46 protein-coding genes and 6 tRNA genes (1 of these 52 running past the window's edge) are annotated in these 57671 nt (G+C 29.6%); 25 read left to right on the forward strand and 27 right to left on the reverse strand.

Annotated features, from left to right (window positions below; translation table 11 throughout):
- Positions 1-269 precede the first annotated feature (269 nt).
- The 5 genes from BUA86_RS14790 to BUA86_RS14810 all read left to right on the forward strand — a co-directional run bounded on the left by BUA86_RS14790 (position 270) and on the right by BUA86_RS14810 (position 8174).
- The gene (locus tag BUA86_RS14790; protein WP_072933932.1) at positions 270-3854 is read left to right on the forward strand and encodes a glycosyltransferase family 117 protein; all 3585 of its coding nucleotides are present in this window, start codon (positions 270-272) and stop codon (positions 3852-3854) included.
- A gap of 193 nt (positions 3855-4047) precedes the next feature.
- On the forward strand, positions 4048-4569 hold the full coding sequence (locus tag BUA86_RS14795; protein WP_072933933.1) for a hypothetical protein: 522 nt from the start codon (positions 4048-4050) through the stop codon (positions 4567-4569).
- Positions 4570-4861: 292 nt separating this feature from the next.
- Positions 4862-5518 carry a porin family protein gene (locus BUA86_RS14800; RefSeq protein ID WP_072933934.1) on the forward strand — a complete coding sequence of 219 codons (657 nt, stop codon included), beginning with the start codon at positions 4862-4864 and terminating at the stop codon, positions 5516-5518.
- 278 nt (positions 5519-5796) lie between these two features.
- Complete coding sequence (locus tag BUA86_RS14805) at positions 5797-6516, forward strand: porin family protein (protein ID WP_072933935.1); 720 nt, start codon at positions 5797-5799, stop codon at positions 6514-6516.
- A 122-nt stretch (positions 6517-6638) separates the two neighbouring features.
- On the forward strand, positions 6639-8174 hold the full coding sequence (locus BUA86_RS14810; protein WP_072933936.1) for a hypothetical protein: 1536 nt from the start codon (positions 6639-6641) through the stop codon (positions 8172-8174).
- A 72-nt stretch (positions 8175-8246) separates the two neighbouring features.
- On the opposite strand, the gene BUA86_RS14815 is transcribed toward BUA86_RS14810, so the two are convergent.
- The 3 genes from BUA86_RS14815 to BUA86_RS14825 are packed head-to-tail and all read right to left on the reverse strand — an operon-like array spanning position 8247 to position 11692.
- Positions 8247-9458 carry an FtsX-like permease family protein gene (locus BUA86_RS14815; RefSeq protein WP_072933937.1) on the reverse strand — a complete coding sequence of 404 codons (1212 nt, stop codon included), beginning with the start codon at positions 9456-9458 and terminating at the stop codon, positions 8247-8249.
- The gene (locus tag BUA86_RS14820; RefSeq protein WP_072933938.1) at positions 9442-10083 is read right to left on the reverse strand and encodes an ATP-binding cassette domain-containing protein; all 642 of its coding nucleotides are present in this window, start codon (positions 10081-10083) and stop codon (positions 9442-9444) included. Before BUA86_RS14820 ends, BUA86_RS14815 begins: the two co-directional genes overlap by 17 nt.
- Complete coding sequence (locus BUA86_RS14825) at positions 10073-11692, reverse strand: DUF4836 family protein (RefSeq protein ID WP_072933939.1); 1620 nt, start codon at positions 11690-11692, stop codon at positions 10073-10075. Before BUA86_RS14825 ends, BUA86_RS14820 begins: the two co-directional genes overlap by 11 nt.
- Before the next feature lie 180 nt (positions 11693-11872).
- Between BUA86_RS14825 and ileS the strand changes: the two genes are divergently transcribed.
- The 3 genes from ileS to BUA86_RS14840 are packed head-to-tail and all read left to right on the forward strand — an operon-like array spanning position 11873 to position 16326.
- The gene (gene ileS, locus BUA86_RS14830) at positions 11873-15280 is read left to right on the forward strand and encodes an isoleucine--tRNA ligase (protein ID WP_072933940.1); all 3408 of its coding nucleotides are present in this window, start codon (positions 11873-11875) and stop codon (positions 15278-15280) included.
- Positions 15281-15284: 4 nt separating this feature from the next.
- Positions 15285-15671: a TraR/DksA family transcriptional regulator gene (locus BUA86_RS14835; RefSeq protein WP_072933941.1), complete on the forward strand. Its 387-nt coding sequence runs from the start codon at positions 15285-15287 to the stop codon at positions 15669-15671.
- Positions 15672-15681: 10 nt separating this feature from the next.
- On the forward strand, positions 15682-16326 hold the full coding sequence (locus BUA86_RS14840; protein WP_072933990.1) for a lipoprotein signal peptidase: 645 nt from the start codon (positions 15682-15684) through the stop codon (positions 16324-16326).
- A gap of 47 nt (positions 16327-16373) precedes the next feature.
- Here the strand turns inward: BUA86_RS14840 and BUA86_RS14845 are convergent, their stop codons facing one another.
- The 5 genes from BUA86_RS14845 to BUA86_RS14865 are packed head-to-tail and all read right to left on the reverse strand — an operon-like array spanning position 16374 to position 20742.
- On the reverse strand, positions 16374-17318 hold the full coding sequence (locus BUA86_RS14845; RefSeq protein ID WP_072933942.1) for an aldo/keto reductase: 945 nt from the start codon (positions 17316-17318) through the stop codon (positions 16374-16376).
- A 10-nt stretch (positions 17319-17328) separates the two neighbouring features.
- Entirely contained in the window at positions 17329-18333 is a 1005-nt protein-coding gene (locus BUA86_RS14850; protein ID WP_072933943.1) for an alpha/beta fold hydrolase, read from the reverse strand.
- 10 nt (positions 18334-18343) lie between these two features.
- Positions 18344-19444 carry an L-dopachrome tautomerase-related protein gene (locus tag BUA86_RS14855; protein WP_083580395.1) on the reverse strand — a complete coding sequence of 367 codons (1101 nt, stop codon included), beginning with the start codon at positions 19442-19444 and terminating at the stop codon, positions 18344-18346.
- A 6-nt stretch (positions 19445-19450) separates the two neighbouring features.
- Positions 19451-20353 carry an MBL fold metallo-hydrolase gene (locus BUA86_RS14860; protein WP_072933944.1) on the reverse strand — a complete coding sequence of 301 codons (903 nt, stop codon included), beginning with the start codon at positions 20351-20353 and terminating at the stop codon, positions 19451-19453.
- Positions 20350-20742 (reverse strand): MauE/DoxX family redox-associated membrane protein, encoded by a 393-nt coding sequence (locus tag BUA86_RS14865; protein WP_072933945.1) that lies wholly within the window; start codon positions 20740-20742, stop codon positions 20350-20352. The genes BUA86_RS14860 and BUA86_RS14865 overlap by 4 nt, the downstream gene beginning before the upstream one ends.
- A gap of 120 nt (positions 20743-20862) precedes the next feature.
- Here BUA86_RS14865 and BUA86_RS14870 point away from each other — a divergent pair, with 120 nt between their 5' ends.
- Positions 20863-21705, forward strand: a complete 843-nt coding sequence (locus tag BUA86_RS14870; RefSeq protein ID WP_072933946.1) for an AraC family transcriptional regulator — start codon at positions 20863-20865, stop codon at positions 21703-21705.
- A 62-nt stretch (positions 21706-21767) separates the two neighbouring features.
- On the opposite strand, the gene BUA86_RS14875 is transcribed toward BUA86_RS14870, so the two are convergent.
- The 7 genes from BUA86_RS14875 to BUA86_RS14905 all read right to left on the reverse strand — a co-directional run bounded on the left by BUA86_RS14875 (position 21768) and on the right by BUA86_RS14905 (position 23476).
- A tRNA-Val gene (locus tag BUA86_RS14875) sits at positions 21768-21842 on the reverse strand.
- A 49-nt stretch (positions 21843-21891) separates the two neighbouring features.
- Positions 21892-21966 (reverse strand) — tRNA-Val (locus tag BUA86_RS14880).
- Positions 21967-22015: 49 nt separating this feature from the next.
- Positions 22016-22090 (reverse strand) — tRNA-Val (locus BUA86_RS14885).
- Positions 22091-22138: 48 nt separating this feature from the next.
- A tRNA-Val gene (locus BUA86_RS14890) sits at positions 22139-22213 on the reverse strand.
- 47 nt (positions 22214-22260) lie between these two features.
- Positions 22261-22335 (reverse strand) — tRNA-Val (locus BUA86_RS14895).
- 47 nt (positions 22336-22382) lie between these two features.
- Positions 22383-22457 (reverse strand) — tRNA-Val (locus tag BUA86_RS14900).
- A gap of 125 nt (positions 22458-22582) precedes the next feature.
- Positions 22583-23476 carry a lysylphosphatidylglycerol synthase transmembrane domain-containing protein gene (locus tag BUA86_RS14905; protein ID WP_178300431.1) on the reverse strand — a complete coding sequence of 298 codons (894 nt, stop codon included), beginning with the start codon at positions 23474-23476 and terminating at the stop codon, positions 22583-22585.
- Positions 23477-23600: 124 nt separating this feature from the next.
- Between BUA86_RS14905 and BUA86_RS14910 the strand changes: the two genes are divergently transcribed.
- The 3 genes from BUA86_RS14910 to BUA86_RS14920 all read left to right on the forward strand — a co-directional run bounded on the left by BUA86_RS14910 (position 23601) and on the right by BUA86_RS14920 (position 25796).
- Positions 23601-24401 (forward strand): SDR family NAD(P)-dependent oxidoreductase, encoded by an 801-nt coding sequence (locus tag BUA86_RS14910; protein WP_083580397.1) that lies wholly within the window; start codon positions 23601-23603, stop codon positions 24399-24401.
- Between the two features lies 1 nt (position 24402).
- A complete protein-coding gene (locus BUA86_RS14915) occupies positions 24403-24858 on the forward strand; it encodes a GNAT family N-acetyltransferase (protein ID WP_072933949.1) in 456 nt (151 codons plus the stop codon).
- A gap of 89 nt (positions 24859-24947) precedes the next feature.
- Complete coding sequence (locus BUA86_RS14920; RefSeq protein ID WP_072933950.1) at positions 24948-25796, forward strand: hypothetical protein; 849 nt, start codon at positions 24948-24950, stop codon at positions 25794-25796.
- Positions 25797-26458: 662 nt separating this feature from the next.
- On the opposite strand, the gene BUA86_RS14925 is transcribed toward BUA86_RS14920, so the two are convergent.
- From BUA86_RS14925 to BUA86_RS14935, 3 genes are read right to left on the reverse strand one after another with little or no spacing between them, the layout of a single operon-like run.
- Entirely contained in the window at positions 26459-27355 is an 897-nt protein-coding gene (locus BUA86_RS14925; RefSeq protein ID WP_072933951.1) for a DMT family transporter, read from the reverse strand.
- A gap of 53 nt (positions 27356-27408) precedes the next feature.
- Positions 27409-27963 carry a DNA-3-methyladenine glycosylase I gene (locus tag BUA86_RS14930; RefSeq protein WP_072933952.1) on the reverse strand — a complete coding sequence of 185 codons (555 nt, stop codon included), beginning with the start codon at positions 27961-27963 and terminating at the stop codon, positions 27409-27411.
- A 2-nt stretch (positions 27964-27965) separates the two neighbouring features.
- Positions 27966-29969 (reverse strand): thioredoxin domain-containing protein, encoded by a 2004-nt coding sequence (locus BUA86_RS14935; RefSeq protein WP_072933953.1) that lies wholly within the window; start codon positions 29967-29969, stop codon positions 27966-27968.
- A gap of 80 nt (positions 29970-30049) precedes the next feature.
- Here BUA86_RS14935 and putP point away from each other — a divergent pair, with 80 nt between their 5' ends.
- The 7 genes from putP to BUA86_RS14970 all read left to right on the forward strand — a co-directional run bounded on the left by putP (position 30050) and on the right by BUA86_RS14970 (position 39114).
- Entirely contained in the window at positions 30050-31549 is a 1500-nt protein-coding gene (gene putP, locus BUA86_RS14940; RefSeq protein WP_072933954.1) for a sodium/proline symporter PutP, read from the forward strand.
- A 136-nt stretch (positions 31550-31685) separates the two neighbouring features.
- Complete coding sequence (mutL, locus tag BUA86_RS14945) at positions 31686-33470, forward strand: DNA mismatch repair endonuclease MutL (protein ID WP_072933955.1); 1785 nt, start codon at positions 31686-31688, stop codon at positions 33468-33470.
- Between the two features lies 1 nt (position 33471).
- The gene (locus BUA86_RS14950) at positions 33472-34224 is read left to right on the forward strand and encodes a rhomboid family intramembrane serine protease (RefSeq protein ID WP_072933956.1); all 753 of its coding nucleotides are present in this window, start codon (positions 33472-33474) and stop codon (positions 34222-34224) included.
- Positions 34225-35112 carry a rhomboid family intramembrane serine protease gene (locus BUA86_RS14955; RefSeq protein ID WP_072933957.1) on the forward strand — a complete coding sequence of 296 codons (888 nt, stop codon included), beginning with the start codon at positions 34225-34227 and terminating at the stop codon, positions 35110-35112.
- A gap of 77 nt (positions 35113-35189) precedes the next feature.
- On the forward strand, positions 35190-36158 hold the full coding sequence (locus tag BUA86_RS14960; RefSeq protein WP_229731940.1) for an endonuclease/exonuclease/phosphatase family protein: 969 nt from the start codon (positions 35190-35192) through the stop codon (positions 36156-36158).
- A 37-nt stretch (positions 36159-36195) separates the two neighbouring features.
- Complete coding sequence (locus tag BUA86_RS14965; RefSeq protein WP_072933959.1) at positions 36196-37743, forward strand: helicase HerA-like domain-containing protein; 1548 nt, start codon at positions 36196-36198, stop codon at positions 37741-37743.
- Positions 37744-39114, forward strand: a complete 1371-nt coding sequence (locus tag BUA86_RS14970; RefSeq protein WP_072933960.1) for an exonuclease domain-containing protein — start codon at positions 37744-37746, stop codon at positions 39112-39114. It begins immediately after the preceding gene.
- Positions 39115-39308: 194 nt separating this feature from the next.
- On the opposite strand, the gene BUA86_RS14975 is transcribed toward BUA86_RS14970, so the two are convergent.
- On the reverse strand, positions 39309-40727 hold the full coding sequence (locus tag BUA86_RS14975; protein WP_072933961.1) for an OmpA family protein: 1419 nt from the start codon (positions 40725-40727) through the stop codon (positions 39309-39311).
- A gap of 58 nt (positions 40728-40785) precedes the next feature.
- Positions 40786-41196: a 2-amino-4-hydroxy-6-hydroxymethyldihydropteridine diphosphokinase gene (gene folK, locus BUA86_RS14980; RefSeq protein WP_072933962.1), complete on the reverse strand. Its 411-nt coding sequence runs from the start codon at positions 41194-41196 to the stop codon at positions 40786-40788.
- Positions 41197-41223: 27 nt separating this feature from the next.
- Here folK and sppA point away from each other — a divergent pair, with 27 nt between their 5' ends.
- The 6 genes from sppA to rodA all read left to right on the forward strand — a co-directional run bounded on the left by sppA (position 41224) and on the right by rodA (position 49012).
- Positions 41224-42993, forward strand: coding sequence for a signal peptide peptidase SppA (sppA, locus tag BUA86_RS14985; RefSeq protein WP_072933963.1), 1770 nt, complete (start codon positions 41224-41226; stop codon positions 42991-42993).
- A 170-nt stretch (positions 42994-43163) separates the two neighbouring features.
- Positions 43164-44189, forward strand: a complete 1026-nt coding sequence (locus BUA86_RS14990) for a rod shape-determining protein (protein WP_072933964.1) — start codon at positions 43164-43166, stop codon at positions 44187-44189.
- A gap of 13 nt (positions 44190-44202) precedes the next feature.
- On the forward strand, positions 44203-45054 hold the full coding sequence (gene mreC / locus BUA86_RS14995) for a rod shape-determining protein MreC (RefSeq protein WP_072933965.1): 852 nt from the start codon (positions 44203-44205) through the stop codon (positions 45052-45054).
- Positions 45044-45559 (forward strand): rod shape-determining protein MreD, encoded by a 516-nt coding sequence (gene mreD / locus BUA86_RS15000; protein ID WP_072933966.1) that lies wholly within the window; start codon positions 45044-45046, stop codon positions 45557-45559. Before mreC ends, mreD begins: the two co-directional genes overlap by 11 nt.
- Positions 45556-47499, forward strand: a complete 1944-nt coding sequence (mrdA, locus tag BUA86_RS15005) for a penicillin-binding protein 2 (protein WP_072933967.1) — start codon at positions 45556-45558, stop codon at positions 47497-47499. Before mreD ends, mrdA begins: the two co-directional genes overlap by 4 nt.
- Positions 47468-49012, forward strand: coding sequence for a rod shape-determining protein RodA (gene rodA / locus BUA86_RS15010; protein WP_072933968.1), 1545 nt, complete (start codon positions 47468-47470; stop codon positions 49010-49012). The genes mrdA and rodA overlap by 32 nt, the downstream gene beginning before the upstream one ends.
- 395 nt (positions 49013-49407) lie before the next feature.
- Here the strand turns inward: rodA and BUA86_RS15015 are convergent, their stop codons facing one another.
- The 7 genes from BUA86_RS15015 to accC form a co-directional block, all read right to left on the reverse strand.
- Positions 49408-50700: a TlpA family protein disulfide reductase gene (locus BUA86_RS15015; protein WP_072933969.1), complete on the reverse strand. Its 1293-nt coding sequence runs from the start codon at positions 50698-50700 to the stop codon at positions 49408-49410.
- Positions 50701-50763: 63 nt separating this feature from the next.
- The gene (locus tag BUA86_RS15020; RefSeq protein WP_143147342.1) at positions 50764-51000 is read right to left on the reverse strand and encodes a hypothetical protein; all 237 of its coding nucleotides are present in this window, start codon (positions 50998-51000) and stop codon (positions 50764-50766) included.
- 13 nt (positions 51001-51013) lie between these two features.
- On the reverse strand, positions 51014-53116 hold the full coding sequence (locus tag BUA86_RS15025; RefSeq protein ID WP_072933971.1) for a T9SS type A sorting domain-containing protein: 2103 nt from the start codon (positions 53114-53116) through the stop codon (positions 51014-51016).
- Positions 53117-53229: 113 nt separating this feature from the next.
- Entirely contained in the window at positions 53230-54378 is a 1149-nt protein-coding gene (clpX, locus tag BUA86_RS15030; protein ID WP_072933972.1) for an ATP-dependent Clp protease ATP-binding subunit ClpX, read from the reverse strand.
- Between the two features lie 228 nt (positions 54379-54606).
- The gene (gene clpP, locus BUA86_RS15035) at positions 54607-55272 is read right to left on the reverse strand and encodes an ATP-dependent Clp endopeptidase proteolytic subunit ClpP (protein ID WP_072933973.1); all 666 of its coding nucleotides are present in this window, start codon (positions 55270-55272) and stop codon (positions 54607-54609) included.
- Positions 55273-55323: 51 nt separating this feature from the next.
- Complete coding sequence (gene tig / locus BUA86_RS15040) at positions 55324-56646, reverse strand: trigger factor (protein ID WP_072933974.1); 1323 nt, start codon at positions 56644-56646, stop codon at positions 55324-55326.
- 330 nt (positions 56647-56976) lie between these two features.
- Positions 56977-57671, reverse strand: partial view of an acetyl-CoA carboxylase biotin carboxylase subunit gene (accC, locus tag BUA86_RS15045; RefSeq protein WP_072933975.1) — the 3' portion only. It continues 670 nt past the right edge of the window; only the last 695 of its 1365 coding nucleotides appear in the window; its start codon lies off the right edge, out of view; it ends in the stop codon at positions 56977-56979.

The following is a 57671-nucleotide window of genomic DNA, read 5'->3' on the forward strand; positions in this document are numbered from 1 at the left end:
TACCACATTACCACATTACCACATTACCACATTACCACATTACCACATTACCACATTACCACATTACCACATTACCACATTACCACATTACCACATATTTCTAATGAGAATTTAATCTATTATAGATTAAGTTATATTAATTTTTTATCTTATTTTCGCATGATAAGTGCTTGAAAGAATTTAATCTTATATTTTTAAATGTAAGAGAGATAAAAATCAAACAAATACTAAAATAATAAATAGGCATTAGGCCTTAGTTTATAAACAAGATGGAAATAAATTTCAAAAAATGGAATAACATCTTAGGTTTAACAATGTTCATAATTTCAACAATTATTTATTTGTTGTCGATGGAACGTTACCTAAGTTTATGGGATTGTGGTGAATATATTGTATCATCAGCAAAATTAGGAATTACTCATGCGCCTGGAGCTGCATTGTTTCAGATAGTTGGAGCAGTTTGGTCAGGTTTAGCTTTTGGTGACGGAAGTAAATATGCTATTTTAATTAATAGTACTTCTGCATTGTATAGCGCAGCAACAGTTATGTTTTTGTTTTGGACAATTACATATTTTGCTCGAAAAATGTTTGTAAATACACAAAATCCAATTAGTGTTGATGCAATTGAGTTAAATGCATCTCAGAAAATTATTACATTAGGAAGTGGACTAATTGGAGCCGCTGCTTTTATGTTTAGTGATACATTTTGGTTTTCTGCAGTAGAAGGAGAAGTTTATGCTATGGCTTCGCTTTTCACAGCTTTATTATTTTGGTTGATAACAAGATGGGACCAAGTTGCTGATACTCCTAGAGGGAATAAATGGCTAGTTATAATTTCATTGGTAATAGGTTTATCTATTGGAGTGCATTTAATGGCTATGTTAGCAATACCAGCGGTTTGTTTTGTTTATTATGCGCGTAAATACAGATTTACTATAAAAAGCTTTATTATAGCTAATGTGATTACATTAGTTATTTTAGCGTTTGTATTTAAAATAATATTCCCTGTAGTAATGACATTCTTTGGTAGAACAGAGATTTATGTTGTTAATAATTTGGGAATGCCTTTTAATTCGGGAACAATTATAGCAGCAATAATTTTAATAGCAGTTTTCTATCTTGCTATAAAATTAACTCAGAAATACGGTTCAGCTTTATTTAATACAATTTCATGGTGTGTGATTTTTATGTTGATAGGATTCTCTTGTTGGTTGCTTATTCCAATTAGAGCGAATGCTAATCCTCATATGAATTTAAATGATCCAGATACAGCTTTAGGGGTTTTAGATTATTTTAACCGTGAGCAATATGGAACTTGGCCAGTTATGCGAGGTCCAGTTTTTACAGCTTATATAGCGAATGATGGATTAAAAAGAGACGCAAACGGAGCACCAGAAAGTACTGTAAGAAGTTCAGAATATATAAAAGATAAACGCATAGGGAAATATGTAAAAGTATCTGATCGTTTAGAATATAAATATGATGATAAGTATGTAAAGTTCTTTCCAAAAATGTTTAGTAACGATCCTAGCGTAATGGAAAATTATGCAGGAGTTTATGCTTTTCCAAAATTTTCTTTGAATGCAAAATATGCAGGAGATAAAGAAGCACAACAAATGTATGCTCAGTTAGTTGAGAAACGTCAGAATAGACAATTAAAAGTTGCTGAACTTAAGAAATATAACGAGATTTTAGATATTGAAGCTCCAACATTTGGAGAACAATTTAATTATTTTATCGATTATCAGATAAACTACATGTTTATCCGTTATTTTATGTGGAATTTCTCTGGTCGTCAAAATGACTTAGAAGGTAATTTCGAAATAACAAAAGGTAATTGGATTTCTGGAATTCCATTTATTGATAATCCTAGATTGGGAGATCAATCAAAATTACCAGAAGAATATGTAAACGATGGTACTAATGTTTATTATATGTTACCATTAATTCTAGGATTAATAGGATTATTTACTCAATTAAATAGAAACTTTGTTAACTGGTGGTCTTTATTATCACTTTTCATTTTAACAAGTGTTGGTATTATCTTCTATACTTCTGTAAAACCTTTCGAACCTCGTGAACGTGATTATGCTTTAGTAAGTGCATTTTATGCATTTTCTATTTGGATAGGTCTTGGTGTACAAGGAGTCTATTTATTAATACAGAAATTAATGAAGAAGGAGTTGAAACCTTCTTTAGCAATTGGAACAACAGTTATTTTAGCAGGTATTCCAATTTTAATGGGAGCACAAAACTGGGATGATCACGATCGTTCTGAGCGTTCTGTAGCTTATTCTTTAGCTTATAATTACTTAAATCCATTAGATAAAAATGCAATACTTTTTGTTTATGGAGATAATGATACATACCCATTATGGGGATTACAGGAAACTGAAAACTTCCGAGATGATGTAAAAATTGCGAATTTAACATTGGCAGCTTCTCCTTGGAATTTAGAGCAATTATTACGTAAAACGTATAATGCAGCAGCTTTACCAAGTGATTTAAAACCGAAAGATTACCAATCAGGAGCAAATGATCAAATATTTGTTGTGGGTGGATCTATCAAAAATATTTTTGATCAGTTGAATGGTTTTATCAAACCAGAATCTAATCAAACATTAGAAACATTAAGTAAATTACCAATAGAACAAGTTGGACAATACTTTACAGATCCAGAAATAGATCCAAACCAAGTAATGACTGTTTATCAAAACTTAAAACCATTACAAAAGTATTTAACAACAGATAGTATGACAGCTAAAGAAGCAATGGACTTTATTTTAAATAATAAATCGCCAGAAAAACAAGCTTTAGCAGATTATTTTGGTTATGCAATTGGACAAGCAAACTTTTTACCTGTTTCTAAAATTACAGTTCCAGTAAACAAGGCAAATGCTATAAAATATGGAATTGTAAATCCTAAGGATGCTTCTAAAATGGTAGATGAACTTACGATTAACATTAAATCATCTAGCTTATTTAAAAATAATTTATTGATGTTATCAATGATGGCTAAATATAATTGGGATAGACCAATTTACTTTAGTGGAGGTGGAATTTCTGATCCAGAAAATACATTCTTCTTAAACGATTATTTATTAAATGCTGGATTAAGCTATAAGTTAGTTCCAATTTATACAGCATTTGGAAAAGGAGGTACAATTGGTGCTTCTGATAACGATATGTTATTAAGAACATTTAATTCGTACAAATGGTCAGGTTATAATAATCCAGATGCATCTTTTAGTTTAACAGAAAGAAATTATGCATCTTCATATAGAAATGCGGCAGTTCGTTTAGCAGATGATTTATTAAATGCAGGACGTAAAAAAGAAGCTGTTCAAGTATTAGATAAAGTAATGTTAGAAATACCTGCTTTAGCAAAATATGATATTGGATATGGAGTGAGTAGAATTGCCGGAATTTACTTAAAAGCTGGTGAGGATAAAAAAGCACAAGACTTATTTGCTCATGTTCGTAAACAAGCGAATGCTAAGATTTCATTTTTCGAATCTTTACCTTCTGGAAAAGGTTATTCTGTAGGAGGAGATTTAGCTTCTGCTAAGAATGATTTAATGATGGCTTTATACAATGAAGCTTCTGCTTTAGGAGAAAGAGGTGATAAAGAAAAAGCAATCAAAATATTTGAGTCTGGTTATACACCAATGCTAAAGAAATTTGAAGCGCTATATAAAGATGTTATTGCTGATGGTAAAGTTGATGCAGCTGATCAAGCTAAAATAATGAACCAGTTTAATTATTTAGATGAAATGATTGGTGTTGCCGCAGAGATTGATACAAATTATGCAAAAAAACAACAGAATATTTTATATAAAATGGTAGGACAGTAAGTTCTAAACATATAATTTTTTAAAAAAGCTCCAAATTTTTTTGGAGCTTTTTTTATTTATAAAAATATTGTTTATCAATTAATTAAAAACGAATATAATATTGATGTTTAGTATTTTAAATTATTTGGCATATATCTTGGAAATGTAAATTCAGTATTAAGAAAATTATAAAATATTTTAAAAACATTATAAGATGAAAAAAGTATTATTTACAGCTGCTTTTGCAGTTGCAGGTTTGGTTAGTGTATCAGCTCAAACAACAGGGATTGAGGGTGCTGTACACGTTGGTATTCCAGTAGGAGAGACGGCAGATGTTTACTCATTTAATATTGGGGCAGATTTAGCTTATTTACATCCTGTTTCTAATAACTTTAAGTTAGGTGCAAAAGTAGGTTATGACCATTTTATAGGTAAAGAATTTAAGGTTAATAATGTAGTAGTAGCAGAAAGTGAGGATGTAGGTTTTATTCCATTAGCAGCAACAGCTAAATTTGAGTTTAATAATAACTTATTTATAGGTGCTGACTTAGGTTACGCTTTCGCAACAACTGACGGAATTGATGGTGGATTGTTCTGGCAACCAAAAGTTGGTTATTCAGCATCAACTTGGGATTTGTATGCAGGTTATAAAGGAATTAATGCAGGTCCAGAAAATAATAACACTGTAGATTGGAAATATAACGCAGTATCTGTAGGATTTAATTATAAATTCTAAGTTTAGAAATTATATAAATAATAAAAAAGAGAGAGTATTCGCTAAGTTGAATACTCTCTTTTTTTATGAAGAAAACTACTAAAAAAAGCTATTTTAAAATAAGTTATAAATGATAACTAAATATTTAATTGAGTTAAATTATTCGATAATTTCTAATTTGTTGTCTAACTTTTTTAGTTAAAAAATAGCCTTTTTTCTGTTCTATAAGTCACTTTTCTATTTATTAACATTGTTTGGTACAAGAGTTGTTTAAAGCGATAGGAGAGAAATTATAACAATTAAATTATATAAAATGAAAAAATTATTTTTTGCAGCAGCAATGTTAGGAGTTGTTAGTTTGAGCGCGCAAGAGAAAACTACTACACCTCAAGTCGGAATTAAGTCTAGTATTAATATGGCTTCTTTCAATGGGAAAGATGTTAGTAATAACGATTATAAAGTTGGTTTTAGTGCAGGTGTTTATGGACACTTTCCAATAACAGAACAATTTGCGGTACAACCAGAGGTTAACTTTACTCGAATTGGAGGGAAGTTAAAAGATGAAGCTACAACAGTAGGAAACACGACTATAAAAACTAAAAACAAAACAACTTTAGATTATATTCAAGTTCCAGTTATGTTTAAATATTATCCTGCAGGATCTCGTTTCAATATCGAGGCTGGTCCACAAATAGGATATAATATTTATGCGAGTAATACAGCTAGTGAAAGTGTTATTAATAATACAGTTGTTACTTCAGAGAGAAAAACGGATATAAAAGATAACGTAAAAGATTTCGATTTCGGAGCAAACTTTGGTATTGGTTACAATGTTACAGATAATATTAATGTTGGAGCAAGATATTACATGGGATTAACTAAGATTTCAGAAAATGGAAGTGAATCTAATGATACAAAACCAGATGTTAAAAACCATTCATTTTCTATTGGAGTAGGATACTCATTTTAATAGAAAATACAACGTATAATTTTTTAGGCTTCTGAGATTTAATTTCAGAAGCTTTTTTTGTGTACGATACAGAAGAAGCTATGTTTTATAAATTAATAAAAATGCTTGTCGAATAAGTTGTTGTTAATTAATGTTGTATATAACTAAATGTATTTCTATTTATTTGTAAATCAGTTTTATATATAAAATAATTCTCTTTTTTTTTGATTACTAATGGTTGTTTGGTATAAGAGTTGTTAAAGGGCATGAAATCATAATTGGAATTATAAAATTGTAGAATGAATAAAATATTTTTTGCATTAGTAATGTTAGGAGTTGTTAGTTTGAGTGCGCAAGAAAAAACAACTTTACCACAAATAGGAGTAAAGACAGGAGCTAATATGGCATCTTTTAATGGTAAAAATGTTAAGAATAATGACTATATAGTAGGCTTGAGTGCTGGTGTTTATTGGCATATTCCTGTAACAAGTCAGTTTGCTGTACAACCAGAAATTAATTTTACTAGAATAGGTGGAAGGTTAGAGGATAAAGTAGTTGAGAAGACAAAAACTACTGTAAAGAATAAAAATAAAATAACGCTAGATTATATTGAAGTTCCTATTATGTTTAAATATTATCCTGCAGGATCTCGTTTTAACATAGAAGTTGGTCCACAAGTAGGATTTAACATATATGCTCATAATAATGCTACTACAACTACTATTAATCATATTACCCACCATAATCCTTATAGTAATTCTCTTCCTACTTTTTCAAATTCAGCTTATAATGATAATGTTGTTACAACCCGAGCAAAACGTGATGTACAAGATTTATTTAAAACATTTGATTATGGATTAAATTTCGGTTTAGGCTATAACCTCACAGATCATGTTAATGTTGGAGCAAGATGTTATATGGGATTAAAAAAGATTGCTGAAAATGTAAACGAAACAAGAGAAACGAAAGCAAGTATTAAAAACCATTCATTTTCTATAGGTGTTGGTTATTCTTTTTAGAAAGAAAAAAATAATATATTAAGTTAACTATTTATACATTTTCCTAAAAAAAAACTTAATAACTATATAGATTGATTGTACATAAATACTATATATTTATGTACAATCAAAATATAAATTATATGAAAAAAAAATTAATTTTATTACTTACCACCTTATCATTTTTATACTCTTGTAAAAATGATGATGAATTCAACAAAGAAAATTCTGATGTTAAAAACTATGGCAAAAACTTAAGTCAGAAAGATGAATTAAAACAAGAGTTTTCAAAAGCCTTAGCTAAAGCCCTAGCTAATAATGTTGAGTTAAGAAAATTCATTAAAGAGGAAGCCCTAAAAATGTTTGACAATGATTATGATATTCTTTATCAAATTGTTAAAGATGAAAAAATTGGAGATAGCAGTTTTAGAGACATTGTTTTAGAATATTACGATAAGAAAGAGAATCTAAATATTTTGGAACAATACTATCCAACTTTAACTATTTTTGTACCTGAACTTCCATTGAATACATTTTCTGCAAAAAAATGGAATGCTGAAAATGAAATACCTTTAGTTGCATATACTTTAATTGGAGTTTATGATATTCCTATTGTAGATAGTACTGGTGAAATTACTTTTTTAAAAGGTGAGTATATACCCTCATTTCCTGTTGTAGTTGTTAAAGAAAATGAACGAGTAAGGGTTGATAACACACATTCATTGAAGTCTATCAATAGTTTGAATACTGATTCATACAATTTTGAATTTTTAGATGAAAGTTTTAATGGTGCACTTTCATCTAAAAAAAATACATCTTCCAGATCAGCTAGAATCATTGATGATAAATTAATCAGTGCATATCAAATTTATCAAAACAATGATGGATGGCAAAGAGATTACATTTATTATGATATAACACCTTCACAAAATAGAGGTCAGTTTAAATATAATTATATGGAACACTTAACATCATTTCGCCTAAATAATGCAGAAGTTCTTAATAAAATATCTGATCAAACAGGTGATCCTGTACTTAACAGATTGCTTGATCCTGGAGGAAAAGGTGTAGGTTCATTACCAAGAGCTCCATGGACAGGAGGTAATTTTGAATTTAAAATAGATATATTATTAAATGCAAAAAATGGTATCGGAACAAGTATTACAAAATATTTATCTGTTAGACCTGAAGAATTATATTCTACTAATTATGCTTTACATTATACTTATGTTGGAAGGATAAGAATACCTGTTATTCAGGTTTTGACATCTCTAACTCCAAAAGTAGTTCCTTTAGATATTCAGTTATTTAACTGGGATTTAAATGAATATGCATCTAGTATAAAAATACAGATAGAAGAAGTCGATTTAACTGAAGAAGAATCAAGAAGTGATACTCGTACAGTTGAATTTGCGACTAATTTTGGAATAGATCCTAGTGTAGGATTTCTAAAAAAAATAGGATTAAAATTTGGTGCAAGTTTAAAAACTGTCAATACAAGAGTTGTCAATTATAAAGTAACAAAACAAAGTGACCCCTTAGGAGATGTTATTATAAACTTTGCTGATAATTTTTTAACAAATATTCCTGGAACGAGGGAAAGATATGGTATGTATAATCCTCGAGAATATGATTCAGGAGATTATACAATAACAGTGCAACCTAAGAGAGTGCAATAAAATTTATTAGAAAAATATAAAGTATAGTTTTTAAAAAGGCTTTTGAGAATATTCTCAAAAGCCTTTTTAATTTTAATCTTTTAAAGCAATCTTTTTAATGGATTGATTCAGAATTATTTTATTAATAAAAAATAAAATGAAGACCACAATAAATCCACAACCAATAACTTGCCAAATATGAGAATTTCCAATTGCCATAAATTTTCCTATTTTTTCTTCAATCATTTTTAAAATATAATAAACAATAGGAATTGCAATAAGATAACTAATGAGCATAAAAATTAGTGCAAATTTTAAATAAGGTCTAGATAATTGATGAATATTATAACCAATTAAAAACAAATCTTTTGTTTTGTTTTTATTCTTTTCAATCATCAACTGAAAATTAATAATCATTAACCAAATAGCAGCAAAAACAATAATTAATCCGATGAATAAAACTAACGAAAAGGCTAACTTTAAATAATACGTTAATTCATTATTTTTAAGTTCATCTTTATTAATGTCAAAGTTTTGTTGCTCGAAATAAGTAACAGCATTTTCATCACTTTGCGATTTTGTTTCAACAACAATACGAGAAGGTTCTGTATTTTCTTTATGTGCATATGTTTTGTTTGCCCATTGCAAGAAATTTTCTGGAACTAAAATCGTATTAATTTTTGTTGTGAAATCTACAATTCTAGCTTGATAAACTTTTTGATTTTCGCCTCTTCCTATGACTAACTGAAATGGAATTTTTGTAAATAAAGTTTCAGAAACTTGTGGTAAACCTTGACTTGTAGCAAAACCAAAGTTGTATAAATTAAGATAACTTTTTGGAATAATAATCGGAATAAAATCTTGTCCTTCTTGCCATTTCCAATCAGCTTCATTTACTTCGATAAAATCTTCTGGTACAGATTCAAAAAATAAATCTGTAGAAAAACCACGAATTCCAGCAATACCACCTACTTGTAATTTTACAGGAAATTGACTGCTTTTAAATGTTCCTACTTTGTCTACAAAAGGTTGAGATTTTAATTCCTCTATTTCATCTACACTAAATGTTGGTTTTTGTCCTGTTAAGGTTTGTAAAGAAGATATTTTCTTGTTCAAAACAACATAATTGGCTTTCCAAACAGAACTATCTTCACCAAAATTCTTCGCATAATCCAAATAAATTATACTAGATAACAGCAAAATAAAAAATCCTATAATAGAGAAAAAACAGAATGTGATAATTCGTAAAGTGCTCAAGTTTTTACGAACTAATTTTTCGATGAGCTTATTAGAGTTTAATGACATTTTCTAATCGTTTATCGTGAATTTCGTGTAAACTAGTAAATAATATACCAGCATTTTTTTTGTAGGCTTCTTCAGTAATCAAATCTAATAACAGCGTCTGATTTTCTTTGTCTAAATGACTAAAAGGTTCATCTAAAAGTAAAAAATCAAAAGGTTGACATAACGCTCTAATTACAGCAATTCGTTGCCTTTGACCATAAGAAAGATGAACTGCTTTTTGATGCAGATGATTTTTTAATCCAACCTTATCTATCCAATCAATAATCTGATTTTCTGACTGATGTTGAGTTAAACTATTTTTTAACTGAATGTTTTCCATTAATGTTAACTCCTCAAATAAATGCAAACCTTGAAAAACATAGGCCAATTTACTTCGTCTAACTTTAGTCCAATCGGATAAATTAAATTGATTGATATTTTGATTGTCAAAAAAAACATTTCCATCATAATCCTTTCTATCACCATATAAAATGTTAATCAAAGTAGATTTTCCTACACCAGAGTGTGCAATGATTTGGTAAATTTTTCCACTAGAAAAAGTGTAATTATTTTTCCAAATTTCCGATTCTTCAAATCCAAATTCTTTAAGTGGATGAGGAATAAGTTGATCAATTCTAATTTCCATTTTGTTGTTGAGATTGAGAGAAAACTAATGAATAAGCTTCATCTAAAAGTAGCAATAAAACTTCTAAACTATTTTTATCAGATTTTTTCATGTGTATTTTTCCTGTTTTTGTGTATTCGTTTGTAACACGATAATCAATATAATCAAAATTTGATAAAATTGTTTGAACCTCTTTTGTATTCCCAAATGGAATACGTTGATAAATGTATTCTTGTACTTGTTCTGGATATTGCTCAAAATTTAAATTAACATATCCAAACATAGGATTTCTTGCATTATTTGAGAATCTTGATGTAACAAAATTCTTTTCTTTTACATGATTGTTTAAATATTGATTCATCGAGATAAGATTGTTGGTTACAAACATTAAATTGTTTTTATAAGCTAAATATAAATTCATGTTTGTAGAAATTGGTAATAGGTAATAACTCCCAACTTCTTTTATATTTTCTTGATGCGTTTTTATAAACTCATCGAAAAAAGTACGATTTTTCATCTTTCCTGCTAATATAAATTGAGGATAGACAGCTTGCTTAATAAAATCATCTTTCTTACCAAAGAAATCATTCGGATTAAATTTTCGACCAATTTCAAAATCATAAATACTCAATAAAGCTTCACCTTCAAAACTCTGTTCTAATTTGGCTAAATCTATTTCGTATTGTTCTAAAAATTCAGTGAAAATATTTTGATCTTCAAAAATATAACGCGCATTAGAAGGATAAATTCCTAAACCAACATTCGCATAACTCTGTGCAGGGAAATATTTAAAAAAGTCTGTGTTAATTCTAGATTTCCACATCGGACGTTTTTGTAACTCTACTTTAGTCGCTGCATCTGGATGAAATTTTTGTGTGAAATTAATTCCGTCAGATGTAAAAGAAAGAGAATTTACCCAAGAACTTTTCGTGAAATCTAAATTCTTCTTTTTATCTTCTTTTGATTTTGAAAAATTCTTTAAAAAATTCCCTGTATACCAAATATTGATATCCTGAGAAGTTTTTACAAAATCAGAAAAACTATTATTTTCTTTTGCTAAAGAATGCTTATCACTAATAATTTTAGTAAAATATTCTTTAATTGATTTTTCTCCAACACCAAACTCAGAAGCAATAACCAGAAACTGTGATTTATTCCATGCAATAAATGGTTTATTAACACCAGAGATTGTTGTAAACCCATTATTATTTTCAAAAGAAATTTCTTTTTGATATAAGCCTTTGTAAATTGTTTTTAAATGGTCTTCAAATTGAGATTTATCACGCATATTTGCGGCTAAAGCAACCATGTTTTTCCCATTTATTTTCTGACCAAAAATATAAATCGGACTTATAATATCAACACCTGCAGATGTAGGATTATTTTTAATAGATTCAACTAATTCTTCAATTTCAGGATTTTGATTTTTGATTTCACTTTCTGCCAATTGAAAGACTTTGTATTGTTCTAATTCTTTAAAATTTCCTTTTTCTGCAATAGATTTCGGATTAATTAAAGCAACAAAATCGGCATCTGTCGGAATTAAAATGGTATAATCTTCCGTTTTACTACAACTTGCTAAAAATAAAATTGTAACAGAAAAAAAACAATATTTTAAGAATTTATTCATGTGGTTTTCTTTATAAATTTTAGATTGATGAAAATTGAAATCTCTTTAAAATAGAAATCTTTTAACCTCGCTATAAAATTAAGGAATTATTAATATGATTTTCCTATTAATAGCTATAAAATTATCTAAAATTTACGTATATTCGCACTCCTTGATTTAGAAGAAATAAAGAAGAATTCGATGGCAAAAAAGTTTAAAGAATATAAGCATTTAGATTTGGTACAAGTTTCAAAAGAAACTTTGGAAGATTGGAAACAAAATAACGTTTTCGAGAAAAGTATCACGTCTCGTGAAGGAAAAGATTCATATGTTTTTTACGAAGGACCTCCTTCTGCAAACGGGAAGCCTGGAATTCACCATGTTTTAGCACGTTCTATAAAAGATATATTTTGTCGTTTCCAAACATTAAAAGGAAAACAAGTTTTTCGTAAAGCTGGTTGGGATACGCACGGTTTACCTGTAGAATTGGGAACTGAAAAAGAATTAGGAATAACAAAAGAAGATATTGGTACTAAAATTTCGGTTGAAGAATACAATGAAGCTTGTAAACGCACAGTTATGCGTTACACAGATTTATGGAATGATTTAACTGAGAAAATGGGATATTGGGTGGATATGAATGATCCATATATCACTTATAAACCAAAATACATGGAATCTGTTTGGTGGTTATTAAAACAAATCTACAACAAAGATTTATTGTACAAAGGTTATACGATACAACCTTATTCTCCTAAGGCAGGAACTGGTTTGTCTTCTCACGAGTTAAATCAGCCAGGTACTTATCAAGATGTTACAGATACAACAATAGTTGCTCAATTTAAAGTGAAGAAAGAGTCTTCAGAATTATTTAAAGATTTTGATGGAGATACTTATTTCTTAGCTTGGACAACTACTCCTTGGACTTTACCATCTAATACTGCTTTAACTGTAGGACCAAAAATAGATTATGTAGTTGTTGAAACTTTTAATCAATATACTTTTGAGCCAATTCGTGTTATCTTAGGAAAACCATTGGTTTCAAAACAATTTACAAAACCATATTTCTTAGCAGAAACAGAAGAAGATTTTAAAGTTTATGCTGCAGGAAATAAACAAATTCCATACAGAATTGTAGGTGAATACAAAGGTCAAGATTTAGTAGGTGCTAGATACGAGCAATTATTACCTTGGGCTTTACCAATTGAGGATGCAGAAAATGCTTTCCAAGTGATTCCTGGAGATTTCGTAACAACAGAAGATGGTACTGGTATTGTACATACAGCACCAACTTTTGGAGCAGATGATGCGCGTGTTGCAAAAGATGCTGGTGTTCCTCCGTTGTTAGTTTTAGATGCTAACGGGAATGCAGTTCCTTTAGTAGATTTACAAGGACGTTTCGTTGCATCTTTACCGGAAGGTTTCGGAGGTAAATATGTGAAGAATGAATACTACGATGATGGTACAGCGCCTGAGAAATCAGTAGATGTAGAAATTGCAATTTTATTAAAAGAGCGCAATCAAGCTTTCAAAGTAGAAAAATACAAACACAGTTATCCACATTGTTGGAGAACAGATAAACCAATTTTATATTACCCATTAGATTCTTGGTTCATTAAAGTAACAGACGTAAAAGAGCGTATGGTACAATTGAACAAAGAAATTAACTGGAAACCAAAAGCAACTGGAGAAGGTCGTTTTGGAAATTGGTTAGAAAACGCAAACGATTGGAATTTATCTCGTTCTCGTTATTGGGGAATTCCTTTACCAATTTGGAGAACAGATGAAGGGGATGAAGAAATTATCATTGGTTCTGTAGAAGAATTGGTTGCTGAGATTGAAAAATCTATTGCTGCTGGAGTTCAGAAAACAAATCCATTCCAAAATTTTGAGATTGGAAATATGTCTGAGGAGAACTATGATTTAATCGATTTACATAAAAATGTTGTTGATGAAATTATATTAGTTTCTGCTTCTGGTAAACCAATGAAACGTGAGGCAGATTTAATTGATGTTTGGTTTGATTCTGGAGCAATGCCTTATGCACAAGTTCATTATCCTTTCGAAAATAAAGAGTTAATAGATAATGGAACAATGTATCCTGCTGATTTTATTGCAGAAGGAGTAGATCAAACACGTGGTTGGTTTTATACGTTACATGCAATTGGAGCATTAGTTTTTGATTCTAAAGCATACAAAAACGTAATGTCTAACGGATTAGTATTAGACAAGAACGGACAAAAAATGTCTAAACGTTTAGGTAATGCTGTAGATCCATTTGATACTTTAGAAACTTATGGACCAGATGCTACACGTTGGTACATGATTGCTAATGCACAACCATGGGAAAATTTAAAATTTGATATTGCTGGAGTAGATGAGGTTCGTCGTAAATTCTTCGGAACTCTATACAATACTTATTCTTTCTTCGCTTTATATGCAAATGTAGATGGATTTACATTTAATGAAGAAGAAATACCAGTAAATGAAAGAGCGGAGTTAGATCAATGGATTATTTCTGAATTAAATACTTTAACGAAAAAAGTTGATGCATTTTTATCAGATTATGAACCAACAAAAGCAGCTCGTGCAATTCAAGAATTTGTAATAGATAATTTATCTAATTGGCATGTACGTTTATCAAGAAGACGTTTCTGGAAAGGAGACTATTCTAAAGATAAAATTGCAGCCTACCAAACATTATATAAAGTTTTAGAAACAGTTGCTATCTTAGGTTCACCTATAGCACCATTTTTCATGGATCGCTTATATAAAGATTTAAATGAAGCTACAGGAAGAAATTCAGCAGAATCTGTGCATTTAGCAGACTTTCCAGTAGTAGATGAGTCATTAATTAAAACGGAATTAGAAGAACAAACTCACTTAGCACAAACAGCTACGAGTATGATCTTATCTCTTCGTAAATTAAGTGATAATAAAGTACGTCAACCATTACAAAAAGTAATGATTCCTGTTTTAAACGATTCAATGAAAGCTAAATTAGAAGCTGTTTCAGAATTGTTAAAGCAAGAAGTTAATGTTAAAGAAATTCAATTATTAACAAATGAAGAAGCTTCAAATCTTTTAGTGAAATCTATTAAGCCTAATTTCAAGACGTTAGGTCCGAAATATGGAAAAGAAATGAAGGCTATTTCTGCTGCTACAGCACAAATAACGGATGAACAAATTGTTAAATTGGAACAAACTGGTGAAATAGATTTGTTAATTGACAACAAAACATTAACTTTAAATTTAGAAGATTTTGAAATTGCTACAAAAGACATCCCAGGATGGACAGTTGCATCGAATTCTAATTTAACTGTTGCACTTGATTTAAATTTAACTGACGAGTTAATAAATGAGGGAGTTGCACGCGAATTAGTAAATAGAATTCAGAATTTACGTAAAGAGTCTGGACTAGAAGTGACTGACAAAATTATACTAAACTTAAAGAATGAAGAATCAATCGTAAATGCGGTTAGGGAAAACAAAGATTATATTTGTTCTGAAACATTAGCGGAAGATCTTGTCTTACAAGATGACGTAAAAAATGGTACGGAAATTGAGATCAATGGGATTTTAACACAAATTTCGATTACTAAATTGTAACCGTATGGCAACAACAGAAGAAAAAGTAAGATACTCTGATTCAGAGTTAGAAGAATTTAAAGCATTAATTCAAGAAAAATTAACACAAGCTGTTAGAGACTATGAATTATTAAAAGAAGCTTATACAAATGATAGTAATAATGGAACAGACGATACGTCTCCAACATTTAAAGCATTTGAAGAAGGTTCTGAAACAATGTCTAAAGAACAAAATGCACAATTAGCAGCTCGTCAAGATAAATTTGTAAGAGATCTAAAAAATGCACTTATTCGCATTGAAAATAAAACATACGGTATTTGCCGTGTGACAGGAAAATTAATTAATAAAGAACGCTTGAAATTAGTTCCTCATGCTACATTAAGTATTGAAGCTAAAAACATGCAACGCTAAAAAACAATTTTTGAAAAAAGTAGCATTAATTACCATTTTGGTTCTAATTATAGATCAGATATCTAAAATTTATGTCAAAACAAATTTCTTTTTAGGAGAAGATGTAGACGTTTTAGGATGGTTTAAAATAGCTTTCGTAGAAAACCCAGGAATGGCTTATGGAATGCATTTCGGGGGTGAAACTGGAAAAATAGTTTTATCTCTTTTACGAATAGTTTTAATTGGAATGATTATCTATTATATTAATGCTTGGTCAAAAAAACTTAAAAATAATTTCTTCATTATACCAATAGCACTTGTTTTAGCAGGAGCAATAGGAAATGTATTAGATGGAATTTTTTACGGTGTAATCTTCGATAAAGGAACAACGTACAATGAAATGTTTCAAGATTGGGTAGGTTATCACGGAGTAGCAAAAGCAGATTTTTCTGGCTATTCTTCATTCTTTACAGGATGTGTAGTTGATATGCTTTATTTCCCAATTGTAGAATTTGATTGGCCTTCGTGGATTCCGATTGTAGGAGGGCAACATTATAAGTTTTTTCAACCCGTATTTAATATAGCAGATTCAGCAATATTTGTAGGAGGATTAAGTTTATTTCTTTTTAGAAAAAAAGCCTTCACAACTGAAAATGGTACAAGATTAAAATTTTAAAAAAATCGCCTCAATTTAAATTGAGGCGATTTTTATTTTTACTTAAACTATTTACTTACTCTATTCAATAATTCTAAATCTTCTTGATCTAACTCTAGTTGAGGAGCATCAAATAATGTTCTTAATTGATTTTGGCTTGTAGCACTCACAATAGGAGCTGTGATTAAAGGATTGGCTAATAACCAAGCTAAAGAAACTGTAGCAGGAGCAGAATTATGTTTATCTGCAATTGTTTCTAGAACCGTTAAAACATTCTTTCCTTTTTCATCAAAATACTTTTTGATACCAGCACCTCTAGTCGTTTTTTCAAAATCAGCATCTGTTTTGTATTTTCCAGTTAAAAAACCAGCAGCTAAAGACCAATAAGGAAAAACACTTAAATCATATTTATCTACTAAAGAAGCATATTTAGTTTCAAAGTTTTCTCTTTCTACTAAATTATAATGTGGTTGAAGCGCAACATATTTTGGAAAATTATTTTTTTCTGCAACTTCAAAAGATTCAATTAAACGTTCAGGAGATACATTAGATGCTGCTATGTGACGAACTTTTCCTGCTTTTACAATTTCATCATAAGCAGAAAGAGTTTCTTCTATAGGCGTTACATTATCATCAAAATGTGTATAATATAAATCGATATAATCAGTTCCTAAGCGTTGTAAAGATTCGTCAACAGATTTTAAAATATGTTTTTTACTTACATCAAAACCATGTTCTTTTGTTTCAGAACCTACTTTTGTTGCAATAACAACATTTTCTCTATTTTTTCTTTCTTTTAACCACTTTCCAATAATAGCTTCAGATTGTCCACCAGTACCATTTACCCACCATGCATAAGTATCTGCAGTGTCGATAAAATTAAAACCAGCTTCTGTAAATTGATCTAATATTTCAAATGATTGTTTTTCATCTAATGTCCAACCAAAAACGTTTCCTCCAAAATTAATAGGAGCAATCTCTAAATCTGTATTTTTAATAATTCTTTTATTCATTTTTTAAATTTTATTTTTTTAGAAATGATTTTAGAGGTGTAATGAATTTTTCAAAAACCTCGATATGTGGTAAATGACCTGTATTTTCAATTTCAACTAATTCAGAGCCTTTTATTTTTTTCTGAGTTGCTTTACCTAACAAATCATAACGTCCCATTTTTTCTGCAACAACAGGATCTTTTACAGCAGCTTTTCCTATTGCAGTACGATCTCTTGTACCTATAATTAATAAAGTTGGAACATTTAATTTTTCGAATTCATAAACAACAGGTTGTGTAAAAACCATGTCAGAAGTTTTTGCATTCACTAAAGCTACTTTAGGATAATCTGGAGATTTAGTCCAGCCTGTTAATAAATAAACCCATTCATCATATTCAGTTTTCCACTTATTATCATAATAAAAACCAGCTTGATATTTTTTAGTTGTTTCGTAATCTGCTTTTAATTCGGTTTCATAATTTTTATCAATAGATGTGTATGGAGCAACAAGCTTCCAATCCTCTAAACCAATAGGATTTTCTAAAACCAATTTTTCTACTGTTTCTGGAAACATTAAAGAAAATCTCGTTGCAACCATTCCGCCCATTGAGTGTCCAAGTAAATAAACTTTATTTATTTTTAGCTCGTCTAACATAGCTTTTGTGTTTTGTGCCAGTTGTTGAAATGAGTATTGATAATCTGTAGGTTTAGATGATTTTCCAAAACCAATTTGATCTGGTACAACTACTCGGTAACCTTCTTTTGTTAATGCATCTATTGTTGTTTTCCAATAAGCTCCATTAAAATTTTTACCATGTAATAAAACCACTGTTTTTCCATTTGTTTTAGTTGGTTTAATATCCATATAAGCCATTTTTAAATCATCTGTTTGACTTTTTAGGTTCAAATAATGTACTTGATAGGGATACTCGTAATTGGTAAGCATAATGTCTAAAACAGGTCTATTCGTTTGTGCTTGTGTATAAGTAGCTAAACCAAGAATAGAGAAAACTGCTAACTGAATAATTTTTTTCATTTATATGAGATTATGGTAATTTTATTTTAAATATCTGAAATGGATGTTCTTCTTTATTTACACCATTGTTCCATTTGGCATCACGTTGTAATTGAGCACAAGAAAAATATAAATATCCATCTGTTCCAATACCTAAAGAATCTGGCCATAATAAGCGAGAATCTTGCACTAACGTATGTAGTTTTCCTTCTGGTGTTATGTATTTTATAGTATAATCTAAAGAAGTAGTTAAATAGATGTTTCCTTTTTTATCTGCAATTAATCCATGTGTAACACCAACATTCCCCATGTCTTCAACTTTCTTTTCTAAATCCTGTTTAGATAGAGTTGCATCTATTAAATACTTTGTTTCTATTCGATATAAATTAGTTTTATTAATCGGTTTAAAATAGAAGTATTTAAAATCGTGTGTTAAAGCAATTCCATTTACATTAGAAGTAAAAGGTTTTCCATTTTTATCTCGCATATCAACACCATCATAAGATAGAATGATTGAGGGATCAGCCAAAGTATAAGATGTTTTTTCTAAAACCTTTCTCGTTTTTCCTGTTTTTAAATCTAAAACAACAATTGCAGCTTGACTAGGATCGGAAAAATAAGCAACATTCTTTTTAACATCTACACGAATGTCATTTAATCCAGATTTGGTTTTATCTAAATCATCAAATGTGTAAATACGTTCTACTTGATTTGTTTTCGTATTTATTTTTAGCAATTTAAATTGCCCTTCTGTTGCTTTTCCACTATCTCCAAAAATTGAACTTGCAGGAGAAGGTTTAGAATCTAAAACCCATAAGAAATCATTTGCATCAACATATAAATCTTGTACATTAACAAAATGATCTTTTTCATCACCTTGTTTGTTCCATTCTTCGTTAGGGTAGGGAATACGTTTTCCGTTTACTATTTCAGTTAATCCATACTGATAATTTTCTTCTTGCTTTGGAAATGATATAAATAATCTATTATCTGAATTTACACTTACTCCAATAGCTCTATATTGATCAACAGAAGCCGCTGGAATTAATTTCTCACTATGATATTTTTGAGCAAAACCATTTATACCAACTAACATAATTATAAGCCATTTTAATTGTTGTTTTAATTTCATTTTGTGTTATTTTATAAGTAATCCCTCTTTTAAAATTCCTTTCTTTACTAAGGTCGGTTGAATTATATTATCATGACTAACAATAAGCTGAATATTTTCTTTTGCTAAAGAATTAAGCCAATCTAATTGAAATTGAATTTTTTTTGGGTCTTCACCAATTCGTTTTATTTGATCTTTAGGTTTCTGTTTCTTTTCATCAATACCTTTGTAAGACCAACTAACATCACCTGTAAAAATATATTCTTTCCCATTTTCTAATTGGGTGTAAACCATAATTTCTCCAGGAGTATGCCCAGGGGCTTTAATTAAAACAACACCAGGAGCTACAGGAAGAATATCATAGAAATCTACAGCAATAAAATCTTTTACTTGCGTAGAATCTATTTTTAACTCTGGCATCTGTGGTTGATGAAGTAATGTATTGATTTGTTGATAAGTTAAAATAGTTTTTACAGCTAATTTTTTGTAATTGTTAGAACGTAAAACACCAGCAACATGATCTCCATGCTCATGCGTAATAATTATTTTATTGGCTTGATTTAATGCTAATTGTATGGAATCATTTTTTGATTTGAAATAAGGTTGTTTTTCACCTTTACCAAAAAAGTTATGAACTTCTTCATCCATACCTGCGTCTATCATGATAGACGAGTTAGGAAAAACTAACTGATAAGCCGTTCGTGCTTGTATATATGGACTATTATTTCCTCCTTCTACAGTTGCACTAAATGTTCTAGGACTTTCAGCAAAAATCGTATAACGAACCTCTTTTGCTTTTTCTCCACTAATGGATTGAGACGCAACTCTAATTTTATTTAATAATACATTGTCATAAACAATTTCTTGAGCAAAAGTAGACTGACTCGTATAGCATAGTAAGACGATGAAATAGCTTATTATTTTTCTCATACAATTTCCTTTATTTTAAACGAATCCCTTTCTAAAACATAGAGTAGGGCAAAAAGATAAAAACTATGTAATAATTGCGCTTCTATAGCTCCCCAATTTTCAATAGAACTACTTCCAAGAATGAGAATACTCATTAAAACTAAACCTGCATAAATTGTATATTTTGTTTTAAAGCCAATTAATAATAGCAAACCTATAATAGCCTCTAAAATTGGTAAAGCGTAACTAAAAGGAATTACTAAAACCTTCGGAAGAAAAGATTTTTCCATTGTTTCGACCATCCAATTACTAAATGTGCTTAGTTTAGGTAATCGCACAAGACCATGACCTAATAATGACACAGCAATAGGTAGGCGTAAAAAGAAATAAAGGAGTTGATTTTTTTTCATTTATAAGTGTTTTTTGAAATACAATAAAACTTAACCCTAACAAATTTCTAAAAATTAAGATAGTTTTAGCTTGTATAAAATGTATAAAAAATTGTAAATTTATTAGATTAGCATTTCTTTATGAAAAGAAAACAATTCGATACATTGGTGATTGATGTAATGGAAAAAGAACAATATGATTTACCATTACACAGTCACACATACTATGAAATGGTATATGTGATAAAGGGTAGTGGAGAGCATTATTTAAATAATAATGTATTTAATTACAAAGTGGGAGATTTGTTTTTACTTTCTCCAGGAGACAATCATTACATTATATTTAATAAAAAATCTAAATTGGTGTTTATTAAATTTACAGATGCTTACTTTCAAGATAATAAACATTTATCACCTGATAGCTTTTCTATCAATTCTCCATTAGATATCATGCAAAATCAAATTTTAAAAGAAGAAAAGTTAGTTTTTGATGAACCATGTAAATCTATTTTAAGAAAAACAGTAGAAAATATCTTGTCATATAATAGTAGAATTGATGTTGCGTTTTCTCCTCTTATTTTCTTTCAAATACTATCTATTTTTGGTTTAGTACAAGAGGCTGCAAAAGCAAATAATTTAAGCATAGATGAAGGTGTTTCTACTAATGGAATGATATCTTACATTAATCAGAATATTTACAATCCTCAGAAAATAAGAATAAAAGCAATTGCTGGTCATTTTAATATTGCTCAGAATTACTTTAGTAATTATTTTAAAAGGAATTTCGAAGTATCTTTTAAAGAGTATATTGATGATTACAGAATAAAACTGATTGAAAAGAGGTTAGAATTAAAAGAGAACAGTATAAAACAAATAGCAAATGAATTTGGTTTTACAGATGAAAGTCATCTAACAAACTATTTTAAAAAACATAGAAATATTAGTCCTTCTCAATATGCAAGTACATTAAAAAAGTACAATTAAACAGTTTCATGAGAAATTAAGGTATAAAAAAAACTCTTTACAATTTGTAAAGAGTTTTTTCGTGGTCCCTACTGGATTCGAACCAGTGACCCCCTGCTTGTAAGGCAGGTGCTCTGAACCAGCTGAGCTAAGGGACCTTCAGAGAATTTAGAATTTTATTTAAAAGACTTTCTATTGTCTTTTTTGTGGTCCCTACTGGATTCGAACCAGTGACCCCCTGCTTGTAAGGCAGGTGCTCTGAACCAGCTGAGCTAAGGGACCTTCAGAGAATTTAGAATTTTATTTAAAAGACTTTCTATTGTCTTTTTTGTGGTCCCTACTGGATTCGAACCAGTGACCCCCTGCTTGTAAGGCAGGTGCTCTGAACCAGCTGAGCTAAGGGACCTTCAGAGAATTTAGAATTTTATTTAAAAGACTTTCTATTGTCTTTTCGTGGTCCCTACTGGATTCGAACCAGTGACCCCCTGCTTGTAAGGCAGGTGCTCTGAACCAGCTGAGCTAAGGGACCTTCAGAGAATTAGAATTTTATTTAAAAGACTTTCTATTGTCTTTTCGTGGTCCCTACTGGATTCGAACCAGTGACCCCCTGCTTGTAAGGCAGGTGCTCTGAACCAGCTGAGCTAAGGGACCTTCAGAGAATTAGAATTTTATTTAAAAGACTTTCTATTGTCTTTTCGTGGTCCCTACTGGATTCGAACCAGTGACCCCCTGCTTGTAAGGCAGGTGCTCTGAACCAACTGAGCTAAGGGACCTTCGTAATTGGATTGCAAATATAGGGTTGTTTTTGAATAATCCAAATAGATAAAATGAAAAAAATAAAATAAATTTTACATTCGTAACTTAACTATTTTCATTTCAAATAAATAATTTTGCAAAATTAGAATGAAATTTTGGTTCTTTTTTTCTTTTCTTCAATTTTTACTCCTTTAAATAAATAAATAATACCAATAAAAGAGATAGAAATTGTAATGATAGAGAATATAAATGCTGCACTTGTTGCTAAAGTTTCATCAAAATTAAAACGATGAGCAGCATACATAAATACAGCTTCTCGTATTCCAAAACCACTAAAAGAAATAATAGATAAGATACCAGAAACTAAGAAAATTAATAAGTAAATATTAAAATTTTCTGGATGTATATTTAAACCTTCCAATACAAAATATAACATACCTACTTGTATTAATTGCAATACAATAGAATATATCATAGAGTTGTAGAATGTGCGTTTATGTACACGGAATATCATTCCCAAGATAAATGGAACAGCTACAAAACCTACAATAGAAACAGCTAATGATCCGTATTGTATCCACGGATAATCTGTTAAATTAGATAAGTAGATTAAGAATACAATCATTAATAACATTGCACTTAAACCAATAATTTTATCTAAAAATACAGCTTGAGAGATTTCTTTTAAACTTATTTTATAATTCTTATTAAGTACATAAACTTTATAAGCATCTCCACCAATTCCACCAGGAACAAATGTATTATAAAACATTCCTAGAAAATAAAGTCGAGCATTAGATTTATAAGATAAATCGAGATTAATATCTCTAAAATAATAATCTAATCTAAATACAGAAAGTGCTTGCGATAAGATATAAAGAACCGTTGCAATAGCGATGTATAACCAATTAGCATTTTTATAATGACTGAAAATATCAAAAATATGTAATTTAACGAAGAATATATAATAGATTAAAACTAGACTAATCGTTAGCTTTATTCCCGTAATGATATATTTTTTGGTTTTTGGTTTCAATTTTTTAATTTGATAATTAAGAGACAAATGTAGAAAAACTTCGCACATTATCTTTTCAAAAAAACACTTATTCGTTAAATATTTATTTTAGTTTATGTAGTTTTGTCTTCAAATTTTACGCATTATGCAATCAAAAGTTATTGTAATTACAGGTTCATCTTCTGGAGTAGGATTAACATTGGCTAATTATTTTCATGATAAAGGACATCAAGTTTACGGATTGTCTAGAACAGCAAAAGGTCAAGAAAGATTTAAACATATTCCGACAGATGTTTCGAGTAAAGAAAATGTACAACAAACTTTTCGTCAAATTTTTACAGAAACCAATCATAAAATAGATGTTTTGATAAACAATGCGGGTATTGGTATGTTGGGAGCTGTAGAAGATGCAACAAAACAAGACATCGAAAAATTATTAGATGTTAATGTTTACGGTTCAATTTATACTATGCAAGAGGTTTTGCCAGTAATGCGTAAACAAGGATCGGGTTATATTTTAAATGTTTCTTCTATTGCTAGTAACAATGGATTACCATTTAGAGGTTATTATTCAGCTTCTAAAGCAATGATAGATAGATTAATAGAATCAGCAAGATTAGAGAATAGAAACACAGGAATAGAAATAACAACTTTAAATTTTGGTGATATAAAAACAAATATTGCAGAAGGAAGAGTAAAAACATTTGTATCTAAATTTTATGAACAAAAGTTTGATGCTATGGTTGCAGATATTGACCACGAAGTTGGACTAGGAACTCCAACAGAAGATTTAATTCCAATAATCGAAAATATAATCAATCAAAAGAACTTGAAACCGCATTATTATATCGGAAAATCGATGCAAAAATTTTCTGTAACCTTAAAAAATATTTTACCTCAAAAAGTATTCGAAAATATTATTGCAAAATATTCAAAACTAGATTAAAATGGAACAAAATATCATTTGGAATTATAAGAATTTTGATGAGTTAACAACACAAGAGCTATATAAAATTATTCAATTAAGAAATGAAGTTTTTGTGGTGGAACAAGATTGTGTTTATCAAGATGCAGACGGAAAAGATTTTGTTTGTGGACATCTTTGGGCAACAATAAATGATGAGGTTGCTGCTTATTCTCGTATTGTACCAAAAGGTTTTTCGTATGAAAATGAACCATCAATAGGTCGTGTTATTTCTAACTCAAAATTTAGAGGAATGGGATTAGGAATTCAATTAATAAATAATTCAATTCAAGTAATAGAAAATAAATACCAAATATCAACTATACGTATATCAGCTCAACTTTACCTTAAAAAATTCTACGAATCGTTCGGTTTTGAACAAGTTTCGGAAGAGTATTTAGAAGATGATATACCACATATAGAAATGTTGAGAAAATGAAATTCGTAAAATATTTTTTCATTTCCTTTTTTACTATTTTTTTCGTGTTGATTTGTGTTGATTCTTATTATTCAAATCAACTAAAGAAAATGCCTCTTTTTAGTGGAGAAGTACAAGAGTGGGAATTAATAAGAAGTGGAAAAACAAAAGTAGATTTAGCTGTTTTTGGTTCATCTAGAGCATTTATTCATATAAATCCTCAAATTTTAGAAACAGAATTAAAACAAACGGTGTATAATTTTGGATTAAACGGAAGTAAATTCAAAATGCAGTATTATCGTTTCAATTTATATCTCAAACATAATCCAAAACCTAAAACCATTGTTTGGAATTTAGATACATTTTCTTTTTCGCATATAGACGAAGTTTTTCAACCCAATCAGTATGCGCCGTTTATGTTGTGGAATTTTAATTTATACGAAGCTTTAAAAGACTATAAACAAACTACTATTTGGGATTTTATATTGCCGCTGTATCGTTATAGAAACCAAACGTATTGGAAAGAGCAAATTGCGAGTGCGAAAAAAGAAATACTAGAAAAAGATGGTTTTTTCCGCGAAGATGGTTTTAAATCTTACAACAGAGAATGGAAAGTAAATTGGAAGAAATTGAAAAAGAAAAATGCTGAATTTGATTCGCAAGAATATGTTTTGTTAGAGAAACTAATTAAAAAATGTAAAAAACAAAACATTCAATTAATTTTTACAATTGCTCCAGAATTTTACAAAGGACAAGATTATATGCTGAATAGAGACGAAATAGTTTCAAGTTATAAAAAGACTTTAAGTAAATATAATTTGCCTCTATTAGATTATTCTGACGATTCTATTAGTCATCAGCAAAAATATTTTTATAATACAACACACATGAATAATGTAGGAGCAGATTTTTTTACTAAAAAATTAGCTTCGGATTTAAAACCATACATTTCTAAATAGATTTTTTGGGCGTTCCATTCGGGCGGGTAGAACTACGTTCGCAACCATTATAATAAACAATATTTAGTTGTTTCTCATTTGGTTGTGCTGTATCTTTTGTTCGCTAGAACGCTCTACAAAAGGATGCCCCTACAACCCCTAACGTTTTTTTGTTAATTTAAGAATTAAGAATTAAGAATTAAGAATTAAGAATTAAGAATTAAGAATTAAGAATTAAGAATTAAGAATTAAGAATTAAGAATTAAGAATTAAGTTGTGCCTTAAACACATTAACACATTAACACATTAACACATTAACACATTAACACATTAACACATTAACACATTAACACATCAAAAAAATATTAGCGTTTCGACAGGCTCAGCATGACAACTAAATTGAATTAATGATTATAGTATTTTATGTTTAAAGGAATTCATTTCGGAATCGCATACTAGTACTTAGAACTGATAGAAAATAATTTTATAATTGTTTTAAATCCGTCATTTCGAGTGAAATTCGTTTAGAATTTTGTATCGAGAAATAAGTAAGGATTTATTAATTTTCTAGTCTAAGTTCTCGATACAATTTTCTTCATTTCATTTCGAAAATCACTCGAACTGACAGAAAATTTACCTTTCTAACCTCTAACCTCTAACCTCTAACCTCTAACCTCTAACCTCTAACCTCTAACCTCTATTTTTTTGCTACGCTCTTTCTTCTGGGTCATATAAACACCAGATAAGATCATTAGAAATCCGATTAAGTGCATTATCGTAATTTTTTCTCCTACTAAAAATCCCCAGAAAACAGAAACAATAGGCATTAAATACGTTACCATAGAAGAGAACATAGAGCCTGTTACTTGTATTAATTTATAAAATAAAATCATCGCTAAAGCAGTTCCAACTAAACCTAAAATTGTTACAAACCCTAAACTTCTTAATTGTTCTGGAGTTCCTTCGAAAGTTTGAAAAAAGCCTGTGAAAAATAAAATAATTACAGCAGGAGGAAGCCATATCGTAAATAAAGCAGATGATAATTGGAAAGATGGAACATCGTTTAAATAGCGTGTTAAAATTAAACTATTCAATCCGTATAATGCAGTGGCTAAAACAATTAATAAACAATGTAGTAAACTATTTTCTCCCGAAAAACCATCACCACTAATTAAAAGAACAGCACCTAAAAAACCAATTACAGCACCTATTATCTGGTTTTTAGTTCCTTTTATGCTAAAAAATAAAGAACCAAAAAACAGAATAAATAATGGAACAAGAGAATCTAAGATTCCAGCCATAGAACTCGAAACACGTGTTTGTGCTATCGGGAATAAAAACATAGGAACAAAGTTTCCTAAAAAACCAGCTAAAGCAACATACTTTAATCTGTCTTTCGGAATTTTAAATAAATTAGGAATACCCCAAAATGCTAAAACTCCTCCAGCTATAGATAAGCGTAAAGCTCCTACCTGATAGGGAGTATAAGAAACTAATCCTTGTTTTATCAAGATAAAAGAACTTCCCCAAGTAAGTGCTAAAATACCTAAAACGATCCAATATTTTAATTCGATTTTCATGTTCTAAATTTGCGCAAAGATGCAAAATTAAAGGTTATAAAAAAACAAAAATTTTAACTACAAAAACAATCTTTTGTGTGATCATTTACCATTCCTGTTGCTTGCATAAAAGCATAAATAGTTGTAGAGCCAAAAAACTTGAATCCTCGTTTCTTTAAATCTTTTGCAATTAAATTAGAAATTTCAGTTGTTGCAGGAACTTCTTTTATAGAATTCCAATTGTTTACTACAGGTGTGTTTTGAACATATTTCCAAATGAAATTAGAAAAAGATTCATGCTCTTTCTGAATTTCGATAAATAATTTTGCATTATTAATTGCTGCTGCAATTTTTCCTCTATGTCGAATAATTCCTTCGTTTTGCAATAACTCCTCAATTTTATTTTCATCAAAATTTGCAACTTTTTCAACATTAAAATTAGCAAAAGCCGTTCTAAAATTTTCTCGCTTTTTTAAAATTGTGTACCAACTTAATCCAGCTTGAAAAGATTCTAAAACCAAAAATTCAAAAAAAGTTTTATCATCATAAATAGGTTGTCCCCATTCATTATCATGGTAATCAATATAAATCTGATCTTTATTAACCCAAGCGCAACGTGTTTTTGTCATAATTAAATATTTTCTAAAGCCTCCTTAATTGTATAAACGGGTAATTGGCAAGTATAATTCTCGCAAATATGAATAGATGTTTTGTCTTCTACTAATCTATTTTTGGTAATTTCTAAATGTTCTTTTTCTGTTGCAACAAAAACGGCATTTGGAATAAAATATTTCTGAATTTCCTCTAAATATTTTTTAGCATCTTTTCCAATAATCACAATCTCTTTGTAAGAATGACTAAAATTTAAGTATAAATTAATCCAATTGGCAAATCCTGTTGGATGGTCAAATATATTTTCCTGAACATTAGAAAGCATTTGCTTTGCTTGCTCCATATATTTTTCTTGATGAAGGATTTTTCCTAATCGAAATAGATTATTTGCCATAACAGAGTTGGAAGAAGAAATAACATTGTCATAAATCTCAAATGTTTCGTTTACTAAAGGTGTATCATAATGAGATTTATAAGCGAACATTTTATTTTTATGATTGTAAAACTGATTATACGTTTCTTCTGTTAATTCTTGTGCTGTTTCTATATAATGTAACTCGGTTGTTGTTTCAAATAACTTAATTAAAGCTTCTATTGTTAAAGCATAATCATCTAAAAAACCAGGAATTGTTGTTTGTTTCTCTTTATAATTTCTAAATAGAGTTTCACCATTCCATTGATTTTCTAAAATGAAATCCATGGCATTTTTAGCTAAATCTAAATATTCAATATTATTTATGGCTTGATAAGAATCACATAATCCAGTAATTAAAAGAGCATTCCAAGAAGTTAAAGTTTTTTCATCACAATGAGGTTTTATACGTTTTTCTCTCACTTCATTTAATGCTGTTTTCCATCCTTTTATTTTAGCTTGTAAATCTTGTAAAGGAATAGCATTTTTCTCGCAAAAATCATCATCATCAGTTAATCGAATAAGAATATTATTTTCTTCTTCCCATTTTCCAAATCCATCAATATTATAATAGCTTTTAAATAATTGAAAATCTTCTTTTAAAATTGTTTCCAATTCTTCTGAATTCCAAACATAATATTTTCCTTCAACACCTTCGGAATCTGCATCAATGGCAGCATAAAAAGCATTTTCGGGTGACAGCATTTCATCTTTTAACCAATTAACAGTTTCTTCTATTACTGTTTGATATTCTTTTTCGCCGAAAATTTTAAAACCATTTGCATACAAAGAAAGTAATTGACCATTGTCGTAAAGCATTTTTTCGAAATGTGGAACCTTCCAGTAAGCGTCGACAGAGTAACGAGAAAAGCCTCCTTTTAATTGATCGTAGAGACCACCAAAAGCCATTCTGTCTAATGTTATTTTGGTTTGTATTAAAAAATTCTCATCCTTAGTTTGTATCCCATATCTTAAAATGGTTTGCCAAGCATTTGGTAACATAAATTTTGGAGCACGGTTAAATCCTCCCCATTCGTCATCAAATTGTTGTTGCCAAAATTCGAATGTTTCTTCAATTTTTGTTTTAGAAAAATCGGTGATAGATTTTAAATCAATTGTTTCTATTTTAGTTAATCCATTGGCAATAGAATCTACATATTCTGTTGTTTTATTTGGATGGTGATGAAACATTTGATTGATATTGTCTAATAATTCTAACCATTGGTGCTTTGGAAAATAGGTTCCGCCATAAAATGGACGACCATCAGGTAAAGCAAAAACATTAAGAGGCCAACCACCAGATTGATGAATTAATTGTACCACATTCATGTATAATGCATCTAAGTCAGGACGCTCTTCTCTATCAATTTTTATACAAACAAAATATTCGTTCATAATTTTAGCAACTTCATCATCTTCAAAAGATTCATGTTCCATTACATGACACCAATGACAAGCAGAATAACCAATAGAAATTAGTAAAGGTTTATTTGTGCTTTTAGCATACTCTAAAACTTCATCATTCCAGCTTTGCCACCAAACGGGATTCTTTTCATGTTGTTTCAAGTAGGGGCTTGTAGAGAATTGAAGATTATTTTGTTGAAAATTCATAAACATGTTTTAAAAATATAAATTTCGATGTTTTTATTGTGGATTAAAAATTATATTTTAGTTAAAAATTTCAACCCACTATGAATATTTATGAATACATTTCTATTGGCTTATATATGGCTTTAATGATTGGAATTGGAATTTATTCCTATAGAAAATCAACAAGTAATTCGGAAGAATTTTTAATCGGAGGCCGTAAAATGGGTGCCGCAGTAACAGCACTTTCTGCAGGTGCCGCAGATATGAGCGGCTGGTTATTAATGGGATTGCCAGGGGCAATGTACTTTACAGGACTTTCGAGTGCTTGGATAGCAATTGGATTAACATTAGGTTGTTACCTTAATTATATATTTGTTGCACCACGATTACGAATGTATACGGAGGTTGCGCAAAACGCTATTACGTTACCTGTTTATTTTGAAAACAGGTTTAAAGATAAAACCCGTTTATTAAGAATAGTATCATCTATTTTAATATTAGTATTCTTTACATTATATACTTCTGCGGGAATGGTTTCTGGAGGTAAGTTATTTGAATCTGCATTTGGATTAGATTATACAACTGGACTTTGGTTAACTAGTTTTGTAGTTGTATTGTATACTTTTTTAGGAGGTTTCTTAGCTGTAAGTTTAACCGATTTTGTTCAAGGAACAATTATGGTTTTAGCATTGGTAATAGTTCCTATTGTTGTAATTTATGAAATTGGAGGAGTAGGAGAAACAGTTTCTATTATTAACCAAAAAGGAGATCAATATCTTGATTTGTTTAAAGGAACAACTACAATTAGTATTCTCTCTTTAATGGCATGGGGATTAGGATATTGTGGTCAACCACATATTTTAGTTAGATTTATGGCGATTGATAAAGTTTCTGATTTAACGAAAGCACGAAAAATAGGAATTACATGGATGATTTTTACTGTTGGGGGTGCTCTATTAGTTGGTTTAATAGGAATTGCTTATTTACTTAAATTTGATACAACAACTATGATGAAATTCGATTCTTCAAAAACTGAATCGGAAACAATCTTTATTTATTTTTCGAGAATACTATTTCATCCATTAATTGGAGGTTTCTTATTGTCAGCAATTTTGGCTGCTGTAATGAGTACAATTTCATCTCAATTATTGGTGACATCAAGTTCACTTACAGAAGATATTTACAAAGCATTCTTAAATAAGAAAGCTTCTCAAAAACAATTGTTAGTAGCAAGTAGACTATCTGTATTAATTGTAGCAATTATTGCAGTTTTATTGTCATTAACACCAAATGATTCTATTCTAAATTTAGTTGGAAATGCTTGGGCTGGATTCGGCTCTGCTTTTGGTCCACTAATTATATTTTCCCTTTTCTGGAAAAAAACAACATGGCAAGGTGCATTAGCAGGAATGTTAACTGGAGGAATTGTTGTATTAGCTTGGGTTTATACCAATCATGATTATAAAGAATGGTATGAAATTATTCCAGGATTTATTTCTTCTCTTGTTATGATTTATGTTGTATCGTTAATAACTCAAAAACCAAACAAAGAAATTGACAAGGAATTTGATGAAGTGAATACTATTCTTCGAAATAATTAATAATTATTTAACAAAAAATAAAAATTTGTTGATAAGTTTCACGCTGTTCAAATAGATAAAAAAGGGAGATTTCTTTGTATATTTGTAGAGTTTGGTCGAAAAAATGATCAAAATTTAAATCAATTTATACAAAAAAATGAGTGATATTATTCAATTACTTCCAGATCATGTAGCCAATCAAATTGCAGCAGGAGAAGTGGTGCAAAGACCAGCTTCTGTTATAAAAGAATTGATTGAAAATGCTGTAGATTCTGGAGCAACTTCTATTCAGATAATTGTAAAAGATGCCGGAAGAAGTCTTATACAAGTAATTGATAATGGTTCTGGAATGAGCGTTACAGATGTACGAATGGCATTCGAACGTCATGCAACTTCTAAGATTAGAACAACTGAAGATATATATAATATACATACAAAGGGTTTTCGTGGAGAAGCATTAGCTTCTATTGCGGCTGTAGCACAAGTAGAAACGAAAACAAAAAAGGATGAAGACGAGATAGGAACACAATTAGTGATAGAGGGTGGAGAAGTTCGCAATCAGGATCCTATTGTTTGTGCAGTAGGAACTTCTATTTCAGTTAAAAATCTTTTTTATAATGTTCCTGCAAGAAGAAACTTTTTAAAATCTAATCAAGTAGAATTTCGTCACATTCAAGATGAGTTTCAACGTGTCGCAATGGCACACGAAAATATTAGTTTCTTTTTACATCATAACGATGCAGAAATTTATCATTTAAAAGCGGGGAACTTAAAACAACGTATTGCTCAAATTTTTGGAAAAAAATTAAATACTCAAATCATTTCTGTTGAAGAAGATACCGAAATTGTAAAAGTAAAAGGGTTTGTAGGAAAACCAGATGCAGCTAAGAAATCGAGAGGAGAACAATTTTTCTTTGTGAATGATCGCTACATTAGAAGTGGATATTTACATAATGCAATTGTAGATGCTTTTGAGAGTTTATTACCTACTGGATACACTCCTTCTTATTTTTTATATTTAGAGATTGATCCATCTAAAATTGATATAAATATTCATCCGACTAAAACAGAAATTAAGTTTGAAGATGAAGCATTAATTTTTACAATTTTAAGAGCTGCTGTAAAACATGCATTAGGACAATTTAATATTACACCTTCCTTAGATTTTGAACAAGATCCTAACTGGGCATTTATTCCATCTGCAAAAGAAGATACAGAAATTAAAATGCCAGAAATTACAGTAGATTCTAGTTTTAATCCATTTGAGCATCAACAAGCAAGAGCACCAAAACCATCTGATATTAAAGCTAATTTAGATTTTTATAATGATGCTGTAGAGTTAGAAATAGAAAATAATCATGCACATCAGTTATTTGAATCCGATGATTTTCAGGATACTTTTGAGGTTATTCAATGGATGAATCAATACTTGGTTGTTGAGTATAGAGGAGAATTATTAATTATAGATCAGCATCGCGCGCATCAAAAAATATTGTTCGAAAAATTTATTCATTCCAATAATGGAAATGCTTTAGTACAACAAATGCTTTTCCCTATAGAATTAGAACTTTCACCAAATGATCGTCAAAAATTAATCAATGTGGAACAACAATTGATGAGTTTTGGTTTTGATATTTCTTTAGAAGAAGAAGTTATACAAATAAATGCTATTCCAGTAGATGTACAACAAGAAGATGTTGTTGCTGTGTTTATGGATTTTATTGAGGAATTAGAATATCAAGAAGAATTAGAATTAGATAATACATTTGCTAAGATATTAGCAAAAAATGCGGCAGTAAAAAAAGGAATGGCTTTAAAAGCAGAACAAATGCAAACGTTAGTAGAAGAATTACTAAAATTGCCTAATCCTAATTATACGCCATACGGACGTCCAGTATTTGTACAAATGAATACGTCTGATATTAAAAAAACATTACAATAAGATGAGACAATCTATACCGCCAATTACAAAGAATTTATTAATTATTAATGGTTTATTCTTTCTAGCGACTTTTGTTTTTGCACAAAAGGGAATTGACTTAAGTGTTATTTTAGGAACTTTTTATCCAGAGTCTCCAAATTTTAAATTCTGGCAAATTTTAACGTACATGTTTATGCATGCTGGTTTTCCACAAATTACGCATATAATATTTAACATGTTTGCACTGTGGATGTTTGGTTCTGTTGTAGAATATACTTTTGGACCAAAGAAATTTATAACATTATATTTTCTAGCTGGTGTTGGAGGTTTTTTATTGTATAATTTAACAAATTACTTTCAAATAGAACAATTAAAAGAGGTTATACAAACACAGGGTATTTCTTTAGCTGATTTATACGATTATTCACGATTAAACATACAAGGACAATTATTTAATGCGCCAGAAGATTTTAAATCAAGCAAAGAAGGAATACAATTAATACAAGACTATGCAACACCAATGGTAGGTGCCTCTGGAGCGATTTATGGTCTATTAATTGCATTTGCAGTTTTGTATCCAGACGAAAAATTAATGTTAATCTTTTTTCCAGTTCCTGTAAAAGCCAAATATTTTATTCCTGTAATGGTATTATTAGAGTTTTATATGGGGTATAAAAATGTTGGTAATATTGCACATTTTGCTCACTTAGGTGGTGGTTTAATAGGCTTTTTATTGTCAAGATATTGGAAAAAGAATTTATACAGAAGAAATTAAATGGGAAATAATATAATAGACGATTTAAAACAAAAATATAAATACGGAAATAGTGCAATAAAATTAATCTACATTAATGTAATGGTGTTTTTTACACTATTGATTGTTGATTTTATTTTAAAGACTATTGCAAATGTAACGGTTTCAACTACCGATTTGTTTGCACTTTATTCATCAGAGGAATTATTGCTAAGACCATGGCAAGTATTAACTTATTCTTGGTTGCATGGTAATCCTTTTCATTTATTAATGAATATGATTTTACTCTATTTTGTTGGACAAATGTTCTTAAAGCAATTTAGAGATACTAATCTATTTACATTTTATATTTTTGGTGGAATTTTTGGTGGAATTTTCTTTCTATTATTTCAGAATGTATTCAACTATTCGCATTTATTAGTAGGTGCGTCAGCTGCAGTTTATGCTGTATTTTTTGGATTGATTTCTTATAACCCAAAAATGCCAGTAAGATTAATGTTTATTCCAACATCTTTTCCTTTATTGTATGTAGGTTATGTTTTTATAGCATTTGATGTTTATAATATTATTGCAAATCAAAATGCAGGAGGAAGTATTTCTCATTTAGGAGGAGCTATTTTTGGATATCTTTACATGAAACAGTTCGAAAAAGGAAACGATTTCTTAGGGAAAATCCTTTATAAAATAGGGAGTGTAACAAAGAAAAAGGAAAGGTCAACATTTAAAACATATAAAAATTCTTCATCTGATTTTAAGAGAACAAATGTTCCGAAAAATGATTACGATTTTAATCATCAAAAAGTTGAAAAACAAAAAAAAATAGATGTAATTTTAGATAAAATTTCTCGTTCAGGTTATGAGAGTTTATCAAAAGAAGAAAAAGATTTTTTATTTAAAGAAGGAAGATAAATAAGTAAATGGGAATTATCAATAAGTTCAAATTAAATTATTTTAATCGGTTTGTTTTAACACTAAACATCGTTTTTTTGTTGATAGCTTATGGTGTCTATTTGAATAAGTATTTTTCGCCAACGGAAATTCCTTATCTTAACTTTTTATCAATAGGTTATCCTATCTTATTCATTTTTATTATTCTATTTATTGTTTATTGGATTTTTTTTAGTTGGAGACACTTTATCGTTATTTCAATTCTTTCTTTAGGATTGTTTTACCCAATGTTTCTTTCATATCCAATCTATCAGCCAAATAAAGTAGAAGATAAACAAGCAGATTTATCAATATTGACTTATAATGTACATGGTTTTAGAGATGAAGGAACTATGGATTTATTGATAAACAATCAAGCCGATATTATGCTTTTACAGGAAGCTTATGAAGGACAACAAAAAAAATTAATCAATAAAGATTTTAAAAATTATTATGCTGAGTTTTATGGATTGTTATCATTTTATAGTAAATATCCAATTATTCAGACAAAAGAGATAAAAGTAAGTGATTCTGAGTTAAATGGAGGTGCTGCTTATGCTGATATAGATTTAGGGTACGATACAATTCGTGTAATTAATGTTTACTTGGAACCAATGTACATTGAAAAAGAATTGGTGAAAGATATTTTAAAGTCAGATAATACAGAAGAAGTTAGTAAAACAAGTAAAAAAGTTGAGGTAAAGTTAATAAAAGGAATGCAAAAGCATGAAAAGCAGATAAAAGCAATAATTCCTTATATAACATCTTCTAGACATCCAGTTATTTTTGCGTCAGATCTTAATTCAACACCACTTTCTTATGAATACGAAATGATTAATCGATATTTAGAAGATTCTTACATAAAAGTTGGAAGAGGAGTTGCAACAACATTTCATGGATTTAAATTTCCAATTAGAATTGATTATTTGTTCCATTCAAAATATTTTAAACCAGTTGAGGCATCAATAATTAGAAAGAAATTTTCTGATCATTATCCAGTTGTAGTTAAATATAAAATTTCAGAATAAATTTTCTTATATTTATTTTCAATTAATCTAATTCATAATGAGCCAAAAAGAAAGTTTTATTCAGGAAATTCAACAACGCTATTCTTATAAAAATGACAAAATTATTTTAGGAAAAGCAAAATTAAATGGAGAAATTGTAGAAGAAGCAGAAATCTCTGTTGCATTAAAAACAATGAATCGTCATGGTTTAATAGGTGGAGCAACAGGAACAGGTAAAACTAAATCTCTTCAAATTATAGCTGAACAACTTTCTTTAAAAGGTGTTCCAACTTTATTAATGGATATAAAAGGTGATTTATCTGGGATAGGAGCTTCTGCAAATCCTGAAGATAAAAATGCTGTAGAACGAATGCAAGCATTAAATTTGTCGTTTAATCCAAAAGCTTCTCATGTCGAATTATTATCAATTTCTGATGAGCCAGGAGCAAAATTAAGAGCAACTGTAGAAGATTTTGGACCGATTTTATTCAGTAAAATTCTTGAACTAAATGAAACGCAAGAAAGTATCATCTCGATAATTTTTAAATATTCAAAAGATAAAAACCTACCATTAATCGATTTAGAAGATATTCGTAAAGTTTTTCAATATGTTACAGATTCGGATGAAGGTAAAGCAGAATTAAATAAAAATTACGGAACAATATCACCAGCATCTTTAGGTGCAATTCTAAGAAAGATTGTCGCTTTAGAACAACAAGGAGCTACAAAATTTTTTGGAGAACCAAGTTTTGATGTGCTTGATTTGTTGAAAGTAAAAGATGGAGAAGGAATAGTAAATATTATACGTTTAGTTGATATTCAAAATCAACCAAACTTGTTTTCAACATTTATGTTGAGTTTGTTAAACAAAATATATAGTCAGTTTCCTGAAGCTGGAGATTTAAATCAACCAAAATTGGTTATTTTTATTGATGAAGCACATTTGATTTTTAAAGAAGCTACAAAAGCTTTATTAAATCAAATCGAAACAATGGTGAAATTAATTAGATCAAAAGGAGTTGGTATTTACTTTGTAACACAAGTTCCTGGAGATGTTCCTGATGCAGTTTTAAGTCAATTAGGTTTAAAAGTTCAGCATGCATTAAGAGGTTTTACAGCTAAAGATAGAAAAGAAATAAAAAAAGCAATAGAGAATTATCCGACAACAACTTATTATAAAGCTGATGAGGATATAACTCAACTAGGTATTGGAGAAGCTTTTATTACGGCGTTAGATGAGAAAGGAATTCCAACACCTTTAGCCTTTACGCACATGCGAGCGCCAAATTCTAGAATGGATGTATTGTCATCCGAAGAAATAAATACAATTACAGGAAATTCTGAGTTAGTAAAAAAATATGCTGAATTGATTGATAAGGAATCTGCAAAAGATATTTTAACGACGCAATTAAATACGGAAACTCAAGAATTAAATAAAAATATAGGAAAATCAACATCAGAGACAGTTTCAAGAAGAAAGAATGCTCCAAAGGAAAAAGATTGGACAGATAACAGAATGGTTCGTGATATGAGTCGTACTGCAACTAGAAAATTAATAGATTGGATAATGAAATTGTTGACGGGTTATTTAAAAGGAAAAAAATAAGTGTACGCGATTTTAGATATAGAAGCCACAGGTGGAAAAGTTGGTGAGGAATCAATTATTGAGATTGCTATCTATAAATTTGATGGAAAAGAGATTGTTGATCAATTTATCTCATTAGTGAATCCAGAAAAAAAGATAGACCATTATGTGCAAAAACTTACACATATTACAGATAAAATGGTTCTTTCTGCTCCAAAATTTCACGAAATAGCAAAAAGAATTGTAGAAATTACAGATAATTGTACGCTTGTTGGTCATAATGTAATGTTCGATTACAGAATGCTAAAACAAGAATTTGAACGATTGGGTTATAATTTTGAAAAAGAATGGATTGATACTTTTGAATATAGTGAAGTATTAATTCCTGGTTTGCCATCTTATTCTTTAGGTAAATTATGTGAATCTCTTGGTATTATTGTTACAGATAGACATAGAGCTTCTGGAGATGCAAGAGCAACAATAGCTTTGTTTAAACTACTTCTTGACAAAGATGCTGAAAAAATTATTACAAAAAAAACAGGATTAGCATTACCAAAGAAAGCACATTCTAAATATCAGAAGCTTTTAGAAGGCTTACCAAATAAGGTCGGAATTTACTATTTATATAATAGTAAAATGCAATTAATTTATATAGGTAAAAGTAGTAACATTGCTTTGTCTGTTAATAAAATTTTCACGTCAAAAACATTAAGATCAAGTAAATTAAAACGTTATACAAGATCTATTAAATTTGAAGAAACAGGGAGTGAATTTCTAGCTGCTATTAAAAAGAATAATGAAGTTATTAATAATCAACCAATGTATAATCATAAGGTTGTTGAGAATAAAGCATATCCTTTTGGTTTATATTTTTTAGAGTCTAAAAGAGGTTATTCTAGATTAGAAATTGGTAAAAATAGAAAAACAGAAGCTGTATTAAAGTTTAAAACAAAAGATAAAGCAAAAGAAATTCTAGAAAAAGTAATTCATGATTATAACTTATGTTTACAAGTAAATTCTGGAATAAAGTCTGAAAATTCTTGTTTTAAATATAAGGTTAATGAATGTAAAGGAGCTTGTCTAAAGGAAGAACCTAAAGATGAGTATAATCAAAGAATAGAAGATTTTGTTGCATTAACTAAATTTCCTGCTGAAACTTTTTTAATACTGGATAAAGGTAGAAGAGGAATAGAGAAATCATTTTATTTGATTGAGGATAATCAATTTAAAGGATATGGTTACTACGAGTATCATCAACAAATAAAATCTTTAGAGAAAATTCACCATATTTTAATTCCTATAAAGGAAACTGAAGAGGTTGTAAATATGTTGAAATATTTTTTATATAAAATATCTAAGAATCCAAATCAAGTGATATTATTTAATGAGTAGTTTAAGTTGACTATTCAATACTTTATATTCTTGTTAGAAATAACAAAGATTTCATAGAGATCACTAAAAATAGAGGTAGAAGATTTGTAGTTCTAAATAAGTTTTAAATCTCAATTATCAAATTTTGAATAAAAAAATAAGCACAAAAAAAGTCGGTAATTATTACCGACTTTTTTTGTATTTATTAATTGTTATTATTCAACTTCTTTAAAGATAACTCGTCTGTTTTCTAAGTTCTTCCATGCTGGACAATTTGTAACAGGGTTACACTCTGGCCATTTTAAGTCAGTTTTACCCTTACCAACAGGAGATAATTTATTTACATTAACCCCTTTGTTAGCTAAGTATTTAATTACCGAAGCAGCTCTTTTTTCAGATAATTTTTGATTGTAAGCAGCATCTCCAGCAGCATCTGTGTGTCCTTCTACAACAAATCTATTATCAGGATTAGCTAATAAAATTTCTACAGCATTGTTTAATTTCACATAAGATTGCTCTCTAATTTTATCAGAGTTGTAATCAAACTCAATTCCTTCTAATAAAGTATTAATTTTAGTAGCAATATCATCACCAGAAATTCTTAAGATTTTTTCAGGACAACCACCATTTGTAGGAGGTCCAGCAATTGTAGGACATTTATCTTCAGAATCAGGAACACCATCACCATCCGAATCAAGAGGACAACCAGCACCGTCTACACGAACACCTTCTGGAGTACCTAAACATTTATCCCATTGGTCACAAACACCATCTTTATCCTCATCTACACAATCAAAGCTATAATCTTGTGGAGCAGGAACATTTGCTAATACATGTACAGGAGAAACCCATTGTAAAGCATCTTGTTTGTTTTTACCTATTTTATAGTGTAAACCTAAAGATAAGGTAAACATATTGTCATCTCTTCCTTCTTCTGTGTCAGCAGCAGTTTGATAACCAGGTACAGGAGCACCAGATCCATCAAACTCTTCATCCCCAGTCATTACATACATTGCGCGTAATTCTAAATCAAACTTCTTGTTTAATTTGTATCTTAAACCAGAACCAACTTGAGTATAAACAGATTTATCTCCTAATTTTTGATCTGTAATTAATTCATATTTATCACCAGAACCTCTAAAGTTGTTCATGTATGCTTTATATCCTAAAAGACCAATTCCTGCATATAAATGTATTGCCCATTTGAATTCTGTTTTATTGTCGATTCTTCTAAATAAGTTAGAAGCATTTAAATCCCCTAATATAGAAATACCTTGATATTCAGTTTTTCCATGAGCCATTCCTGTGTATGCATCCCATGGAGTATTATTAAATGCATTTCCTTTTTGTCTAGTTTTACCAATTTGGTATTGTAAACTTAAACCAAAAGCATGTGTGATTTGTTTATTTATTTGAATTTGAGCATCATATCCAGGAGTGAAATACCCACCCATCCAAGATACAAGATCAGAATTTTGAAGAAGGTTTCCACCTCCAAAAACAGAAACAGACCAATCGCTGTATAATTTTTTACTGTTATTAAAAGGTTTCGTGTCGTAATTTTCGTCGTAATTATTTTGGGCATGCGAAAACATTGCCGTACCCAAAATTAATAAGGATAAAAGTTTTTTCATTAGGTTAGATTTAATTATATGCTAAGATAGTAAAAATAATTTACTAATTATTAGCTACTTAATAAAAAAATAAACTTTTAACAAATTCTCGAGTGTAAATCTGCTTATGGGGTATTGTTAGTCTTTTACAGTTTATTGAAATTTCATTGAAATTTAATATATCGATGTCTATTAAACGATCTGTGTGAATTTCATTTTGAAGAGGAGTTGAATAAACTCTTCCAATTTTATTCTCTATACCTTTTATAGTAAATAAAAGCTCAAAAGGATTTAATTGTGTTAAAATTTCTATTTTTTGATTGAGAAATAAATTATTACTTGTGAAGTCTTCTGCTTTGTTTTCTAGTATGTTAGATTCTTGTGAAATCTTTCCAATTTCAGCTTTAATAAATTCTTTTGCTGTTACTAAATTCTTTTTTTTGTCTCCTAAGTTTGTTCCTAGTAACAAAATGACTTTATTTTGCGACATATAAGCAAAAGTAATAATAAATTAAAAATGAAAAACTTTTTCGGGAGAGTATTCTCCACAATAGTAGGTAATTTATTAACGTTTAGTGTATTCGTAATAATTTTTATAGTTTTAATCTTTGTATCTGCATTATCAACACCTTCAACCAAGGTAAGTAAAGGTTCTGTATTAGAGATATCTTTAGATAATGTTATTATGGAAAGTGAGATGGATCGCTCAACTTCAATTTTTGATTTTTCTGATTCTCCGAAATTTTATTTGGTAGACATATTAGAATCAATCAAAGAAGCTAAAACTGACGATAATATAAAAGGAATTAGCCTTCAATTAGATAATTTTTCTGGAGGAGCAACGCAAGCAACTGATATACGAAATGCTTTAGTTGATTTTAAAAAATCAGGAAAGTTTATTTATGCTTATTCTAATACAGGAAATCAATTATCTTATTATATCAACACAACAGCTGATAAAATTTATCAAAATCCATTAGGAGGAACATTAATACAAGGATTAAGTTCTGAAATTATGTTTTATAAAAATGCAGGAGATAAATATGGTGTCGATTTTCAAGTTATACGTCACGGACAGTTTAAAAGTGCTGTAGAGCCATTTTTTAGAACAAATATGTCTGAAGAGAATAGATTACAAGTAAGTGAACTATTAAATGATGTTTGGGGAAATATGAAAACATCGATTACAAGTGCAAGAAAAATTTCTTCAGAAGATTTTAATACCATTACGGATAGTTTATATGCTTTTATTCCAGAATTAGGGAAGGAAAATAAGATATATGATGTTTTAGCTCAGGAAAATGAGTACAAAAAAATGTTATTTAAAAAATTAGAGTTAGAAAAAGATGATTCTAAAAGTGATTTTGAAATTTTAGAAAAATATACAATAAAAATTGATGATTATTTTTCTACGTTATCTCCAGAATCAGAAAAAGAAAAAGTTGCAGTATTGTACGCATCTGGTGCAATTACAGAAGGCGATGGTTTTGATGGAATACAGTCTAAAACATACGTTGATGCTATAAGAAAAATAGCTAAAAATGATAAAGTAAAGGCTTTAGTATTACGTATTAATTCACCAGGAGGAAGTGCAAATGCTTCCGAAGAAATTTTATTCGAGTTAATGCAACTTAAAGAAAAGATGCCAATTGTTGTTTCTTTTGGAGATGTAGCAGCATCTGGAGGATACTATATAGCACAATCTTCTGATAAAATTTATGCACAACCAAATACAATAACTGGTTCTATAGGTGTTTTTGGAATGATACCAAATGCTAAAAAATTATTTAATAATATAGGATTAGATTTTGATGAGGTTAAAACTAATGCAAATTCTAATCAATTAAAATCATTAACAACACCTTTGTCTGCAACAGCAAAAAATACATTGCAAAAATCAATTGTTTTAACGTATGGTAAATTTGTTAATCACGTAGCAAAAAATCGTAAAATGACTTTTGATCAGGTAGATAAAATTGGAGAAGGAAGAGTTTGGTCTGGAACAAAAGCTAAGCAGATAGGTTTAGTTGATGAATTTGGAGGATTAAACGATGCAATAAAAGAAGCTGCTAGATTAGCTAAAATAAATAAATACTCTACTGTTAACTATCCGAAACGTAAAGATTCTTTTGAAGAGTTTATGGCAAATTTACAAGGTAAAAATGTAGAAGCTTCTATAGCAAAGGAATTAGGAACAGACGGAATAAGAATTTATAAAGAAATAAAGATGTTAAATGAGCAAAAAGGCTTACAGCTAAGAATGCCGTATGACATACAAATCAAATAAAAAATCTTAAAAAAGGGTTAATTTTTAATTAACCCTTTTTTTTTCTTAAATTCTTATTAATTTAGTAGAATATTTAATTGATAAAAAAATAGGAAAACTCTTTTATAATCAATTATAATTAATTTACTTTTGTACATTCATTTTTTAATAATTACTGACACATAATCGACATGGGATTATTTGATTTTTTCACGCAAGAAATTGCGATTGACTTGGGGACTGCGAATACTTTAATAATTCATAACAATAAAGTCGTTGTTGATAGCCCATCTATAGTTGCTATCCATAGAAGAACAAATAAAGTTATTGCTGTAGGAGAACAAGCGAAACACATGCAAGGAAAAACGCATGATGATATCAAAACAATTCGTCCATTGAAAGATGGAGTTATCGCAGACTTTGAAGCTTCAGAGTTCATGTTGACAGAATTTATTAAAAAAATTCCAGGAATTCAAGGTAAATTATTTTCTCCTTCATTAAAAATGGTAATCTGTATTCCTTCTGGAATTACAGAAGTAGAAAAACGTGCCGTTAAAGATTCTTGTGCAAGAGTAAATGCAAAAGATGTTCGCCTTATTTATGAGCCTATGGCTGCTGCAATTGGTGTTGGTATAGATATTACTCAACCAAAAGGTAACATGATTATTGATATAGGTGGAGGTACTACAGAGATTGCTGTTGTAGCTTTAGGAGGTATTGTTTGTGACAAATCTGTAAAAATTGCAGGAGACGTATTTACAAATGATATTGCTTATTATTTAAGAACACATCACAATTTATATATTGGAGAAAGAACTGCTGAACGTGTAAAAATTGAAGTAGGTTCTGCTGTTGAAGAGTTAGAGCACGCTCCAGATGATATGCCAGTACAAGGACGAGATTTAATCACAGGTAAACCAAAAGAAATTACGGTTAACTATCGTGAGATTGCTCGTGCATTAGATAAATCTATTTTAAGAATAGAAGATGGTGTAATGGAAACTTTATCTCAAACACCACCAGAATTAGCTGCTGATATTTACAATACTGGTATTTACATGGCAGGTGGAGGTGCTATGTTAAGAGGATTAGATCAACGTATTTCTAAAAAAACAGGTTTACCAGTTTTCTTAGCAGACGATCCATTACGTGCAGTTGTTCGTGGAACAGGAATCGCACTTAAAAATATTGATAAATTCACATTTTTAATGAAATAGAGCCTAAAGACCAATGCAATATATTCTGAGTGCCATTAGGAGAAATGGAATGTTATTAATTTTTTTATTTTTAGAATTAATTGCATTGCTTCTTGTCTTTAAAAAAAATATTTATCACGAAACAATCTTAGCTTCTGTTAGTACTTCATTTACAGGATATGTAGACGGAAAGATTGCAAAAGTTACCAATTATATTAATTTACCAAGTGTAAATAATGATTTGATGGATGAAAATGCCTTCTTACGCGAACAATTGGTACATTTAGGAATTAAAGACGCTAAAACTAAAAAGTTTTATACAACAGATTCTTTAGGAGGTAAACAAACATACTCGTTCATACCATCAGAAATCGTTAATAACTCTATTACAAAAACCCAGAATCTTTTAACAATTAATAAAGGGACAAATGATGGGATAGAAAAAGGAGACGGTATTATTACAAATAATGGTGTAATTGGTATTGTAACATATGCTGGTAAAAATTATTCTAGAGCAATTTCCTTACTTAATAAAGATATTAGTATAAATGCTAGAATAAAAGGAAATAAATACTTCGGGACAATTAAATGGGATGGTAAAGATCCTCGTTTTGTTCAGTTATTAGAAATACCGAAATATATTTCAGTTAAAAAAGGTGATACAATAGAAACTGACGGAAAATCTCCTGTTTTTCCTGAAGGAATTACAATTGGTAAGGTTGTAAGTAAAGGGATAGATGCAACTGGTGAGTTAACAATCCAAGTTAAATTAAAACAAGACTTTGGTAACTTGTCTCACGGTTATGTTGTAACTAACCTAAATAAAGCAGAGATAAAAAGTGTAGAAAAATCAGATACAATAACAAATAGACAGAATGTTCAATAAAGATTTTTTAATCAATATAATTAAGATTATTATTTTTGCTTTACTACAAGTTTTTGTATTTAATCACATTAACTTTTTAGGAAGTTATCAACCATATATTTATATTGTTTTTGTACTTTTTTATCCTCCTTATCAAAATAAATATGCTCTATTAATTCTTGCATTTTTATTGGGATTAACGATTGATATTTTCGAATATACAGGAGGTATCCATGCATTTGCATTAACTTTAATAGCTTTTATAAGAAATCCAATTATAAAATTATTGGCTGGTAAGCAAGAATATGAAATGGAGTTTTTTACATTCCATTCGTTGAGTTTTGCACAATGGATTTTCTATTTATCTATATTAACTTGTTTACATCATTTGATACTGTTAACTCTAGAAAACTTTAAGTTAGAAGGGATAACTCCAACATTGCTAAAAGCATTGATTAATTCTGGGATAACACTTGTGTTTGTCTTTATTTATAAAATCTTATTTAAAAATAAAGTTGGAATATGAAAAAGTTGTTCATCGTTTATGTCCTAATTCTATTTATAGTTTTTCTATTTTTAGGACGTTTGGCGTATCTACAATTGTTTACAGATCGATATACTTTAAATGCCTTTAATACATCTATTAAACAAGAAATAATTTATCCAAATAGGGGAGATATTTTAGATAGAAACGGAAAACTATTAGTAAGTAATTCATATTCTTATGAGATAGATGTTGTACCATCTAAAATTATAGACGATTCTGGCGTTTTTATTAATGATTTTGATCGATCTAAATTTTCTAAAATGGTTGGAATTTCAACCAATCAATTTGATTCTATTATTTCTAAAATAACAACAGCTAAGGATTATAAAAAATTATCACCTTATCCTTTTTTAAAGAATATCTCTCGTGAAGATTTTGCTCGTATGCAAGAGCAGTTATATTTATACCCAGCTTTTAGTATAATTAAGCGACCAGAAAGAAAATACATGGTTGGTACTGCTGGAAATATATTGGGCTATATAAACGAAGCAAATCCATCTTACATAAAAACAGATTCTAATTATTATCAACCAGGAGATTTAGTTGGTATTAGTGGAGTTGAAAAATCTTATGAGAAAGATTTAAGAGGTGAAAAGGGAGTAAAAAACTGGATTGTAGATAGAACAATGAATGTTGTTGGACCCTACAAAAATGGAGATTATGACCACCCTGTAAAAAGTGGAAAAACAGTAAATCTTACGATTGATTATCGTTTACAGGAATTAGCAGAACAAATGCTAAAAAATAAAAGAGGAGCAATTGTAGCTATAGATCCAAATAATGGAGAAATTTTAGCTTTGGCTTCTGCGCCAACGATTAATCCAAACGATTTCTTACAATCTAAATCTAGAAATGCTTTAATTAATGATTCTATTTCTAAACCTACTTTTGATAGAGCCTTACAAGGAACATATCCTCCTGGTTCTACTTTTAAAGTCGTAACAGCTTTAGCAGGTTTACAGATGGGAACAATGACAGAGCAGACAACTTATGTATGTAAACATGGTTTCCGATATGGAAGAATGCACATTGGTTGTCACTGTGGAATGTATTATACGCCTCAAGGTTTAGAACATGCAATTGGGAAATCTTGTAATAACTTTTTCTCTGAAGCTTACAGAGATATTGTAAGAAAAGACCCAAATGATTACAGTGTTGGTATGAATGAGTGGGCTGCAATAATGAATAGCTTTGGTTTAGGAAAATTTATGGGAACAGATTTACCTGTAGGTAGTAAAGGACTTATCCCTACAGCAGATTTCTATAACGATCGTTTTGGTGAGGGAGTTTGGAATCCATATAGAATCATTTTTAACGGAATGGGACAAGGAGACATCAATACGACACCATTGCAAATGGCTAATTATACGGCTGCTATAGCAAATAAAGGATTCTTTTATACACCACATATCGTTCACCAAATAGATGGAAAACCTTTAACGGATTCTACTTATATGGTAAAAAAGAAAACATTGGTTGATCCAAGTCATTTCGATATTATTTTAAGAGGAATGAGAAATGTGTATACAATGGGAACAGCAAGAAGTTTCGAAACAAGTACATTTACTCAGTTAGGTAAAACAGGAACATCACAAAATTCTCACGGACAAGATCATTCATTATTTATATTAATAGCGCCCGCAGATAAACCAAAAATTGCAATTGCAGCAATTGTAGAAAACGGATCATGGGGAACAACATGGGCAGGACCTATGGCTAGTTTAGTAGCAGAATTATACATAACAGATACTATAAAACGTCCAGCATTAGTGGACAGAATGAAAAATGGAAATCTACAAGGTGAATATAATCGTCAGTGGATAGATTATTTAAAAAGAAAAGGATTGTACATAGAACCAATCAAAAAAGATTCAACTAAACTAAAAAATGAGTCAAAGCAGATTATTAAAAGGTATTGATTGGACAACTCTAATTTTAGGCTTCTTAATTGCAGCTTTCGGAATTATGAATGTCTATAGCGTAAACCCTGATCTTGGTGTAAAACAAGTTATTTGGTTTGGCTTAGGTATTTTTATGGTCTTAGTTCTGATTATTTTAAGTGGTAATAACCGTAATTTTTTCGAAATATATAGTCCTGTTATTTACATTATATCAGTTCTTTTACTCGTAGGAGTTTTAATAATTGGAAAAGAAATTAATGGAGCCAAGGCTTGGTATAGATTTGGACCTTTAAGTCTACAACCAGCCGAGTTTGCTAAGATTGGAACTGCATTGTTAATAGCCAATTTTATCAATCATTCCAATGCTAATCTTAAAGACTTTAGTTTTATTGGTAAAATACTAATAATAATAGGAATACCAGTTGTATTAATTTTATTACAACCAGATTTAGGTTCCGTAATTATATTTTGTTCATTAAGTATTGCATTATATAGAGAAGGATTAAATCCATGGATTATTATTGCACCAATTATTCTATTAATCATATTCTTAATATCAATTGTACAGATACCGTTTTATGTTTTATTATTTTTCGGTTTTACAATTTTAGCCATAGCATTAACTATTTTATCATTTAATTACAATCAAAACGTAATTGATGTTATGCATGGTATTTTAGTAGGATTATCAATATTTTTTATTGTATTAATTGCCGCTTGTTACTCGGTTCAAAATCTTTCAGAAGACACGCGCGAATCATTTGGATATTTATTCCCAATGCGTTCATTATTCTTCTCAGAACCAATTCTATTTAATACCGTTTTATTTGGTTTAATAGGGTTTTTTATATCCATTACACCACTATTAATTTTAAAGTTAACTCAGCAAAAAGAAATAAATAACTCACCTTTTAAATCTCAATCTGGTTTAGCAGCAAACGTTTTTAGCTTTAGTATCATAGTTTCAATTATTTTATTATTTTTTACTATAGCTATAAGTTTTATCTCTCCAATAATTTTCGAAAAATTACCAAAACACCAAAAAGAACGTGTTATGGTATTGTATGAAGGAGAAGCAAAATATAGAGATACATCCGGATATAATTTATTATATGCCAAAACGGCAATTGGTTCTGGAGAATTATATGGAAAAGGATATAACCAAGGAACAATTAAAAAAGGGCGTTTTGTACCAGAACAACAAACAGATTATATATTTACAACAGTTGGTGAAGAATGGGGATTTGTAGGAAGTGCATCTTTAGTAATTGTGTATGCAATCTTTGTAGCAAGACTATTTTATTTATCAGAAGCGCAAAAAAGTAGATTTGCACGATTTTATGGTTATGCTGTATCCTCTGTATTATTTTTCCATTTCTTTATAAATATTGCAATGGTTGTTGGTCTATTTCCAACAGTAGGGATTCCTTTACCATTTTTCAGTTATGGAGGAAGCTCTTTGTGGGGATTTACAATCATGATAGGAATTTTCTTAATTATACACTACAAGAATAGTCAAAGTTTAATATAGAGCTTTATTTTGGGCGATCGAGCGCGCTTTACGCTATATCTTTTTACTTTAAATATTATCATCGTTTAAAGTAAAAAGGATGCCGCTCCAATCGCTATCGCAATTTGGAGTTCGAGGATTCGAATTTCAAAATTAGTATTAAGTTTAACTTCTCTATAATAAAAACGTTTCGACAAGTTGAACATGACAGTCAGAAAATATTTTTTAAAAAATTTGCAGAGAATGCTAAATAGGTTAGATATTAATTTTAAATTCTAGCTTCTAGCTTCTAGCTTCTAGCTTCTAGCTTCTAGCTTCTAGCTTCTAGCTTCTAGCTTCTAGCTTCTAGCTTCTAGCTTCTAACTTCTTCAAATAAAAAAAGCTGCCTTATAATAATAAAACAGCTTCTATATAATTTATTTACTTGCTTCTAATTCTGAAATATGATTAAACTTCTTAATTAATTTATTGTCTTTATCAATTAAAAGAAGAGTAGGAGTAGACTCTATACCGAATTCTTCAACAATCGGAGAATCCCATTTCAACAGATCAGTATAATTATACCAAGAAAAATCTTTTGTAGCTTTCGCAAATTCACTTTGATCATAATCTAAAGAGATAGCAACTATTTCACCTCCTTTCGCTTTAAAATCCTTGTAGAACTCTTTTACGTATGGCATCTCTTGTTGACAAGCAGGACACCATGAAGCCCAAAAAATAATTAATTTCTGATTTGCTTTAATATCGTATAAGCTTTTTTTACCATTTACACTTTTTTCAAATGTAATATTAGGCACTTTTACTCCAACTTTAGTGGTACTTTGTCCAACACGTTTCTTTAATTGATCTGTTAATTTACATGTTAAACCATTTACTTTATCTACGTATTTTTTGTGAAAATTAGGATAATCTTTCTCTGGAACAAAACTTAAAATAGAAGTTAAAACATTTTGTCCTCTTGTAGTCTGAATATCTGTTTTAGCTAAAATTTCTTCAGTTGCATTAGTTAAATTATTTTCAACATTTTGACTCCCTGAAGAGCTTAATTTTGTATTGATATAAGCAAAAACCAAATCATTAAACATCCCAGATTGCTCTAATCTTTCATCATCATTTGTAAAATGAGTTGCAATTGCATTTGCAAGTTCAATATCGGTATTAGATTGTGCTTTTTGTTTTAAATCTGCCAATTTACCAATGTAAGTCACTAACTCAGAAAATTTCTGACTGTCTTTAATTGCATTAATTCGCTTGTCTTCTTTTACCATTGCAGTATAAAACTCATCTGTAGGTTTATACATTTGCATTAAGTAAGGAAAAACTTGTGATTGTACTTCATTAAAAGTTCTTGATTCTAAAGACTTATTATATTCTTTTTGTGCATCACCTTCAATAACTTTCAATTCTTTGTTTAAATCTTGACCATTAACGGTTTTAAATTTAAGATTCTTATTGTCAGATAATAAAGAGATATTTTGTCCATTAGGTAAATCTATACGAACAATTCCATTATATTCCTTCGGAACATTCGCAGAGAAATTTCCTTGATTATCAGTATTAATATTTTTAATTAATTTAAGTTCTGCGTTTTCAAAAACTTTTACTAACACAGGTTTATTAGCATAATTTTCTATCTGACCAGAAACAGAAAATTGACCAAAGGCACTACTTCCCAAAATAATTAATGGGATAATAAATTTATTTTTCATTGAATGATTTATTTGTTATAAAAAAAACCTCAATCCTTAGATTGAGGTTTTAAAAATATGAATTTATTTTCTAAATAATTCTTTTTGTTTGTATGAAATTGCTCCACCAACTATAATTGCTGTAACAACCAACATAGGAATGTAATCATCAATCGGTGTTGCTGGTGTACCAGGTGCACCTGTAACAGGAGGTGGGGGTGTCCCACAATCAGGATCTCCTGGTAAACAGTCCTGGGCAGAAATTGATACATTTAATATTGTAAGCAATATAAATGTAAAAAGGAATTTAAAATTTTTCATATAGTAGGTTTAATTATTTATTAGTTGTTTTCTCGCTTACTACTTTTCCATTTTTGTATGTAACTACAACAACATATAAATTAGGAGCTTTAGCAATATCTAATTTATAATCAGAATTTGTATTAACATTAGAGAAACGAGATATTAATCTACCACTAACATCATATACTTCTACTGTTGCAGTAGTGTTTCTTTCTTCGAAACGAACAAATTTCTGATTGTTGTTAGCGTATAAATAAGTTGCATTATTTTTATTTAAATCGTCAGTACCTAAAGTTTTAGGTTCTTGATTCCAATAAAACTCAAAACGATCATTTATTTTGTCATCAGCTGTAAATGATATTTCAGTGTTAGCATCTACAGTACTCACTTTATTTGCAACCTTGTCTAATAAATAGTATGTACCTACATTAAAGTTACTATCAATCTGATTTAAAATTGATTGTTCAAACAAACGTAAATTAATTCTATATTGAGCACCTTCTTCTAAGTTATTAAAACCAATTTTAATAGGTTTTCCAACATAATCTTGAGAATTAAACTCGTTAAGTAACGTTTGGTTTTCACTTAAAAATTCACCAGTCTTAGTCTCTTCATAGATATAAATAGGGTTTGTAGAAATTCTTACAGTTGCAGGATTTGCAGAACCTGTAGTATAATTACTACTATTAATTAAATATCCAGCTTCACCTTGTATTTCATTATTTTTAGATAGGAATAACTCTACTTGAGTAAAATCATTATCACCTACTAATCCTTTTTGTTTCAAAGTTTCATCATTTAAGTAACTAGTACCTATAGTATCATTTTGACTTTGATTTTGAGAAGATCTAGCAAAAACACCTGAATTAACTGGTCTTCCAGAGAAATTATAGTCAAATGTTTTTTGTGTATCCGTAAATGTATATTTAGATGTTACAACATTAGTTCCTCCAATATTTGCTGCAACTAAAGTTGGGTATTCTACCTCAAAATATTCGAATGGTTTAATAAGTAAAGCATCAGGATTTCCAGCCCATGTATATGGAGTTGCTCCAGATGCAGCTTTAGTTAAATATGCACTAATTCTTGTATCACTAATTGTATTACTACCACCAGTTTGTGGTCCCCAGTTAATTGTATATGCTATAGGTAATTTTGTAATACGAATTCTTAAAGCTGTATCATGTAATTGAGTTGGAGTATTTTCTACACCGTTTACAACAATTTTCAACCAAGAAGTAGCTCTTGAGATATCAGATAAATCTAAGTTAGATGTAAATGGGTTTGAGAAACGATGAATATTTTTTCCAAATCTAACACTACCATCTTGTCCACTAGGATTTCCTAAATAAGAATTATATCTTTCATCATAGTTGTTTGTTAACTCTTTCCAAGATCCCCAATTTGCACTTGAATAAGCTGCTTTTGAAGGGAAATTTCTAAGCCCACTTTCATAATCAAAAGTTACAGTCTTATTATTTGGTACACCATACACTCCAAAAGATGTTGTAGCACCTAAACCTTGTATAAATGTTCTAAGTCCTCCATTTCTTACATTTAATGTATAGTTAGAACCAGGAGAAACAGTAGTTGTTGCTGTTACTGCATCATACTCTGTATTGGCAACATCCCATACCAAAGCAGATTGTGTATATCTAGCCTGTCCACAAGGAGTATTTACTGCACAACTTCCAGAAAATGATGTATTTCCAGTAATTCTATTCATGATAGTGCTTACCTGTTGACCTGCTAAAAATGGAAGACCTAACATAGCATAATCATTGGCATTGACATCCATTTTTGTCTTTTCTATTGCAATATTTCCAGTTACTGTAGATGCATTATCAATAATTAACTGTCCATAAGAAGAAGAACCAGTGTATTTGTTTACAAAATTTTTACCAGTGGTATTTTGATTTGTAAATCCTCCTCTTACTTGTATATTTCCTTGGTTGATAATTTTCTCGGTTGTTCCAGTAGATGCAGGTGTATTTACAGTTACTGAACCACCGTTGTAAAACAATGTATTTGGATTCACTTTTACAATAACTGCGTCATTAATAAAAGTATTCTGAGCATTAAGACTAGAACATATAGCCCCTAATGCGAATAAAGCAAGTAAATTCTTTTTCATAATAATGTTGTTTTTAGCTTAGTTACAGAATTTACAACACATTGTTTAGGTAAAGTGACGTAATTCTTGTTACAAATATAAAAAAAATAAATAAAAAGTTATAATTCAGAAGATTATATTATTATTTTTTTTGGTGAATCTTTAATGTCATACATTAGATCTGTAAAAATTTCTTCTGTTACAGCGCGTAAACCGCGAGCTCCGAGACCTAATTCGTTTGCTCTGTCTACAATTTTATTTAACGTTTCATCGGTTACTGTTAATTCTCTATCATCTAAAGCAAAAAGTTTAGTATATTGTTTGATAAGAGCATTCTTCGGTTCTGTTAAAATAGCTCTCATAGCCTCTTTGTCTAAAGGTTTAAGAAATGTAATAACAGGTAATCGTCCAATTAACTCAGGAATAATTCCAAAGTTTTTTAAATCTTGTGCGTTAACTTCATCTAAAAGATTTTCTACTTCTTTTTGATCTTCGTTCTTAAAACCAATTACATGTTTCTTTAAACGATCCGCGATATGTTTCTCAATTCCTGAAAAAGCTCCTCCAGCAATAAATAATATATCTTTCGTATTAACTTCTATAAATTTTTGATCAGGATGTTTACGTCCTCCTTTGGGTGGTACATTAACAACTGTTCCTTCTAATATTTTTAAAAGAGCTTGTTGAACACCTTCTCCAGATACATCTCTTGTAATTGATGGATTATCACTTTTACGAGCAATTTTATCCATTTCATCTATAAAAACGATTCCTTTCTCGGCTAATTCAACATTGTAGTCTGCAGATTGTAATAAACGAGTTAAAATACTTTCAACATCTTCACCAACGTAACCAGCTTCTGTTAGCACAGTAGCATCAACAATAGCAAACGGAACATTTAATAATTTAGCAATTGTTTTTGCTAATAATGTTTTTCCACTTCCTGTTTCTCCTACAAGAATTACGTTAGATTTATCAATTTCTACATCATTATCGCGATCTAATAAGATTCTTTTATAATGATTGTATACAGCTACAGATAATATTTTTTTTGCTTGATCTTGTCCAATTACATAATCATCTAAAAATTCTTTGATTTCTTTTGGTGATTTTAATGTTAAAGGTTTAATTAACTCATTTTTATCATTAAATTTAGATTCCTCTAAAACAATACCATGAGCTTGTTCAATACAATTATCACAAATATTACCGTCAATTCCTGACACTAAAATATTTACTTCGTTTCTGCTTTTTCCACAAAAAGAGCACTTATTTTCTTCCAAATTCTTTTTAATTAAGTCGCAAAGTTACTTATTTTCTTTGTGATAGAAAATTTTGAGTAGAATTTATCTATTATTTAATGTGAGATGAAAAAGGACAATGATGTCTCCTTTTCGGAAAACCTTTTGTAGAGGAGGCTATCAGAATTATATGCAATATTGTAAGGAGTACTAAAATACAAAAAAAGCACTCAAATTGAGTGCTTTTTATTTTATGATTTTTATCACTATTTATGAACGAGGTAACAAAACTTCGTCAATCATTCCATATTCTTTTGCTTCTTGCGAAGTCATCCAGTAATCACGTTCTCCATCTTTTTCAATCTGTTTATAAGTTTGACCAGAATGGTGAGCTAAGATATCATATAATTCTTTTTTCAATTTCAAGATTTCCTTCAATGTAATTTCCATATCAGTTGCTTGTCCTTGTGCTCCTCCTAATGGTTGATGAATCATTACGCGAGAATGTTTAAGAGCTGAACGTTTTCCTGCAGCACCAGCAGCTAATAAAACTGCTCCCATAGAAGCTGCCATACCAGTACAAATTGTTGCTACATCTGGTTTTACCAATTGCATTGTATCGTAAATACCTAATCCTGCATAAACACCTCCTCCTGGAGAGTTAACATAAATTTGAATGTCTTTAGTAGAATCTACACTTTCTAAGAATAATAATTGCGCTTGAATAATATTTGCAATTTGATCGTCGATAGCTGTTCCTAAAAAGATAATTCTATCCATCATTAAGCGAGAGAATACGTCCATTTGTGCAACGTTTAATTTTCTTTCCTCAACAATGTATGGTGTTGTATTCTGAATATAGCTTTCTAAATGTAGAGAACTAATTCCTTTGTCCAACGCCGCGTATTTTTTAAATTCTTCTCCTACGTTTTTCATGATTTATTTAGATTTTTAATGGAAGATAAAGAATTTTTTCAGAAGTTTATATTAAGCTTCTTCTAATTCTTTATTCTTTTCTGTAATAATATCTACAAATTCGTCAAAAGTTACTTCTTTCTCATTCAATTTTACATTGCTTTTGAAAATTTCTAACATTTTGTCTGTAAATACTTGGTATGATAAACGGTTGTATTCTTCTTGATTTTGTAAAGCAGACATTGCAATTTGTTGTAATGTTTCTTCAGGAATAGAAGTTTGACCGTACATTTTTAATTGATCTTTAATAGCAGCAAAAGCAGCTTGTTTTACTTCTTCTGCATTTACTTCTACATTATTAACTTCTGCAATTTTAGCTTCGATTAATTGGTAACGTAAACTTTTGTCCATTTTTACCAATTCTTCTTTCGCTTGCTCTTCAGAAGTTACATTTTCGTTAGAAGTTAATAACCATTTTGTTAAGAATTCTGTTGGTAAATCAAATTTCACTGTATCTAATAATTTAGCTACAACATCATTGATGATTTGTTTGTCAGCTTCTTTGCTGTACATGTTTTCAGATTCTTCTTTGATTTTGTTACGGAAAGCTTCTTCAGAATCTACTGAACCTTCTCCGTAAACTTTATCAAATAACTCTTGGTTAATTTCAGCTTTTTCAGCTTTATTAATTTCTTTTATAGTATAAGAAACATTTACACCAGCTTCAGTAACTTCCGTTTTTAATTCTTGTGTAGCTTCTTCAACTGTATCAAAAATGTCATTAGAATTTACTTCAACAACATCACCTACTTTTTTACCGATAAATGCAGATGCATCTTTTAAGTCTTCTAAACGAACAAATGTTGCATTTGCTTCTTCTTGTCCTTCTACTTTTGCATCAACTTTTAAAACAGCTTCTGCTTCTGCCTCTGCTAAAGATTTTAAAGAACCAAATCTAGATGCAAAATTATCTACATATTTTTGTACCTCGTCATCAGCAACTTTTACTTTGTAAGTTTCAATTTCAACTTTAGATAAATCAACATCAAATTCTGGAGCTAATCCTAATTCGAAATCAAAGTTTAATTGTTCAGCATCCCAATCAATATCATTCATTACAGGAACTGGATTTCCTAATATTGATAATTTTTCTGTATTGATGTAGTCAGAAACGCTTTTTTGTAATAAGTCATTTACTGTATCAAAAATAACAGCTTGCTCGTATTGTTTCTTAATGAAACTCATAGGAACTTGACCTTTACGGAAACCTTTGATGTTTGCCGTTTTTCTGTATTGATTTAATACATCAACTACTTTTTCTTGATAATCTGCTTTATCAACAGTTACAGTTAATACTGCATTTAAATTGTCTGTTGTATTTTTAGTAATATTCATCTACCTTAAATTTGGAGTGCAAATGTATAAAATTTTCATCACTTTATCTAGTATTAAATAAAAACTCAAGTATTTCAATCACTATTAATTAACAATTAATATATTTTTTGAGTTAAATGATAATTATTTTAAAACTTCAGATTAAAAAATGCGAAATTTTACGCTCTTTATGTCAAGAGAAATTTCAATAATTAAGCCAATGTGCTAAGTGTGACATTTTGACATTTATAAATACGTTTAGTCATTAAATGACCTAAAAAAAGTGCATAAAAAAAAGTCAAAGTTTATAAACTTTGACTTTTTTAATAGTTATGTGAATGAATTTTTTAATTAAAATTCTCCGTAGTTTGCATAAGATTCATCAAAAACAAAATCTTCCATAAATTTAGTTGTGTAATTACCAGCAATAAAATCTGGGTGATCCATCAACTGTAAATGGAATGGGATTGTTGTTTTAATTCCTTCAATATAAAATTCTTCTAATGCACGTTTCATTTTATTAATTGCTTCTTCACGTGTTTGTGCAGTTGTAATTAACTTAGCAATCATAGAATCGTAATTAGGTGGAATTGTATAACCAGCATATACGTGTGTATCTACACGAACACCATTACCACCAGGGATATTAATAGATGTAATTTTTCCTGGAGAAGGGCGGAAGTCATTGTAAGGATCTTCTGCATTGATACGACATTCGATAGAATGACCTTGTGGGAAATAGTTTTTACCAGATATTGATTCACCAGCCGCTAACATAATTTGTTCACGGATTAAATCGAAACCTGTTACTTGTTCAGTAATTGGGTGTTCTACTTGGATACGAGTATTCATTTCCATAAAGTAGAAATCTCCATGTTTGTCAACCAAAAATTCGATTGTACCAACACCTTCATAACCGATGAATTCACAAGCTTTGATAGCTGCATCACCCATACGTTGACGTAAATCGTCAGTCATAATTGGAGATGGAGTTTCTTCTGCTAATTTTTGGTTACGTCTTTGGATAGAACAGTCACGCTCTGATA

Source organism: Chishuiella changwenlii (genome assembly GCF_900142565.1).
GTDB classification, from domain to species: domain Bacteria; phylum Bacteroidota; class Bacteroidia; order Flavobacteriales; family Weeksellaceae; genus Empedobacter; species Empedobacter changwenlii.

What these genes read in the sequence shown, in the direction of transcription:
- putP (WP_072933954.1), top strand. Translation starts at nt 30,050, where the DNA reads ATGAATATTTATGAATACATTTCTATTGGCTTATATATGGCTTTAATG.
- BUA86_RS14820 (WP_072933938.1), bottom strand. Translation starts at nt 10,083, where the DNA reads ATGGAAATTAGAATTGATCAACTTATTCCTCATCCACTTAAAGAATTT.
- BUA86_RS14930 (WP_072933952.1), bottom strand. Translation starts at nt 27,963, where the DNA reads ATGACAAAAACACGTTGCGCTTGGGTTAATAAAGATCAGATTTATATT.
- BUA86_RS14950 (WP_072933956.1), top strand. Translation starts at nt 33,472, where the DNA reads ATGAGACAATCTATACCGCCAATTACAAAGAATTTATTAATTATTAAT.
- BUA86_RS14795 (WP_072933933.1), top strand. Translation starts at nt 4,048, where the DNA reads ATGAAAAAAGTATTATTTACAGCTGCTTTTGCAGTTGCAGGTTTGGTT.
- BUA86_RS14990 (WP_072933964.1), top strand. Translation starts at nt 43,164, where the DNA reads ATGGGATTATTTGATTTTTTCACGCAAGAAATTGCGATTGACTTGGGG.
- mreD (WP_072933966.1), top strand. Translation starts at nt 45,044, where the DNA reads ATGTTCAATAAAGATTTTTTAATCAATATAATTAAGATTATTATTTTT.
- BUA86_RS14835 (WP_072933941.1), top strand. Translation starts at nt 15,285, where the DNA reads ATGGCAACAACAGAAGAAAAAGTAAGATACTCTGATTCAGAGTTAGAA.
- clpP (WP_072933973.1), bottom strand. Translation starts at nt 55,272, where the DNA reads ATGAAAAACGTAGGAGAAGAATTTAAAAAATACGCGGCGTTGGACAAA.
- BUA86_RS14855 (WP_083580395.1), bottom strand. Translation starts at nt 19,444, where the DNA reads ATGAAATTAAAACAACAATTAAAATGGCTTATAATTATGTTAGTTGGT.
- tig (WP_072933974.1), bottom strand. Translation starts at nt 56,646, where the DNA reads ATGAATATTACTAAAAATACAACAGACAATTTAAATGCAGTATTAACT.
- BUA86_RS14805 (WP_072933935.1), top strand. Translation starts at nt 5,797, where the DNA reads ATGAATAAAATATTTTTTGCATTAGTAATGTTAGGAGTTGTTAGTTTG.
- BUA86_RS14790 (WP_072933932.1), top strand. Translation starts at nt 270, where the DNA reads ATGGAAATAAATTTCAAAAAATGGAATAACATCTTAGGTTTAACAATG.
- BUA86_RS14865 (WP_072933945.1), bottom strand. Translation starts at nt 20,742, where the DNA reads ATGAAAAAAAATCAACTCCTTTATTTCTTTTTACGCCTACCTATTGCT.
- BUA86_RS14975 (WP_072933961.1), bottom strand. Translation starts at nt 40,727, where the DNA reads ATGAAAAAACTTTTATCCTTATTAATTTTGGGTACGGCAATGTTTTCG.
- ileS (WP_072933940.1), top strand. Translation starts at nt 11,873, where the DNA reads ATGGCAAAAAAGTTTAAAGAATATAAGCATTTAGATTTGGTACAAGTT.
- BUA86_RS14845 (WP_072933942.1), bottom strand. Translation starts at nt 17,318, where the DNA reads ATGAATAAAAGAATTATTAAAAATACAGATTTAGAGATTGCTCCTATT.
- BUA86_RS14935 (WP_072933953.1), bottom strand. Translation starts at nt 29,969, where the DNA reads ATGAATTTTCAACAAAATAATCTTCAATTCTCTACAAGCCCCTACTTG.
- BUA86_RS14915 (WP_072933949.1), top strand. Translation starts at nt 24,403, where the DNA reads ATGGAACAAAATATCATTTGGAATTATAAGAATTTTGATGAGTTAACA.
- BUA86_RS14800 (WP_072933934.1), top strand. Translation starts at nt 4,862, where the DNA reads ATGAAAAAATTATTTTTTGCAGCAGCAATGTTAGGAGTTGTTAGTTTG.
- BUA86_RS14825 (WP_072933939.1), bottom strand. Translation starts at nt 11,692, where the DNA reads ATGAATAAATTCTTAAAATATTGTTTTTTTTCTGTTACAATTTTATTT.
- BUA86_RS14815 (WP_072933937.1), bottom strand. Translation starts at nt 9,458, where the DNA reads ATGTCATTAAACTCTAATAAGCTCATCGAAAAATTAGTTCGTAAAAAC.
- BUA86_RS15020 (WP_143147342.1), bottom strand. Translation starts at nt 51,000, where the DNA reads ATGAAAAATTTTAAATTCCTTTTTACATTTATATTGCTTACAATATTA.
- BUA86_RS14955 (WP_072933957.1), top strand. Translation starts at nt 34,225, where the DNA reads ATGGGAAATAATATAATAGACGATTTAAAACAAAAATATAAATACGGA.
- BUA86_RS14870 (WP_072933946.1), top strand. Translation starts at nt 20,863, where the DNA reads ATGAAAAGAAAACAATTCGATACATTGGTGATTGATGTAATGGAAAAA.
- BUA86_RS14850 (WP_072933943.1), bottom strand. Translation starts at nt 18,333, where the DNA reads ATGAAAAAAATTATTCAGTTAGCAGTTTTCTCTATTCTTGGTTTAGCT.
- mreC (WP_072933965.1), top strand. Translation starts at nt 44,203, where the DNA reads ATGCAATATATTCTGAGTGCCATTAGGAGAAATGGAATGTTATTAATT.
- BUA86_RS14920 (WP_072933950.1), top strand. Translation starts at nt 24,948, where the DNA reads ATGCCTCTTTTTAGTGGAGAAGTACAAGAGTGGGAATTAATAAGAAGT.
- BUA86_RS15025 (WP_072933971.1), bottom strand. Translation starts at nt 53,116, where the DNA reads ATGAAAAAGAATTTACTTGCTTTATTCGCATTAGGGGCTATATGTTCT.
- BUA86_RS14925 (WP_072933951.1), bottom strand. Translation starts at nt 27,355, where the DNA reads ATGAAAATCGAATTAAAATATTGGATCGTTTTAGGTATTTTAGCACTT.
- folK (WP_072933962.1), bottom strand. Translation starts at nt 41,196, where the DNA reads ATGTCGCAAAATAAAGTCATTTTGTTACTAGGAACAAACTTAGGAGAC.
- BUA86_RS14910 (WP_083580397.1), top strand. Translation starts at nt 23,601, where the DNA reads ATGCAATCAAAAGTTATTGTAATTACAGGTTCATCTTCTGGAGTAGGA.
- BUA86_RS15015 (WP_072933969.1), bottom strand. Translation starts at nt 50,700, where the DNA reads ATGAAAAATAAATTTATTATCCCATTAATTATTTTGGGAAGTAGTGCC.
- mrdA (WP_072933967.1), top strand. Translation starts at nt 45,556, where the DNA reads ATGAAAAAGTTGTTCATCGTTTATGTCCTAATTCTATTTATAGTTTTT.
- BUA86_RS14810 (WP_072933936.1), top strand. Translation starts at nt 6,639, where the DNA reads ATGAAAAAAAAATTAATTTTATTACTTACCACCTTATCATTTTTATAC.
- sppA (WP_072933963.1), top strand. Translation starts at nt 41,224, where the DNA reads ATGAAAAACTTTTTCGGGAGAGTATTCTCCACAATAGTAGGTAATTTA.
- BUA86_RS14965 (WP_072933959.1), top strand. Translation starts at nt 36,196, where the DNA reads ATGAGCCAAAAAGAAAGTTTTATTCAGGAAATTCAACAACGCTATTCT.
- BUA86_RS14860 (WP_072933944.1), bottom strand. Translation starts at nt 20,353, where the DNA reads ATGAGAAAAATAATAAGCTATTTCATCGTCTTACTATGCTATACGAGT.
- rodA (WP_072933968.1), top strand. Translation starts at nt 47,468, where the DNA reads ATGAGTCAAAGCAGATTATTAAAAGGTATTGATTGGACAACTCTAATT.
- mutL (WP_072933955.1), top strand. Translation starts at nt 31,686, where the DNA reads ATGAGTGATATTATTCAATTACTTCCAGATCATGTAGCCAATCAAATT.